Below are 57,671 nucleotides of genomic sequence, written 5' to 3'. Positions count from 1 at the left end.
TTTCTTCATTTCCATCTGCCTGAGGCAGGTTATCGTGTGTGGACATCGTATTAATGTTTTTGTTTATCGGAGATTAACGATTGTCTAAGATACTAACATCTTATATAAACTCAAAGCAAATACTTCGTTTTAGGAATTACATTTGTAGGAAAAGTATATTATTTATTAGGAAGTAATATCAAAAATTATGAATTCCAGATTTCCCAGGATCTTTCTGCTTGTAATACAAGCATTCGTAGACCATTAATAGTTTTGGCACCTTTTTCCTTGCCTTTTCTCATAAAGGTTGTTTCTTCTGGATTATAGATGAGATCGTATAAAATATGATTTTCGCCAAGATGCTCAAACGGAATATCTGGATGATTTTGAACTTTAGGGTGTGTGCCTAAAGGAGTACAGTTGATGATTAATTTAAAATCTCTGATGATATCTTCATCCAAATCGTTATAACTAAGTTCTTTAAAATCAGGATTTCTAGATACAAAAGTATACTTAATATCTAGTTTTTCTAGCGCATAGGCAATTGCTTTTGAGGCGCCGCCGGTTCCAAGAATGAGTGCTTTTTTTATTTTTGGGGTAAGTAGTGGTTTTAGTGATTCGGTAAAGCCATAATAATCACTATTGTATCCTGTAAGCTTTCCATTATTTTCAAACTTGATAACATTAACAGCTCCGATTTCTTTTGCTATTGGATCCAAAGTATCTAAATATGGAATCACTTCTTCTTTATAAGGAATAGTGACATTCATACCATGGATTTCCTTATTTTCGAGTACCTCTTTAAGCTCCTCAATGGATTTAAGATCAAAGTTGATGTAACGATGTGGTAGGTTTTCTTTTTCGAATCTATTGGAAAAATAATTTCTGGAAAAGGAGTAGCCTATATCTCTTCCTAATAATCCATATGTACTCATATTGGTTTGGTTTTTACAGTTTTTTCTCCATACCATTCTAACCACAGAACAATTCCAATACCCACAAGTATGAAAAAGAAAGCAATGTATGTAGACATGATTGAAAAATCTGGTAGATATCGATCGTAGTTATCAAGTATTGGATTGCCTTGTGCATCTATTAAAATTTGACCTACTTCATCTTTTTTATACATTTTATATTTCCATGGCCAAACTACTCCTAATGAGCCTGTAATAAAACCAATAATCGATGCAAAAGTGGCATTTTTATAATGTTTTAATACGTATCCTAAAAAATGTGATAACGTTACTAATCCAGTAATAGAGCCAAGACTAAAAACTACGAGAACTTTTAATAATCGGATTCTATTTTCATTTTCTGTAAAAGATAAATCCCATCGTATAAGATCTGCTATGGTATCGTATAAAGCATTTACAGAATCCACGAGTAGTAGCACATAGTTTCCAAATAAGATAAGAATAAAAGAACCTGACAGACCAGGCAAGGTCATACCAGAAACACCTACAATTCCACAGAAAAACACAAAAAATAAGTTGTCATTTTCTTTTGCTGGCTCCAAAAGACTAATGCTAACTCCTACGATAGTGCCGATAATGATAAAACAAATATTTCGTCTGTTCCAGTCATCAAAGTCTTTTACGATATAATAAATAGATCCGATAATCATCCCAAAAAAGGCGGACCACACATATAACTCATAATGAATGATTAAATAATCTAGTATTTTAGAGACACTAAAATAGCTAATGAGCATTCCTAAGATTAACAGTGCTAAAAATCTACCATTAATATATCTCCAGAAGCTAGAAAATCTAAAATTGATAAATAATTTGAATGCTTTGAGATTTATTTTCTGCAAAGAGTATATAAATTCTTCATAAAAACCAGCAACAAAAGCGACTACTCCTCCAGATACACCAGGTACTTTGTTAGCTGCTCCCATAGCCAACCCCTTGATGACTAAAAAAAACTTATCACTTAACGTTCTGGTGTTTTGGGCCATGAATTATTTACTTTTCCTTTTTTGTAGCAAGTCGCTCTAATATAAGAATTAATAGAAAACCAATAGTCACAAAAATAAGTACCCATATTATTCTAGGATCTCCTTCATAACTAGCTGGTAAAATACTTTTTTCTATAAAAGGTACTTCCATGCCTTCAGAGTTTGTTCTCCATGATAGTACTTCTTTCCAAGGCCAAAGTTTATTTAAAGAACCGATCATAAAACCAGTTAGTAATGCTAAAGTTACGTTTTTATGATTATCGAACATCCAATTGAGAACTTTAGAGAATAGTTTTAAACCTGCTACAGCTCCAATTCCAATTATTACGATTTTATAAAAAGCTTCCCATAGCAAACTAATATTAAAAGTCGTAAGTCCTTCTCTAAACTGATTTAAGATTCCGATAAAAGTTTCATAAGCACCAAGAATCAATAAAATAAAAGCGCCTGAAACTCCAGGTAAGATCATGGCAATAATGGCAATGAACCCGCAAAACAATAAGTACCAAAGACTTTCTGGAGAAGCCATAGGTTCTGCAATTGTAATAAAATAGGAGATTACAGCAGCTAATACAATACTAATAAGAACTTTTGGGCTCCATACAGTAATCTGTTTTCCAATATAAAGGATGCTTGCAAGTACTAATCCGAAAAAAAATGACCATAATAATAAGGGCTCATTGTGTAATAACCATTTAATTATTTTGGCAAGAGATAGAATACTAATAGCAATTCCAACAAACAATGCTACTAGAAAAGAGAGATTGTATTTTTTCCAGGTATCTTTTAATCCATCTTTTTTCCAGTCTTTAAAAAATGCAATATTAAGATTGTTTATTGTAGAAATTAATTCTTCATAGATGCCAGATATAAAGGCGATCGTACCTCCAGAAACTCCAGGAACAACATCAGCAGCTCCCATAGCAATTCCTTTTAGTGAAACTAATAGGTAGTCCTTAAGACTTCGTTGCATTTTTTGTGCTTTTACAATGGTTATACAAACAAATGTATGTATTTTTTGTTGTAAAACATGCGGTTATCTAAGGAAATTGAAAGACTCAATTTTATTGTAAAATAAACAATAAATTAGGTGTTATCTTTTGTATTCTGAGATAATATTTTGAACTAAAGAAAGGTTGAAAACTGACTCAAACAGCTCTTCTAAAACAATCGTATATTCTTGATCTAATTCCAAACCTTTTCTAAGGTGGAATTCCCCTTTGCTATATTCTTGTTGCTCATAGTATAATCCAGCTAATCGATATTGAATCTCAGCATTTTCGGGATAAAATTCTATGGCTTGGTTCATGTTTTGAATCGCAGCATCTGATTCACCAATATATTTTAGGATATCAGATCTATTAAGCCAAGTTTCTAACTCGTAATTACCCAGTTCTAATGCTTTTCTATATCCACGTTCTGCTTCTTCGAAAAATGCCAGGCGATTATTAATCTTGGCATAACGTTTCCAATAAAGTACATTTTCTGCATCGATACTAATTGCTTTATTTGTATAGTAAAGTGCTTTTTGATAATTACGCTTTCTCATGTAAAAATCAGTAATTGCAATCCATCCTTTATCTAATAATGGATCTTCATGTACTGTTTTAGAGAAATGTTGAATTGCTAAATCATCGCTTCCAAGTTTTTCAAAACATTTTCCTATTCTTAGTAAAGCAAATGAAGTTGGATCATCTAGTTCTAAGGTGATACGATAATTTTCTATTGCCTGTTCATATCTCTTTAGCTTTTCTAATACTTTTCCTTTTTCTAAGTATGCACCGATAAAGTATTCATCACTAATGATAGCAAAATCAAAAGCAGCTAATGCTTTTTCATATTCTTTGATGTCAAAATATTGCTTACCTACCTGATGCCAGGCTACTTCGCAATATGGGTTTTTATCCAAGAACATATTAAGATACGTAATAGCTTCTTCATGTTGTTCCAAGAAATCAAAACAGTAAATAATGTTATACAAAGCCGAGTAATCTTGATCATCTGCCTCTAAGCATCTCATGAAGTTTACTTTCGCATTTTCGAAATCATCCATAAACAGATATTCCATTCCTATGAGGGAATAAACATCTGCTTCATCTCCAGTATATTGCAATGCAGTGGTTAATAACTCAATTGCTTTTATATGATTATTTTGTTTAGAAAGGATGTTAGCTTTCTGAATATAAATTTCTTCGTTTTCAGGCTCTAAAGCATGAAGCTGTGCTAAAAGATGATCTGCTTTATCCAAACGATCTTCGAAAACTAAAACCTCTACTTGTAGTAGCTTTAAGTTAACAGAAGATGGATGTTGTGAAAGCCCTAAAGAAATAGCTTTTTTCGCTTTAGCAATTTTCCCATTTTCTAAATAATGATGGATTATTGATTCAAACTCATCAGAATCAAAAAATTTCACATCATTAGATCTCAGCATAGACTCGTAACGACTAATTGAGAAATTGTTGTCTTCGAATTCTTCGTGGTTAAATTTCATCCGCTTGTGTTATTTAATAATATCAGATGTCATTCGCATGATTATATCTCTATTATAGAAACGTAATATATGCTCATTTCATACACGTTGATTAAAGATGCTCAATAAATCATAATCGTATTACAAACTTTTTTTGTCTTCCCCAACAAATAAGAGTAATACAAAATACTTTACATAATTTATTGTTAGCATTATTGATTTCCTCTGTATTAAAATTACGAATGAAATGTCATCATACTACTTCAGAAATCAATTGTTTTTAACAAACTAATTAACAAAATGTGTACCATTTAAAAATGAATGGTTTAACATGTCCATTAAAAAAAGCCAGATGTTCTATCGAATTGTGTTATTGGTGAGATAGTCCTTTAAATATAAGGAATTTAAATGAATTTAGTGAAGAATATGATTAGTTTTTTGGATATTCAAGATTATCTAATACCTCTAGGATAATTTGGCATCCTTCCTTTATTTCTTCTTTTGAAATAGTCAAGGGAGGTGTTATTCTCACTGCTTTTGGTTCAAAAAGTAACCAAAATAATATCAAACCATTGTCTTGACATTTTAACACAATTTCATTAGCAATATCGGGAGTAACTGTAATTAAAGCTAGCATCAATCCTACACCTCTAATTTCTGTGATTAAAGGATGTACTAATAAAGATTTAATTAATTTTTCTTTTTCCAGAGTTTCTGACATTAAGTCACTTTGTGAGATTTCTTCTAAAGTTGCCAAAGCGGCAGCGGCAATAACTGGATTACCTCCAAAAGTGGTAATATGACCTAGTTTTGGATTATCCTGTAACTGATTCATCATTTCTGAAGAAGCTGTAAAAGCTCCAATTGGTAATCCACCACCCATACCTTTACCCATTACCACAATATCTGGAGTCATATCGTAATTCTGAAACCCGAATAACTTGCCCGTTCTACCAAATCCAGGTTGGATTTCATCAAGAATTAACAAGGCTCCAACTTCTTCACAGCGTTTTTTTACTTTTCGTAAATAGTCATTTTTAGGAGCAATAAATCCTGCACCACCCTGAATTGTTTCCAAAATAACTCCTGCTGTTTTATTGGTGATTTGTTCTAGATCATTCTCATTATTAAAGGATATGAAGGATACGTCTGGAATTAATGGTCTAAAGGCTTGTTTCCTTTCTTCATAACCCATCACACTCATAGACCCCATTGTATTACCATGATAGGCAAGCCTAGCAGCAATGATCTGACTTCTTCCTGTAACTCTTCTCGCTAATTTTAGAGAACCCTCTATTGCTTCAGTACCAGAGTTGGTTAAATAAGTTTTCTCCAAAGGATCTGGTAGGAGAGAAGCTAAGAGTTTCGTAAGTGCTACGGCAGGCTGTTGGATATATTCTCCATAAACCATAACGTGCAAATATTTATCTAGTTGCTCTTTTATGGCATTTACCACTTTTGGGTGTCTATGCCCTAGACTACAAGCAGAAACACCAGCAACGAAGTCTAAATATTTTTTACCATTCGTGGCAAAAATATAACTTCCCTCTGCATGAGATATTTCCATTGCTAATGGATGTGGAGTTGTTTGAGCTTGATATGTAAAAAAATCTTCTTTCACCTTGGCAAAGGTAATCCAAACTAATTGGAGTTTAAATATCTTATGAAGTTTATCTTACTGGTAGGTTCAACGTTAAAAGGATGCATCACTTTTCTCTGTTAACAGTGTCTGTTTTTTTCGTGTTTTTAAGCGTTGTTACTGTAATGCTATCCCTTTCTTTTGCAGTGCGATTTAGGTTTGGGTCTACAAAGCTTACCTTTTTGGACTTCCTTTTGGAAGAGGTAGAATCTTTTTTCTTAAGGTTATTCAATTCCTCGTTGATTTTTTCTTCTGTAGATTTATCTAGCTCTTCATTAGTTTCTTTAAGCTCAGCATCTTCTAGTCTCTGCTCTAATAATCGAGAACCTTCGGACTTGTTTTCTTCCAAACGTTTTAAGGTTTCTTCATCAAAGAAATCTTCATCTTCTACGGGTAATGGAATTCCAGTGATCTTCGTTAGTTTTGGAGGAGATTCTCCTCTAAAAAGATCTTTTTTGCTAAGTATCTGTTCATCGCCACGCCATACAAAACCAGATAATTCTCTTGCATTTTCTGGCAAATCGATTTCTCTATATAAAGTGCCATCAATATTTTGATAATAATAAACATCAACAATTTCTCTTTGCTCGAGTAGCAGTTTTATAGAACTGGATAATACTTTATTAATACCAATCAATTTTAATTCACCTTCACTTTCCCTTTGATAAAAAATTGTCTCGGTGTTTTTGTCAATATCTACTTGGTATATCTCATTATCTTTAAAAAGTCCATAGAGCGTTTGTCCTTTGACCTGATTGTAACCAGCTTTAAGAGTATCTTCTTGAACAAGAAATGCATTTTGATATACAACAAGAGAATCTAATTTCTCAGTTTCTGTATTAGAAATGATTTTGATTGTATCTCCTGTCATCTGATTTCTCTGAGACCATAAAATGGGTCTGCCTACCATTTTAGTATAACCAGTAGTTTGGTCTACATTAATAGAATCACTCTTTCCACTCATATTACTTTTAAAAATTCGAGCATCATAAAAGCCATTCATGATTCTATGTTCAGGTTTTCCTGTAACCATAAGTGTGTCACTATGAATGTAAATAGAGTCTTTTTCTTGTAAGGTAGCTGCTAAAGCCCTTTTGGTGATAAAAACAGAATCTTTGTCTTTAAAAACTTCGGCATAATGGCCCGTGATAACAGAATTATTAGCTGTATCTAAAACCTTGATATTATTAGTAGCAGAAGCAAATTGTATAGCACTGTTATAGAAGATACTATCTCCAAATACGGTACGATTGTCATAATCAATTCGCGCATTTTTTATGGCATAGCCTGTTTTTACTTTAGTATCATAAAAACCACGTTCACAATATAGTGTACTTTCTTTTCCTTTTACAGTAGAAGGACCATATAAATACGCATGGCCATTTTCGGTATAGTAATCTAAGCGATCGGAATCTACCGTGTTTTCTGGATTTACAATTTTCACTTGGGTATTAAATGAATATTGTTTTCTATCCATAAAGTACCTTCCGATTTTACTGGTTAACGTATTAGAAGAATCTTTTACCGTTCCACCACTTCGGTAATATGCTTGTTGACGAAGTCTGTCAAAGAACAGCGTGTCTGTATTTAAAGTATTAGAAGGAGTCTCTAAAAAAACATTTTCTCTGGCATAAGCGAATTTACTATTACCATTATATTCTGCATACGCACTTGTCATAGTTAGGGTGTCACCTTGCTTCATTTTTACATTCCCAAAAGCTCTTACAAACTTGTCTTCTCCATAATGAACAGCTTGATCACACCAAATTTCAATTCCCTCATGTTCGATAAATACCTGTTTATTCACCTTCGCTAAAATTGTAGCTCCAGGAAAACGCTCTTCATTTTTAATGGTACGGTCTGATTGAACCTTAATTTTCTTGCTCTCTTGAGAAAAGGCAATTGAAGAAAACAGTAGTGTAAAAACTATATAGAAAAATGTGTTTTTCAAGTATTTCTGATTTGTCTGCAAAATAACGAAATTTGTATGTAATGATTGTACGTCTTCCGTTATAAATACTTTTCAAATGTTGTTTTGTTGCATTTTATCACTTAATCAAAAGATGATAGTGTAAGTATGTTACCCGTAGTTTTGGTTTCATGGAATTAAAGACTATAATCCCAAAGCTTTAAGCATTTTTTGCGCTCTTCCAGAAACTGATTTTCTAGTATCTGAAGTCAACCTTTCTAAGTGCGGAATGATCCATAATTTTAGATTCTCATCTTTTTTAGACCATTTGGTTAGCGTATTCATGGTCTGATTCAATACAATCCAATCATTATGATTAGCTAGGTTGTTTTTCATGATTTCCTTTGCTTGTTTTATTTGTCCATCACTCATATCTTTCTCTAACATTTCGAACAATTGAGACAAAGTCCATTGTGTAGAAGCTTGATCAATTATAGAAATCTCTGATAAAAATCTATCTATATATGGGATCAGTAAAGGTTTATTAACCTTACAAACTCGTTTCATAGCGTTAGAAGTTCTTAACCTAACAATTTCATCATTACTAAAATAACAATTGAATAGCTCATTAAAAAGTTCGTTTTCGGCTAATACTTCTTCAACTACTTCTACGGTATCACCTAAAGAATTGGGATGCCCACCTGTTAATCTTTCTTCAAAGTTTGTCATATATAATATGGATACAAATCAATTTATTTATAAAAGTAGTCAAAACTAATGTTTCTAATTATTAATTGCATTTTAAGAATAAAAAACCAGCCACTTTAGTTGGTAGCTGGCTGAGAAAGGATATATTTCCAAGTTATTAAAATTTAGTTTCCTAAAAATGGTTGTTCATGAGCAAATAATAGTTGATTTGCATGTTCTTTCCATATTTCTGGTGCTTTGTGTTCTGAAATAATATATCCCAAAGCGTACATATGTCCTTTGAAATATAGCCGTTGTTCTTTAATAATATTTTCGGCAGCCGTATAATTATTAGATTTAATGAACTCAATAAATTTATTCAGGTCTACAACGGAAACCCCCATTTGGTTAATTTCATTAATGATTGTTGAGTATTCATTTTTTTCTAGGATATTCCAGGCTAATGCATACCATATTGAATGACTATTTATACCTTCTTTCTCATCTAACAATTTAACATCATTTTTCATTTCTTCGCTAGCTCCTTCAGAAATGGCAAGAAACCTAAGAATAAATGGTTTAAATGTTTCGTTGGACTTAATAAAGCTATATGCCTCTTTTAATTTTCCTTTCGACATAAGTACGTATACATAGTATGGATCACCATTTATTTTATTAAGTTTTCCTTGGTCAATATTTAGATAATATTCCAGATCATCACTAGTAAAGTTTATTTTTAAAGGTCTTTTGTTTTTATTGATTTTTCTTCGAACTCTTTCAGCATCTAAAGCAATTACTCCTTTAAGACCATTTATCTTACTAGCTTCGTTAAAAGCTTCAAGACTCTTTTCCCAATTTTCATTTTGACCATAAATATTTGCAGCGGCGTAAGCTAACCACGAATGATTGGGCCATTTTTCATATCCCTGGACAAAAGTATTGTCTTGATATTTAGAATCTTCTAAACACCTTGTGTTTAGGTAGTATAAATCTGGATTGTCTTTTTCTTTCTCAAAGGACTGCTGAATTTCATTACATATTTTGTTTTTCTCATCATCGCCAACCATATCCATTTTGGCCCTTTTTGCAATAATGTCATTTCCTAAACGCTCTATTCTTTTATCAATTATGGAGTTAGGATTTTTTACATAGGGTAATAAACTCATCCAGGATAATAAATTGTTACTAGTGCTAGAATCCCATAAAACATGAGTATTAATTAGTTTGTTTAATTCTGTAGAATCCTCTACAATCGATATCATATCATAAGGATTATCACTATAGGCTACTAAAACGTCTTTTCTTGTTCCTTCATCATCCATTTCTGGTGGGGTTTCTAAAATATAATCCGCGTTGCTATGAAACCATCTGGAGGCTCCTATATTACGCTGCTTAGGTCTAAAACCATTTCCCGGTCCGTAGTAAGCCGTATATTCAAAGAAAACACCTGCGTTACTTACGTTATAAACATACTCTTTGCCAGGAGAACTCGTAGACTCCATAAAGTTTTCAATAACTTCTCCATTTGGATCATAGGCAACGATATGATAATCTGTGTTATGGTCTACAGATACTGTAATATTATCTTTTGTTTCAACTTCTAATTCCTTTTCTCCATTCAAGACTACGGTAACATCCATTTCTAGTCCGTTGTAAATGGTTAGATCTGTAGATTGAGAAAAGCTTCCTAGAAACAATGCTCCTCCTATTAAAGTTAAGGAAATTGCAAATTTAGCAGTAGCGCCAAAAAAGCCTTCACCTATGATAAATCGGTCCCATAGTTTTAACTTTCGTTGAATAGGTCTTTCATTACCACGAGTAAGCAATTTGTATGAATTTACAGTGTTGATCGGATCGGGTAATGTCCTTGTAATAGGAGTTTTGTTAAGAAATGATTTTTTAATTTCTTCTTCTATATCTAATAGATGTTCTAATGAAGAACTTCGTAAAAAGTTTAAGCCGTTTAATGCCTCTCCAGCCCAGCCATCGACTACCTCCGACCACTTACTTATATTATCACTTGTTGGTGAGGATAGTTTTAATTCTTCAAAAAAATCGGAGAATTTCTCTTTTGTGGAGTTAGCTAGTAGTTCTTTATTTAGTTTTATTTCGGTACTCTTCTGAAATGCAGAACGAATAGATTTGTAATAATCATTTCCGGAATTTATAATATCTGTAAGTTCATCTGAACTAACATTTCCATCTGCTAGCGCTATATTAACAACATTGTGATATTTTGTTGCAGCATCGTTTAAATCGGCAATAGCATGTTCAGCATAATGGACCAAACTACTAACAGATTTTAGATAGTCGTTCCAGTTACCACCTAAAAAAGTAGCAGCGTGATAATATGTAGATCGACATATCGTATCGTGTTTTTTAAGATCATCTAAAATCGAAGATTCTTCCTGTTCTAATTTTTGAAGAATTGTTTTAACATCTTTTCTTTTAATTCGTTCACCTCGATGCCAGATTTCTCTTTTTTCGATTGTTACTGCTTCATTAATGATAAGGTTTAAAGATAAAATCTCTTCTTTAACTTCCTTTAAAGCTTCTAGTTTTTCCGTGAGATTCGACTGATAAATAACATCAAAATTAGAAGTAATTTCACTTTCGGTTATATTCATAGAATACATCTCATTCGTATCTTTAAAATTTAAAGTGAAAAACCTATTTAAAAAATTAGATCGATATTTTGGATCTAAAAAAGTCCAGCTGAAATATTCTTTATCTTGAAATTTCAGAGATTCTTCATCAGATATTATCTCTGATTCAATTTTGCTGGTAGCGATTAATTTTGCAGTCATCTCTACTTCATATTTAGTAGCATCTGATAATAGGATTTCTGCAGGTCTTTCATCTATAGGAGCCGATATGTATATTTTTTTAGCGTTTTCTTCTCTGTCCTTATCGGCTGGATGAGTAGACCACATTTTTGGAGGGTTAAAGGCTCTATTTCCAAAAACTCTATGTAGCTCAGGATTAATATCTAATACTTTAGGTGATTTTCCATAAGTTGGATCGTCCAATACCCAAGACATTTTTTCTATATAATTAGTCTGTAGTTTGTATAAATTATAAATAGCCTTTTTATCATCTAATTTGGTGTTTACAGTATTTAAAGCATGGTCATATGCTTCGTCTGCAACTTGTAATTTGGATAATGCATGAATCAATGCATCGCTACCAGTTAATGATACGGCAACAAGATCTGCTTGAAATTCCATCTCTCTTGATAGTGCTCTTTGAGCAATCATAACCACGCTAAAACATGTTTCGATTAATGAACGAACTGCCCAAACCAGTATGGATAATATCCAGCCTATCCAGGCTATCCGAATGTCTATACTTGAAATACCAGCTAAGAAATTATCGAAAATGTCTCTTTTGTTAATTATTTGTACAGCTATCTGCTGTGCGATATAGACATATCTTCCAAGTAACATAGAACGTTGAGCGAAATGACCAAATTCATGCGCTAATACAGCTTTAAATTCACCAAGATTTAGAACATTCATTAATCCTAAACCAATTTCTAAGTTTTTCTTCGAGGGAAAGATTAAGTTGATAATTGATAAATCATATGATACACTTGCGTTAACACGAGGAGATAAAAATACTTTTTTTGGTCTGGGAGCTCCAGCTTCGTCGGCTAATTTGTATAAATAATCAAAAAGTACAGGCTCTTCTTTTTCTGTAATGAATACATCTAGTGGGTTTTTTTCTCGTTTGTTAAAAATAAAAAGAGATTTTATCATGAATAAGCTTAAAAAAGCATATCCACCAGCTAGTATGTAATTCCAAAAAGTATCACCTTCCATAAAGGAATAATAAGCTAATCTTCCAAACCAGATAATTAATGTAATATAAATAATAATAAAAAATAGGAGTCCAAGTACAGACAGCCAAACAAACTTTTTAAAAGAAGAAGAAGGTTTTGTTAATCCCTCTGGGATACTATGAGAACTTTTAGAGTATAAACTTTTCATTATACGCATTATTTGATGGTTAGTTAAAAAAGAACATTAGTCTATAAGAAAGCTAGACAACAATTGCCATGCATTTTGGAGACTATTGATTATGATGTTCTTAGGTAAGTGTCAAATACGCATAAAATGTTACCCTTAATAATCCATTTTTTTATATTAGGGATCAAATTATTAACTATCAAGTGTTTAATAATTAGGAGAAACTATTACAAACACTAACAATTAGATATCAAATACAGGTTTATAAAAAATGATTTTATAAGACTCAGTTAAATTAGTTCTGCAAACCAGGAATTTCTACGATTTCATTCACATCTTCATCATAATTCACTCCTTCTACTTTAAAACCAAAAAGGTTGAAGAAATCAGTGTTATAACCTTCGAGATCACCAATGCTTCCTAAAGTCTCCGTGGTTGCATTGTCCCATAAATCCTTTATTTGAGCTTGAATATCTTCTCTCATTTCCCAGTCGTCAACTCTTATTCTACCTTCCTTATCAGTATTTGGTTGCTCTGTAGTGTATAATCTTTCTGAGAATAGTCTTTCCATTTGCTCTATACAGCCTTCATGAACATTATTTTCTTTCATGATTTTGTATAGCAACGAAATATATAATGGGATTACCGGAATAGCTGAACTTGCTTGCGTAACTAAAGCCTTATTTACAGAAACATATGCTTTACCATTAATACTTTTAAGACTATCTGAAATTTTAAAAGCAGTAGCCTCTAAATCATCTTTGGCACGACCAATAGTTCCTTTTCTATACACTGGTTCTGTAAGTTTTGGTCCAATATAAGAATATGCTACTGTAGTGGCATTTGGAGCTAATAGATTTTCTTTTTGTAAAGCATCTATCCAAAAATACCAATCTTCTCCACCCATGACAGCGATAGTATTGGCTACATCTTCCTCTGTTGCGGGATCAATAGATATTTGTGATATATCACCTGTATGAAAATCTACGGTCTTGTTTGTATAAACACCGCCAATTGGTTTTAGAACCGATTTATGTTTTATACCTGTTTTGGGGTGTAATCTTACAGGAGAGGCAAGACTATAGATAATAAGATCAATTTGTCCAAGATCTTTTTTAATAAGTTCGATTGTTTGCTGTTTAATTTCATCAGAAAAAGCATCTCCATTAATGCTCTTCGCGTATAAACCTGCTTGATGTGCTTGCGTTTCGAAAGCAGCACTATTGTACCATCCTGGAGAAGCTGGTCTATTGGGCTTGGGAGGTTTTTCTAAAAATACTCCGATTGTTGCGGCATTAGAGCCAAAAGCACTTGTAATTCTGGAAGCTAAACCAAAACCTGTAGAAGCACCAATAACTAAAACATTTTTTGGACCTTCTATGGGATCTTTTGATTTGACATAATTTATTTGATTTAGGACATTTTTTTCACATCCTTTTGGGTGTGCCGTTAAGCAGATAAATCCGCGAGTTCTTGGTTCTATGATCATTGTGCAATTTCTTTTCCGATGTTACGAACATAGCCCAAAAACTACCTATTTCCAAAGAAATAATGGGATATTAGTATTTTTTTAAAATAAGATAAATTTAATCATGAAATCTATAAAAGTTTTCTAAAAAGAATATTATTTCTAATTCAGTTCGAATCACTTTCAATAAAAAGGTAAAACGTTTAGTTCTAGATAGTGAGTTTTTATGACAAAATTATTATTACTTTTTGGTAATAACTGTAAATAAAGGTAACGATATTCGATATTTTACAACGATTAAACGGATGACAATAATCAAGAGTGTTGTGCTTACGTAAATGATGTTCATAGGCGTATTGAGTTGATATAACACCATAAAACAAATTCCTCCAGCTATCGATGCAGTAGCGTATATTTCTTTTCTAAAAATAACAGGTATCTCATTACATAAGATGTCTCTAATAACGCCACCGAAACATCCTGTCATGGCTCCCAGAGCAACCGAGACTATAGGTGCAAGATCTGTTTGTATTCCTTTTTCTACTCCAATAATTGTAAAAATTCCTAATCCGATAGTGTCAAATAAAAAAAGAGATTTTTTAAGATAATCCAATTTATTTCTAAAGATGATAGATAAGATAGTAACGCCACTAATTAAATAAAGGTTTAGTGTATTTTGCATCCAGGAAACAGGTGTAGCACCAATCAATACATCTCTTAGTGTTCCGCCTCCAATAGAAGTTACAAAGGCAATAATGAATATTCCAAAAAGATCAAATTTTCGGTTCATTGCACTCAAAGCTCCTGAAATAGCAAATGCGATGGTTCCTAAGATGTCTAAAATATCAAAAAAAGTCATCCTTTTTAATTTTGATTAAATGTAGGGTATCTAATCTTAATTATGATTTTTTATGTTGATAATTATGGTTTTTCTTTAAGAATATTTGTTTTAATTTTTATTTTTATTTTAAAGTTGTCTGATAGTCAATTGCTTATTTGAAGATGTTCCGTAAAAAGTTCCAATAAATGATCTATTTAAGATGTCTATAAGTGGATAACAATTCTTAATAACTTTAGTGTAAGGTTTCTCTTCAAATTGCTACTTTTACATCAGTAATTAAAGTGAAGATTATGTCAGATACTATAGAAAGAATAAAATGCCTTATTATAGGTTCAGGGCCTGCAGGTTATACTGCGGCTATATATGCAGCAAGAGCAGATCTTAAACCGGTTATGTATACGGGTATGGAGCCTGGTGGTCAATTAACTACTACTACAGAAGTTGACAACTTTCCTGGTTATCCAGAAGGAATTGATGGTCCAACTATGATGGTGCAGTTACAACAACAAGCAGAGCGTTTTGGAACTGAGGTTCGTATAGGAATGGTAACTGCAGTAGATTTTAGTACAGAGGTTGGAGGAATTCATAAAGTTACTGTAGATAATACAAAGGAAATAGAAGCAGAGGCAGTAATTATTTCTACAGGAGCGACTGCTAAATACTTAGGATTACCAAGTGAGCAAAAGCTTAGAGGTGGAGGAGTATCTGCTTGTGCGGTTTGTGATGGATTCTTTTATAAAGGACAAGATGTTGCGATCGTTGGAGCAGGAGATACTGCAGCAGAAGAAGCAACGTATTTAGCAAATATATGTTCTAGTGTAACAATGCTAGTGCGTAAAGATTATATGAGAGCTTCTAAGGCGATGCAGCACAGAGTAAATGCTACACCTAATCTGAAAGTGCTTTATAATACCGAGGTAGATGAGGTTTTAGGTGATCAGGTAGTTGAAGGTTTACGAATGGTAAACAACCAAACAGGAGAAAAATCGGAAATTTCAATTACAGGTCTTTTTATAGCTATTGGGCATAAACCTAATACAGATATATTTAAAGGTCAGATTGATATGGATGATACTGGGTATATTATTACTGAAGGTAAATCAACAAAAACAAATCTTCCAGGTGTGTTTGCTTCTGGGGATGTACAAGATAAAGAGTATAGACAAGCTGTTACTGCGGCTGGAACGGGTTGTATGGCAGCCTTAGACGCAGAAAGATATCTTGCCACAGTTGAAACTAGTGAAGAAGTTTCTGCTTAAAAATACATTTGTTAAAAAAATAGCCTGATAAGTTTTAAAATTTATCAGGCTATTTTTTCTATAATTTCAATAAACCGGGACTGTAATCTATTTTTTTCTTATACAAAGTGGCTTCATTAGCAAATTGAGTCATTTTGATAATAGGTTCTCCTAAAAGATAAATTTCAGTTTCATCTTTTGCTTCAATAGTGATTTCATGATTGGTTATAACATAACAATCACTAGAACCTTCTGCGATTAGCGATGTTTTTTCTGAAGTTAACTTTTCTCCATAAAAATCTGTATTACCATCTGCTCTTAGTAGCATTGAAGTTGTTTTTCCTTCTAATTTTGCATATCCCTTTTGGTATAAATCTACTTTTAGGCTATCTGTTTCTACAATTCCTTTTAGTTCTGCATCATCATTTACTTGGTAAAAAGCCTCATTTGTTTGTACATGTAATTCTACATTTGATTTACCATTAGAAACACTGGTAGTTTGATCAGCTTCGATACTAAGGAATACTTCAGTGTCATCATTGGATTCGATTCTAATCGCAGGAGTTTTAATAAGAGCAGTTGATTTAAGGTGTACCTTATTATAAGATACTATTTTCTTTAAATCCTGAGCATATCCAATCTTAATATTTAGTGCTTTGGAGCGCTTTATTCTTTTGTCTGATTTAATTGTTAAAACACTATCTTTTACGCTTATATTGATGATTTCCTGTAAGTTACTGTCTGCTTCAATACTAATTAGATTATCACTGTCTTCCTGAATTGTAACTTCGAAATTATCATTGAGTTGTATGGTATGGAAGGCGTCGACGGATTTTTGTTCTGTCACAACAATTTTATTCCCTTTTATTTTTTCTTTCTGAGCATGTATATTTCCTAAGCTAATAATAAATAATGCAATAAGCATCCAAGTTCTCATAGTGCGAAAGTTTTTATTTTTAAACTTTAATTTTTTCATTTCAGTATAATTAATTTGCTAAAACTATCTGTGCAAATCATATTTGTACTATAAAGATAATTTTACAAAAGGACATATTCCAAAAGGTGTACCAAAAAAATAACCTCTATAGGATTAGAGGTCATTTTTATCTGTAAAGAGCAGAATGGACAGGTTGTGGTTTAAGTACAATATTAGTTAATTCAATTTCTTAGCTTCTTCTACTATTTTCCCGTTTTCACGAACGATCATCTTTGAAACTATCTTATTCTCTGTTACAAACTCAAAGGTTAGGGGACTCTGCTTATGAAAAAACAAGGTTTCGGATTGTGGATGCACAATGGATTGCATTTTACCAGCTTTAATTTCTAATAAATTGTCTTTTTTGGTGATAACCACGGTTCCTGTTTGTGGAGCTTTATAAGTGCCTAAATATTGCTCTAATATTTTATCTGATAGTAAAATTTCTTTCTTATCTGTATTCTGCGGAGCTGGTTGATGGTCATAACTCAATACTCTGGTCATTACCCATTGATCGTTTTTATGTTGCCATACATGTGTGAATTTTGCAATTTGGGTTAATTGTTCTTCCTTACCCTTTTCTGTTACATAAAATAGGTGTTCGCCACTAATAATAGCTCCGTAGTTGTTAAGCGGATATACCGCTACAGTTCCTTCTACTACTTCTCTTCGAACTTTAGGACCAGCTGGATTACACAATCCATTTTCTACAGTAGACATCATTTTTTGAAGCCCTTTGGTAAGTCCTCCTTTATCATGATAGAATTCGAAATCTTCTCTAAAAAAAGTTCGAAATTTTTCGATATTACAAGTGTTATAAGATTCCCAGAATTCTGAGTCTAGTTTTAGAATTGTTTGGGTTAGATCATTTTTTGGAGTTGGTTGTTGTGCTTGGATATGAAAGTTCGCAAACAATAGGATGCAAACCCATAGGGTGAAATAGTTTGATTGTGATTTCATTTTGTTTTTTGATTGATTGTGTTTTGAAAAAAATAAACCACCTGAAAAGCGTAAAATATCTAAATAACTTGTCTGTCAACAGTGGATGCTTTTCCGGTGGTTCGTATTTTTGGTTGGTGTGGTTGGTGGTTGGCTAGTTTGTATTTATTGGTTAGGTTTTAATTTTAATGTCTCTTTATGTTTCCTCCAGAATTTTCAACTTCATCAACTTTTTCTGGTGCTCCATAATAATTGATATTAGCTCCACTAGTTGCTTTTCCAGTGAATTGGTTTTTGGCATGAATTCTAATCATAGCACCACTAGTAGCTTTTGCTTCAGACACGAGACTTAATAATTCGTTAGCTCTAATGTCTGCGCCACTTGTAGCACTTGCATTATGGTTATTTACTTTTCCAGTAAGATCCATCATAGCGCCACTCGTTACTGATGTGGTAAGGGTTTCTGCTTTTACTTTTAATTCAATATCCGCACCGCTTGTTCCGCTAATTGCTAAGTCTTTTTGAACAACAGGTCCTTGAGAAGTTACACGAGAACCACTAGTTGCAGAGATTTTACCTAATTTATCATAAGATACATATACAGTTTTTTCATCTGCCTGATAGATGTTTTTATCAGAAGTAATATAAAGTGTTTCTTTTTCTACATAAACCTCTATATGTTGATGTAGATTTTCATTCGCTTCTATAATTACTTTTCTATCTTTTTTGTTTGTTAAAACTACGTCTAAACCTCGACTTGATTTTATAGTATCAAAGTTTTCGTTAATGGTCTTCTCTTTTTTGATTACTTCGCCTTCTCCTCTAATTCCGTCAAAAGCTATATTACAAGAGCAACATAAGGCAGTAACACATAAAGTAACGATGATTTTTGCTATTGTTGTCATAATTAAGATTGATTAATTTATTAAACTGTTCGTTTTTTGATTATTATTTTTAGTTATCGGTTTGAATTTTTATTCCGTTCTCGTCTATTTTAATATCAACTTCTTCGCTTTTGATTTGAACACCATCCTCATCAATTTTTAGGTTGGCGTTTTCATCTTCAGAGTTGATATTGATTTTTACACCGTCGTTAGTATCCTTATCATCATCTTCCCACTCATTGTATTGCCATTCGTCTTTAGGACAGTCCTTACAAGTAAGCTTACCATCGATTAATGTTAAATACTTTTCTTCTTTTCCGTCTACTGTTAAGTAATCATTGTATTTCCAAGAGTTGTTGAATCCTGATGTGTTTTGATCAACAAATACAGTCATTCCTTCAGGGATGGAAATTATAATTTCGATTTCCTGATCATTGTATTTTTGTGCATAATCGGTGATGGCATATCCATCTAATAACAAGGTGTTTCCTTTGATATCGTAATTGTATTTTAATGCAGCAGCTCTTTCTTTTGCCTCATCATAGCTACTTCCTTCTGCATTTTTTCTAATTTCCAATTTAGGAATAGAATCTTCTCTATTTTCCTTTAAGAATATTTCTATATCCTGGATTACAATTACTTTGTTATCATTCTCATCTCGTTTGATTTTAAAATCATTTCTATGGTACAGACCTCTCACATATCTATCGTTACCGACCATTTTAATGTTTAAAGTATCAGTTGGGTTTAGATATAAATTTCTAGAATCTTCGATCACTTCTGCATCATAAGCTTCTTGAGTTGCCTGACGAATTCCAACTATAGTTAATCCGATTACAGAAAAGATCCAAACCGCTAATAATCCTAATTTTGCTGGAGTTCCTATAGATTTTAAGTTGTTTATTACAATTTTTAAGCCTAGAATAAATAGGAAGAAAAATGGAATTCCAACTGCAAATAATGTTAACATGGATACTAACCAAATTGGAACATTAGGACGATTAACCACATCAATATATTCTGTAAATGGAGTTTCGATAAAACCAAATGTACCTACGGTAAATAAACTAATAAACAAGCTAATTAAAGTGATACCAGCTACCAGGATAAGAAGTACTCCGATAAACTTTACAAATATTTTCAGTATTACTAATAAAACATCTCCAAGTGCTTCAAAGAAACTCGTAGATCCACTTTTTACTTTATCACTGTATTTTTGGTAATCTACATCCTTTACTTTATCGGCAACATCATTAAATCCTTCTTTAATTTTTTTTTCAATATTACTGATGTTTACAGCTTCACCTTTCATCGCCAAATAATCTGCTGTGCTTACTGCTTCTGGGACAAAAATCCAAAATGCTATATAGATAAGAATAAAAGCTCCACTAGAAAAGATGGTGAATAATATCCATGCTATTCTTAACCAAATAGGATCAATCCCTAAATAATGTCCTAATCCAGAACTTACTCCACCTACATAAGAATTAGAGGTGTCTCTAAATAATTGTTTAGATTTTGTTGGTCTCTGGTAAGATGTTTTAGGCTCGTCTTCAAAGATTTCTTCATCTAATCTATAATCTTCGGGTTGTCCCATTACTTCAATTACTTCATCGACTTCTTTAATACCGATTACTTGTCTTTCGTCTTTTATTTTTTCACTGAAAAGCTCGGCTATCCTAGCTTCGATATCAGCAATAATCTCATCCCTTCCTTGAGAGTCAGTAAATGAACGTTTTATCGCCTCAATATAGCGCTGCAGCTTTAAGTAAGCGTCTTCATCTATGTGAAAAAATATGCCTGCTAAATTTATATTAACTGTTTTGTTCATTTTTGTTTCTTTTTTTGTTTAGTAACAATGGTTACTGCATTTTGTAATTCGTCCCAAGTGGTATTTAGTTCTTTTAGGAATAGTTTTCCTGTTTCAGTAAGTCCGTAATATTTACGAGGTGGTCCTGATGTAGACTCTTCCCAGCGATAGCTTAGTAATCCGGCGTTCTTTAACCTAGTTAATAAAGGGTATATTGTGCCTTCTACAACGAGCATCTTTGCGTCCTTAAGTGTTTCTAAAATCTCCGCTACATAAGCATCATCGTCCTTAAGAATTGAAAGTATGCAATATTCCAGAACACCTTTACGCATTTGCGCTTTTGTGTTTTCGATCTTCATAAAACTGAATTTTTAAAAAGTTAAACTGTTCATTTTTTGATTAATGATTGATGGTTATTTAAGTATATATTGATCTGAAAATACAACTCCTGCGATAAAGACAGTAGATAAAAAATAATTGATTAGGTTAAATTTTAAATTGTATTTCTGCTCTTTCGATGTTTTAACTAATAATATAAATAACGTAAATCCTACAGTTAATGGTAATATCCAATATCCAAGTCCTAACCAGGCACTAATTCTAGCTTCATCATTGGGATTAAAAATAGATATAATCATTGCCAGTACTCTAGAGTAAAATGCAAAAAATAAAAATGGATACCAGTATTTATTGTTTGTTTTTCTAATAAAATAGAAAATAACAAATGCCTGAATAATAGTAAACATTGGTCCGGCTGCACTTACCAATTGTTGATGCCAACCATACTGGTATTCTCCTTCCAACAAAAATGCTGAATTTAGAGTCATTCCCATTTCATATCCTAAGAGTTTCCCAGTGATGAAGTGAGCTAACTCATGAAAAAAGAAGGAGGATACCACTGCTATGGCAGTAATTAGAATATATTTTATGTTGATTGATGAATTCATTCTAATTTACTTTATAAATCTTATGGTTAATGGATACCTATATATTTCTCCTTTATTACTTTTTAGCGCAGCTGATATGATGAAAATAATTTCTAAGAAGAAACCTATCAGTGCAATTACTCCAACAAAAGAAGCACCTATTAACGTTCTAAATCCACCATCCGTGGAAAAGTTGATATCAAAACCATTGTGATTGAAAATATCGAATAAGGTGGCATCTCCAAAAATGTTAAAAATGAAAAATGGAAAAGATATCATTCCTAATATGATCGTATATAACAGTACACTTAACTGAAAATTAATAGCTTCCTTACCGTGCTCATTGATGAAGTCTGATTTTTCCTTATTCGTAGTCCAAAGTAGGATAGGAACAATGAAATTTCCAAAAGGTATAAAGTATTTACTGAATACTCCAAGGTGCATAAAAGTTGCGATGTTATTATGGTTATTAGTTGACATTTTTAAAAGTATATAATAGTTTCTTATGCAAATATATATCTAAAAGAAGGTATTATGCAAAACATAGTACCATAATTTAACATAAATTTAAGATTTAAGAATGTTTTGTATGTCCATTCTTTTTCAATATTTTAGAAGACTTAAAATGTATTTTATGAAGATGACACCAGGAAAAATCAACACCTTCACAATGTTTAAGTTACCTTCTGCTTGGCTATGTGGGGTGCGTGTAAAAAAGATTAATGAATCTAGTTGTACAGTTAGTGTTAAACACCGATGGATGAATCAAAATCCATTTAATTCTATGTTTTGGGCTGTTCAGGGTATGGCTGCTGAGATGAGTACAGGAGCGATGGTTTCTGGTCAGATATATCAGAGTGGTAAGAAAATATCCATGCTTGTAGCTACTAATAATGCTACATTTACGAAAAAGGCTACAGGAAGAATAACTTTTGTTTGTAACGATGGGGATTTGATTAAGGAAGCTATTAAGAAAACCATCGAAACAGGAGAAGGACAAACGATATGGATGAAATCTGTAGGAACGAATAAAGATGGTGTAGAAGTTTCCACCTTTAATTTTCAATGGACGATAAAACTGAAAAGTTGATTCTCTTTCTTGAGAATGATTTTATTGATTTACCAAAAATAGTTTGTAACGTTTTTGTGTAATTATGAACTCATATATAAAGATATTCATTAATCAATAAATAAATTACAAATATGACAGCACACGAAATTGACTACACCATTTATGGTGAAGAGATGCAATATGTAGAAATAGAATTAGATCCTCAGGAAGGTGTTATTGCAGAAGCAGGGAGCTTTATGATGATGGATGATGGCATAAAAATGAGCACCATTTTTGGAGATGGTTCCCAAAAGGATCAAGGAGTCATGGGAAAGATCTTTGGAGCAGGGAAAAGATTACTTACGGGAGAGAGTTTATTTATGACAGCCTTTTATAATGAGGTAGTAGGAAAGAAGCGTGTTAGTTTTGCGTCTCCTTATCCAGGAAAAATTATTCCAATTGATCTTACTGAATATGGTGGAAAGTTTGTTTGCCAAAAAGATGCATTCTTATGTGCTGCAAAAGGAGTTTCTGTGGGTATAGAGTTTTCTAGAAAATTAGGAAGAGGTTTATTTGGAGGAGAAGGTTTTATCATGCAAAAACTAGAAGGTGATGGAATGGCATTTGTACATGCTGGAGGAACAACAGCCAGAAAGGTATTACAACCAGGAGAAAAATTAAAAATAGATACAGGTTGTATTATAGGATTTTCCAAAGGAGTAAACTATGATATCGAATTAGTGGGAGGTATCAGAAATACTATTTTTGGTGGAGAAGGATTATATTTTGCTACTCTCACGGGACCAGGAGTGGTATATATTCAGTCTTTACCATTTAGTCGATTAGCTAATCGAGTATTAGCAGTAGCACCAAGAGCAGGTGGTAAAAGTAGAGGAGAAGGCAGTATTCTCGGAGGTTTAGGAGATTTACTAGATGGCGACAATAGTTTTTAATTAAGTTAAATAAGGGTTAAAAGACGGTTTTTTAGTTTTATTTGACTATATTAGACTTAACAACTTTAAAAATGTAAGTATAATCCTACAATTACTTGTGTTAAACTAATAACTTAATCCCTTATTAATTTATGGCGAGAGCGATGTTTGATTACACAAAAACTGTACTAAAAAAAGTTAGTTTTGATGTTAATCTATTTACAAAAGAAGTAATTAAAGCACTAAACAGATTACTTCCCCACGAGATTGAAGAATTAAAACTTTGGATTCAATCTTTAGCAGTAAATAAACCAGAGTTAGAACCTTGTTTAATCTATTTAAAATCATAAAGAAAAAAGCGACTTTTTAGTCGCTTTTTATTTTTGCTATAGGGCTAATAATTTCCACATTCTGAAATGTAATCGCTCCTTTTACTATACCAGCTATGGTAGTATGTAATGCCTCAATGATTTGCATTTTGAGTTCGCTTTTATGATAAATCAAACTTACTTCTCTTGCCGGAGAGGGTTCATTAAAGAAATGTAGATTACTTTTTTCTTTATCGTTAATATCTAGGGTATGTAAATAAGGAAGTAGTGTCATGCCTAAGCCTTCATTAGATAATTTTACTAATGTTTCGAAACTTCCACTTTCTAATTGAAAATGGTCTTCGTCATAGCTCTTTTGTGTTTTGCAAAGATTTACAATACCATCTCTAAAACAGTGTCCATCCTCTAAAAGTAGCATATCGTCTATATCTAAATCAGCAACATCTATTTTTTTCTTTTGGTTTAATCTATGACTTGGAGGAATGTAACCAACAAATGGTTCGTAGTATAATACACGCTCTTTTATACTCTCATTCTGCAATGGTGTTGCTGCAATTGCCGCGTCCAAATGTCCATCGTGTAATCTTTCTATAATTGCCTCTGTAGTAAGCTCTTCAATTTTTAATTTTACCTTAGGATATTTCTTAATGAAATTATGTAAGAACATTGGGAGTAATGTTGGCATTACAGTTGGAATGACTCCTAATTTAAATTCGCCGCCTATATATCCCTTCTGTTGATCTACAATATCTTGTATACGTTCACTCTCATTAACAATATTTCTTGCCTGCTGCACTAATTTTTTACCTACTTCTGTTAATTCAATAGGCTTTTTACTTCTGTCAAAAATTAAAATAGCCAATTCTTCTTCCAGTTTTTGGATTTGCATACTTAAAGTTGGCTGTGTTACAAAGGTTTTTTCTGCTGCTTTCGTGAAGTTTTGATGCTCAGCAACAGCTAATACATATCGTAGTTGTGTAATGGTCATGGTGTTAATTTAGGTTGACAAAAATAGAAAAGCTATCGATAAAACTTATTAAGAATATGCTAAAAATTTGTTTTTTCTATTGAATTTTTTCTTTAAAAATGTTTACCTATTTCTTTTTGTATACACTAAACATTGAAAAAACTTTACTAATAAAAAAAGATAAGTGATGAAATCAATTACAAAAAAAACATTAATACTAGGATTAGGACTATTTACATTTTTTACTTCTTGTTCTGAAGAGGATGTTATTGAAGATCTAACAGGAGGATGTGTGCCTTTAGCTGCGGTAGAAAACTATAGTGCTACATTAGAAAGATATTCTAATGATCCCACTGCAGAAAATTGTGAAGCTTTTAAAGCTGCTTCCATTGCCTATTTAAATGAATTAGATAGATGTCCGTTGGTAGAAGATGCAGACTTAGAAGAAGCATTACAAGATGCTAGCGAACTTGATTGCGAAGGGTAATATATTATAGAATTTATAAAGGGTTTTACTTTAATTAAAGCAAAACCCTTTTTTTGATTGATGTATATTGTTTTTCGAAGGCTTAAAATCTGATTTCTAGTTCTAAATCTTCATTACCAACTTCGAATTTAGCATCGCTCCATAATGGAGGTCCAAAACTCATATTGTTATTAGATATCCCATAACTTTCTTTTGGCATACCATTTTCTTCAAAATCCATTCTTTCATTACTATTAGCATCATGTACACAGGAGATTCCATATTCTCCAGGAGTAATATTGGTAAAAGTAATTTTAGCAATTCCATCTTTAATTTCACCTTTAACAGATTGAATAGGAGCAGCTTTCATAAAAGTAGCCTCATCATACAATCCAAATAGTACAGCACCATCAGAACTAGATACATTAGGAACAGTAACTGTGATGGTTATGCCTTGGGTGTCTTGTGCATTCATTACAAAGTTGATGGCTGTCATGGTTAAAAATAATACAAGAGTTTTCATAAGAGTTTAGTTTTTTGATTTTTATTATTCTGTTTTGATGATTCAAAAGTCTAAAAATCATGGTACTCCTTATAAAGTATCTAACTCAACTGTAGAATTTGGCAGATGAAATGTAGTATGTTGAAGGAGTAGTGAATAACATAAGTTTTTCAGACCACCTAAGAGCAACAGAAAACTGAAGATAGAAGTATGAATTGATAGTTACAATAAACCTCTGGCTTTAATCTCAAGGTATTTATTAATAGTGTTGACTGTAAGATCTTCTGGAGCGGTTAGTATAGAGTGAATACCATGTTTGCTCAGTTCGTTAACAATCATTTTCTTTTCGTAAACAAATTTTTCGGCAATAGTTTTTTCAAAGATTTGTTTTGTAGAATGAGCTGGTTCATCTAGAAAAGATTTCAGTTCAGTATTTTTGAAGAAAATAACCACCAATAGATGATTTTTTGCGATAGCTTGCAAATATGGTAACTGTCTGTTGAGACCATCTAATGTTTCAAAATTAGTATATAATAGCAATAGACTTCTTTGATTAATATTTCTCTTTATATCTGTATATAGTCTAGCATAATCCGACTCTGAGAAATCGGTATTAATATTATATAAAGTCTCCAGAATTGTATTCATTTGACCTTTTCTCCTTTGGGCAACAACCATGTTTTTTACATTTCTTGAAAAGGTAAACATTCCAGCTTTATCTTGCTTTTTTATGGCGATGTTAGAAATTACCAACGTAGCATTTATGGCATAGTCCAATAGACTTAATCCATTAAAAGGCATTTTCATAACTCGACCAGCATCAATTACCGAATATATAGGTTGAGATTTTTCATCTTGGTATTGGTTTACCATTAGATGATTTCGTTTTGCGGTCGCTTTCCAGTTTATGTTACGAATATCATCTCCAGTAACATATTCTTTAATTTGTTCAAACTCTAAAGTATTACCAATTCTTCTGATCTTTTTTAAACCATATAACTTTAGCTTATTTGTAAATGCTATGAATTCATATTTTTTAAGTTGTAAAAAGGATGGATAGTTAGGCACCATCTCTTCATTGGAGTATTTTTGCTTGCGTTCTATTAATCCTATTGGCGAACTGGTAAATATATTAACATTTCCAAAATGGTATTCTCCTCTTTCAACAGGTTTTAGTTCATAATTAAACTGTTTTTCCTGAGATGTTTTAAGAGTAGATGTTATTTCAAAATTTCGTTCTTGAAACTGAATTGGAATTTCGTCAATAATTCTTATGCTAATTTTAAAACGATAGCTATTAGAAACCTTAATATGGATGGGGTTTTGATCTCCATTGGATAGTTTTTCAGGAAGAATTCTTGCAGCTTTGGCTCCGGTTTTATTTCTGTACAATAATAGAATATCGAAAAAAGTAATAACTAGTAAGGTATATATTAAAAGTTTAGCTACACCAAAAAGACTCTCGTAGAAATAGGAAACTATAAAAAGTGCCGTAATTGAAAAAAATACGGTAAAGAATAATTTTTTAAAATATAAACTTTTCAAAAAGGCTTTCACTAACGAGGAATTTCTATGGTTTCGATAATTTGTAATACTACTTTTTCAGTTGTAAACCCTTCCATTTCCCTTTCAGGAGTTAATATAATTCTATGTCTTAACACAGAAGGAGCTACTTTTTTAATATCATCTGGTGTAACAAAATCTCTTCCATTAATAGCTGCATGCGCTTTAGAGGCATTCATAATCGCGATTGATGCACGTGGAGATGCTCCCAGATATAAATTTCCATTATCTCTGGTATTGCTAATAATAGAAGCGATATAGGTCAAAAGATTTTTTTCAATAATCACACTCTTAATGATTCCTTGATATTCTGCAATTTGACTAGCAGTTAAAATCGATTGAATAATATCGGTAGGAATTTCATTTTTTCGTTGATCGTGTCCTTCTAGGATACTGATCTCTTCTTCCATTGATGGGTAACCAACGTTTATTTTGAATAAAAAACGATCTAACTGAGCTTCTGGTAATGCGTAAGTTCCTTCTTGTTCTATTGGGTTTTGAGTTGCAAATACAAGAAATGGTGCTTTCATTTCATTTTTAATACCATCTATAGTAATTTGCCTCTCTGCCATTACCTCAAAAAGTGCTGCTTGTGTTTTAGCAGGAGCACGATTGATTTCATCAATTAGAATAATATTGGAAAATATAGGTCCCTTTTTAAACTCAAACTCTGAAGTCTTTACATTAAAAATAGAAGTACCAAGAATATCACTTGGCATTAAATCAGGTGTAAATTGTATTCTGCTAAAATCCACAGCCATTGTTTTGGCAAGAAGTTTTGCTGTTACGGTTTTGGCAACACCGGGAACTCCTTCTATTAATGAATGGCCATTAGCTAATATGGAGATAATTAATAATTCGATCATTTCTTGTTGACCAATAATGACCTTGCCTAATTCTTCTTTTATCTTTTGTACAGATTCTTGCAAGTCTTTTAGATCAATTCTATTATTGAATTCTAAAGGGTTTTCTGTCGTTTCTTCCATAGTATTATAATCTAAATTCTTCAATTTTTTTGTTTAACTCAACGACATCTCCTTCATTATGAAGTGTTCTATTGCGTAAACTATTAATATAATCAATTAGTTCTTTTGTTTCATCTTCAGACTTGTTACTTTTTACAGCTAGTCTATGAATAAAGTCGTTATCTAATTTATTCGTATCTATATAAAATTTACTCCTTATTTTTTCCAAAAAATAGGTGATTTTTTGAGCTATTATATTGCTATAATCTTTATGCTGAAAGTATAAATCTCCAATGGTTTTAGTGAATTCAATAGAGGTGTTCTCTAAAGGTTTAATAACAGGTATAATCCTTTGTTCTCTCTTTCCTCTAAAAAGAATGAAAATCAAAACCCCAAGGATTAGTAAATAGTAAGCCCAACGCAATGGGATTTGATTTAATACAAATCGCATAGGAGATTCGATGACTTTTCGTCCTGATTTGATATAATCATCCCAGTAGAATGTATCTGTTTCTAAAAACGAAATAAGAGCTGCTGTATAATGTGCATTATCCGTTAGCATGTAGTAATTAGAAAATGCTTCAGGCAATGTATTCAAATATAGTTTGCCCTTACCTTCAGAGATCTCAATGAAATTAATTTGATCCAATGGTTCTAGATCGTTTTTGTAATAGCCTAAAGCTTTTGTTTTTAAGGTGTCAAAACTTTGAAAAACAGTTTTGTAGATTTTCTTCTTGAATTTTACTGAGTCCCTATTTTTAAATGTGTTCGAAAAGAAGTTGGGCTTTATTTCTTCCTCAGTTAACTGGTAATCAGTATTTGTTTCTATATTAAGAGAATCTTTAAATACTTTTCCAAAACTTGTTCCGGCTAAAAAAACTTTATTTCCAGATCTCACAAATTCTATTAATTTTTCATAGGATCTTTTATCTAGGTTGATGCCAGAATTAATAAATAAGTACGCTGAATTTTCTTCATATGAACTATTGGATAAAAAGTCATAAGGATTTTTGTTAATCAAATTTACTTCACTCTGTCCGTTATAGGTTTTTAGTTCTTCAAAAGCAATATAACAACCAAACGGAATTTTATCACTCGATATGTAGCTCGAGTTCCAATTTATAGGTTTTGGTCGAGTGACTTCAACGATTATAATGGTTAAAAAAGCTAACCCAAAAAGAATTAATATGTTTCTCGATTTTTTATCCAATTTTCTCTATGTTACCTTTTATTTCGTCAAAGGATATTTTTGCATTATGATACTTTTCTTGATTTAGATCAAACTTTCCGTACCAGATATATTCATACAAGTAAGAAACCTTTTTAAAAAGTGATCTTAATTGTTCATTCTTAATTTCTCTTTGATAATCACTATTGGTTTTTTCAAAATGATAATCGATGATCTTTTTTACAGACAATTCTTGTAAAGTCTTCATATACATATATCTAATAGCTAATCGATAATCATTTATAGATAGTGCATCCTGTATTAATTTATCTAAATCTATTTTTTCAATATGTTCTTCCGAAAAATGTATAGGTGCAACTACATTATTTTTTTTACCAAAAAATGAAGCTACTTCCTTTCCTGCAAGAACTCTAATAAGTATGTAAATGACGATAGCTATAAAAATCAGATAAATCAGGTTTTTTAGTATTTCCGCTAATTCAGGACTTATTTCTATACCAAATATATCTTGTAAGCCATTAAAAAACCAGTTTATAATTCTTGCTAAAATATTTTCAGCTTCTCCTTCTGCAGTGGTATAATCAAAATCTTTATCAGAGTACCTTTCTGGAATATCTTCTTTAAATTCATGAATAGTAATTTCGGAGGTATCTATAGAAACACTAAGAGAATCCGTCTGAGAATACGTGAAGTTTATTAATAATAAGATGAATATGTAGAAAATGTTCTTATTCACTTGCACCAATTTGATCAATCTTTTGTCTAGTATTTACATTATATTTTTCTTCATGAAGTGCATAGTACAAAATACCATTTATGAATTGTGAAAGCGATTGTGAATAGGCAATTACCACAAAAAATATACACAGTCCAAAAGTATAAATAACCTTGGCTAAAACAGATTCACCAATTGCAGTATCTATACTAACAGCATGGTAAGTATAAACACCAACAATAATTCCTGGGATCATCAATATCAAAAGAAGAATTAACCCTACAAGAATACCTAAAATAAAATTGGCACCAACCGTTTTCCAAAAATTACTTTTTACTAAATCCCAGCCTTCTCCAAATGCATCAATAGGGCTTTTATTTTCATTCAACATTACCATAAAAGAAATACCGAACCATGCCGTTAATGCAAAACCAATAACATTTTGGGCAAGAAATCCAATCAGCGGTATAAAAGATAATACTAAGGATATGATCATGTAGATGACATAAATTACAGCAAGTAAAAGAATAAAAATTAAAATACGGCCTATATTGTCTCGGACTATATTCCAGACTAGTTTTTTATCTGTTACTACCTGCTTTTGTTCATCATAATTTATCATGTAAGACGAAGCTAAACTATAATTAAGTGCCGCAATGACAATAAAAACAACAAAAAACAACAACACTCCGAAACCAACTAACATTGCAGATTCATCTTGAGTACCATTACCAAAACCGGTTTCTACATTATACATGCCTATAAAACCGGTAACCATTAGATAGCTAATCCCTAAAAGAAGAAAAATAAAAATACCATTGTAACTTATAAATACATTTGTAAAACTTTTTAAGTTAAGTTTAAAAAACTCAAAGTATGTATTTATAATGTCACCAAAATCTCTACTTTCTTTTAACTCAATGTAATTCTCTTTCATAAATTTTATTTAGATATCTGGGGTATATTATATAATAGAATATTATCAATGCTAACGAACTGAATATAATGGTCATTGCTAACCAAACGGGCATATTCGAATATCTCGTAATAAATCCTTCTATAAAGCCAGCTATAATAAAAAAGGGTATCGTACTAACTACAATTTTTAAACCATCTTTTGCTCCTTTCATAAAAGAAACTCTTCTAGAAAATGTCTTAGGAAACAATATACTATTTCCCATGACGATTCCAGCGCATCCAGCAATAACAATTACCGAAATTTCTATTGTACCATGCAACCATACTGATTTAGAAGCCTCAAATAATAACCCTTTTGTGTAGAAAAACGTCATAAATGCACCAAGCATAATTCCATTGCTAAATAATACGTAAACAGTTCCTAAAGAAGTGATTCCTCCAAAGGCATATGCTATAAATGCCACTCTAATATTATTAATAGTGATACCTAAAAACGAACCTACCATGCTACCACTTTTATAAATTCCTGTAGGATCACCTTTGTCGATATTGTTTAAAGTTTCATTTACATATGCATCGCCAAGAATAAGTCTTAGAAAAGAAGAATCGTTAATTGCGGAAATAATACCAATACAACAGGCAATAGAAAAAACTAAGAATGTAAATAACAGTGTTTTTTGATGCTGATAAAAGAAAAGGGGGAATTCCGTCTTCCAAAATTCTACAATCCTATTTTTACTCTCCTTTTTATTGATGTATATTTTTTGGTGTGCTTGAGATGCTAAAGAATTTAAGTATAATAGTGTTTTACTATCTGGGTAATATGTCCGCGCATACGACAAATCATTTGTGAGATGAACATAATACTCAGCAAGTTGATCTGGGCTAATCCTTAAATTTTGTGTAATAGCTTTTTCAAAAGCGATCCATTTTTCTTTATTTTGCTTGACAAAAGCTGCTTCCCGCATCGATCAATTTTTTACTCAAATATAATTAGTTAAATATAAATGGCAAATATAGCAATCAATACAACACAAAATGTAAACTTGGATTACAAAACTGCTGGGATAGGGGAAAGGATGCTAGCTTTTTTAATTGATTTTGCAATATTTTGGCTTTATCTATTTATTGTCAACTATATTACCTCACTAATTGGTACTGCTTTTTCTGATAATTGGACTGTTTTTGGTATTCAATCGCTTTTGTTTTTACCTGTTTCTTTTTATTCTTTGTATATGCATATTATTTTTAATGGTAGAACTGTAGGTAAAATGTTATTAAAAATAAGAGTTGTAAGAGTAGATGGGTTACCAGTACATTGGAGTAATTATTTGGTGAGATGGATGCTTAGATTAGTTGATATTTGGATTTTTCTTTCATCGGTGGGTGTACTTAGTATTATATTTTCTAACAAACATCAACGATTAGGAGATGCTGCAGCAGGTACTATTGTCATTCGTACTAAACAAAAAGTAAAAATTTCTCATACCATTCTTGAAGATCTTAATGAAGATTATGAGCCTAAGTTTTTAAACGTGACTCAGCTTACCGATAAAGATGTAAGATTGATAAAAGAGACGTACAGAGTTGCAGTTAGATCGAATGACTTTCAGACACTTACAGCTTTACGAAACAAGGTAGAAGGTGTACTTCAGGTAAAATCAGAATTGTACGATCGTCAGTTTTTGGATATTGTCTTAAAAGATTACAATTATTTTACTCAGAAGTTATAAATCCTTTGTGGATTATCGAATTACTTCTGCTTTTATAAATATATTTTCCTTTGGCCATTCACTTCCGTCTACTGGTACATTAGAAATTTTATCAGCAACTTTCATTCCTTTTACCACTTTGCCAAATATAGTATGTTCTCCATCTAAGTGATGTGCTCCTTGTTTAGCAATTACGATAAAGAATTCATAAGGGGTAGAACGATTGGAAGGATTATCTACCCATTGTTTAGAAAGGGCAACAGATCCACGATTATGAGTCAGTCCTTTTATAGGTTCTTGTGGCAAGGTGTAATCACCAATCTCATGACGTCTTTGTGCCATTTGTCTTCGATCACTATTTCCACCTTGTATTACAAAACCCTTCGCAACTCTATAAAAAAATGTTTCGTCAAAATATTTCTCTTTCACCAGATAAATAAAATTGGCACGATGTATTGGAGATTCTTTATAAAGCTGTATGTCAATATTCCCGAATTTGGTTTTTACACGAACTAAGGTTTCAGGGTTATTTTTACCATACTCTAATAAGAATTCTCTCATATTCTCATTAGTAAGTTTAAAAGGTTCTTCTTCTTTTTCCGCTGTGTTTAAAGTTTTGGAGTCATTTTTAGGGATTGAATTCTCAGTTTTTTGTTGTTCAACCTCTTTGTTAGCAGTCTCTTTCTCATTTTTTAGTACATCCTCTTTAGTTTTTTTAGAATGTGTATCTTCACAACTGCAGAAAATTAAAGAAATAATACAACTACCTATTAAAATTACTCTGGTAAATGACATTCGAAACATTTAAAAGTTTGATTCCAAAAATACAGAAAATGTCAGTACCTGGAGAATCTTCTCATTTTATAATGGCTCCCGAAATTCGAAAACAAGAACTCTATAAAATTAAAATCGAAGAGAGAAATCCCAGGAATGCTGCTGTTCTAATGCTTTTTTATCCAAAAGAGCATCAGACCTATTTGGCCTTAATACTTCGTCCGACATATGAGGGTGTACATTCTGGACAAGTAGCATTGCCTGGCGGTAAAGTTGAAGAGTCGGATCATAGTTATGAATCTGCAGCATTGCGTGAAACCTGGGAAGAAATAGGAGTATCTTCTGATATCATTCAGGTATTAAAATCATTAACTAAAGTGTATATTCCACCTTCGAATTTTTGGGTACATCCGTTTTTAGGATATTCTCAGTCATTACCCAATTTTGTGCCTCAGGAAGAAGAAGTAGCTAAGGTTATAGAGGTATCGTTGTCACAATTGTTGGATGATCAATATGTGATTTCTAAAAAATTATCAACTTCTTATGCAGAAAATATCGAAGTACCTTCCTTTGAATTAAATGGTTACGTAGTTTGGGGAGCAACAGCAATGATGCTTAGTGAACTTAAAATGCTCTTAAAATCTGCTATAGAACACTGATTTTGTATATTTGGCACCTGATTTCTTCGTAATATTTAGAAGAATTTAACTGAAATTGTATCTATTATATGATTAATTGTAATTAGTTTTAAATGTAACTAATTAAAAATCAGGAGCTGTTTGTGTACGGACGATTAATGATAGATATTAGGTAAATAAAATTTTTTATGGGATTATTTAAAAGAAATCCTTTTGGTCATATATTATTTTTAAAAACCTGGCTTATTAGAATCATGGGCGCTATGACGCATAGGCGTTACAGAGGTTTTAATGAATTACAGATAGAGGGAAGTGAAATTTTTAAAGATCTTCCTGATAATAATGTTCTTTTCGTTTCAAATCATCAAACGTACTTCGCGGATGTAGTAGCGATGTTTCATGTTTTCAATGCTAGCTTAAGTGGTCGTACGGATTCTATTAAAAATATAGGATATCTATGGAAACCTAAGTTAAACTTGTATTATGTAGCAGCAAAAGAAACAATGAATGCAGGTTTACTAGCAAGAATATTAGCATATGCAGGGGCTATAACCGTAGAAAGAACCTGGAGAGAGAAAGGTAAAGACATCAATCGACAGGTGAAAATGAGTGATATTACGAATATTAAAAGAGCACTTGAAGATGGCTGGGTGATTACTTTTCCGCAAGGAACGACTAAACCTTTTAAACCTATTAGAAAAGGAACAGCTCATATTATCAGACAGTATAAGCCTATTGTGATTCCAATAGTAATTGATGGTTTTAGAAGATCTTTTGATAAGAAAGGTATTAGAATAAAGAAAAGAGGTATTCTACAATCGATGGTGATTAAAGAACCATTACAAATTGATTATGAAAACGATTCTATAGATGATATTGTGGGTAAACTAGAATTTGCGATAGAGCAACATCCGTCTTTTCTAAAAGTAATTCCAAAAGAAGAAATTGAGGCAGAAGAAGAATTAAATAAGAAGCGACAGTGGGAGTATTAGAACAAAACTAGTAAGCTTAACTAATAGGTTTTTTATGATAATTCTTACAGTTTTTAGAGGTAAACCTGATAACAATAGAAAATATTATCCTGCAACAGTTACTTTATGGAATTTGTAAGAACAATTATTTTCGATAATAAACTGTATGATGATAGATTGTTCTGAAATCTGATCCTCTTCTCCTTTTTCTCTATATAAAGAACAGTTATTTATCTGAATAGAGATCCACTTATTTTCATCATCATATCTAAGAAAAATTTCATCTTCGCATTCATCATCTTTGATATGGTCTAAATCCCAGTTTCTTTTTAAATAGTAGGTTTTAGAAAAGACATATCCGTCTTCATCAGTATTCAAATCATTGATATCAATACTCTTTAGAAAATCCTTTAGCTCTTTTGAAAATATTCTATATCTGCCTAAAAAGTCAAAATCACTTTTGGCAAATTCAGGTTTTAATTTTTTAATAGTCTTATTAAGACAATTTGATGATTTAGCGGTTTTTTGAGTAGAGTTCGCAGCATATTGTTTTTCTACTTTTTTGATAAGTTCAATATTTTGCTTCTCAATATCAGTAAGTATAATCTCTTTTTGTTCATTTGGTTTGTACCAATTCTTTTTCAAAAAGTAATCGTTTAGAATAGCGTCTTTAAAGACATAACCTTTTCTTGCAAATATTTCATTTCGTAAAAGCCTTAATTCGATAGCCGTTTTTCCTTGTAGTTGTTCTACCGTTATAAGAGATTCGCTAATATCTCCTAAAGACTGAGTTGAACTTGCAGTTTTATTTTCCTGTTGTGTACAACAGGATAGGAGTATCATGACGATATAAAGAAGAGGTTTTTTCATGGTGTAATTATTGCTTAACGTTGGTATGGGCAAAATATGATATTACATTCAATTTTTCTATGAAATACCTAAAATCTCCCGAAAAGATAATTACTCATGTTTAGATGGTCAAATAACCATAAAACCTTATAGTATATTTATTAATTATTTATACTGCTTGTTTTTTCAATTGTTAGATATTTTATTAATCCATGTCCTTTCGATTTCCATGTTCCAATCATCTTTTCAGGAATTACAAAGAAGTCCCCACTATAAAAAGTTGTTTCGGTATTGTCTGATCTCTTTATCGTGACCATACCCGATAATAATTGGATCAACATTTCTTTAGTATCTTTTATTTTTGATAGAGAAGGCTCTTCCGCTTTTAAGCTAATTGTTAATTCTACACCTTTTCGTAAGGTCTGAGTAAACTTACGATTCTTATCTAATTGAATATGTGCACCTGATAAGACAGATTTATCAAATAATTCATGTGTAAGATTTTCTGAAATAATTGTTGAATCAGCTCTTTTGGTGGTGATTACTGATAATTCATAATGAAGGTGTTTGCCAGCTTTTATTTCCCATTCACCGGTGTATCCTTTTGGAGCAAAAAAGTAATCATTGGAGTGAAATAATTGGGCTTTTCCATGTTTAGGTTTGATAATGGCTTCACCATGATACATATATATAAATTCATCGAACCAAAAGTTTTCGAATTTATTATTCCAGGTTTCCGTTGAAACTACATAAATACTGATGTCATTACCACGATATAAACGCTTTTGATAAAAATCTTTTTCAGGCTCATCTTTTAAATCTATTTTTTTTAGGCCAACTCCTGATAAAACAGATTTATCTAAAAGAATAGGATTTTTAACTTTGTCTTGCCCTGTTGCTATCGCTGATAGTAAGACCAACAATAGTATAGTAAATGTTCTTTTGTCCATTGTATTTATAAAGTTTAAGAATTGTGTATACGAATATGAAACTTTATAGTATATAGGGACTTATTTTAAATAGAAGAAAAGTACCGTTTTCTAAATCAGGAGTTATTTTTGATAAATTCTTTGGGAGTCATTCCTACTTCAGCTCTAAAAACCTTAAAAAATGTTGTTTTGGAACCAAATCCAGCTTCTTCTCCTATAGCTTCAATAGTAAGTCTTGTTTCTGAAGTAAGCATCTTTTTGACTTCTCTAATTCTAAGTTGATTGATAAAGGAGGTAAAACTTAGTTGAAGATTGTCATTTAGAATTTGAGAAAGCACATGTGGTTGAATTCCTAATTCATCTGCTAACTCTTTTACTTTTAAATTTTGCTTTTTATACAATTGATGGTCAACAACACATTGTTTGATTTCAAGAATGAGTTTCTCTGCAGTTTTATCTTCAATTTTTCTATTTCGATACTTATTGCTTTTTCTGGCACTTAAGAAAAACTTTAAAATTGTTACATAAATAATGATGGTAGCACCTATAGGCCCAATGATATAGCTAATGAATAATGAAATAGAAAAGGATAGACACAATAAGGTGAACGCTGTTAAAATTATCAGTTTGGTATAGATCTTTTGTTTTGCTCTATGTTTCTTATACAATTGGAGCCATGATGCTACAATATAGATAGTTAATATTCCATGAATTATAAAACGTATCGTATGATCCCATAATAGGAAAAAAGAGGAGAACGGGATCGCTATACTAAAGAAGACAAGTACAATTACAACCGAAAAGAAATGGATAAAATCTTTTGGTTTTATATGCTTACTACTTATAAAAATATACAAACTTACACCCATAAGTAGGTTGGATAACAAACCAATTTGAATAAGTATTGGGGCGATCTTACCTTGAAAAAAATAAAAACAAGAAATTCCAACTCTAGCAGTTACGAATAATAGAAAAATCGCTAGAAATAGATAAGACTTAAATACTTTATATCTCAAGAACAGATATATAGATATACATAACGTATTAAAAATCCCTAAAGCACTAAAGAAGAATAAAATTTCATTTTGCATCTTCAAAATAGGTCTATCATTATATGAATACAAGAAGTTGATTTAAGTAATTAACTTCGAATAAAAATAGGGAATTATATTTTTCAAAATGATGTATTCAAAAAAACTATAATACTAAAATAGCATCTAAACTCCGATTAAGAGTTCAGATGCTATTCGTTTAAATTTTTACGTTTTAAATAGTAAGGTCTACATCCCCAGAAACTAGATTTATATGACAACAATCTGAGCTTATAACATAGTTACTTCTAATAACTTCTTGATTGTCTATAAATCCTCTAAATTGAATTTCTTGTTGTAAGTTCACTCCAATGCTACCATCTTCTGCCAAAGGATATCTCCCTTGTCTTAACCATTCTTCGAGTTCTTCAGGTAGCAGTGAAACGGTAATATTTTCATTAGTATCAAGATTGATAACTTCAAATGAATCGAGTTCTACAGGATCTTGATTTTCATCAGTAACTGTTACAGAAAGTCGTATAAGCACTAAGGTGCAAGCTACATCATCACACTCATCTTCGTCACAGGACATTTGAGAGGTTGCCAATAGAAGCGATAGTGCTATGGCAATTAATTTAAATGGTTTGTTCATTGTTTTTTGCTTTTTTATTAGATGTAAAAAAATATTATTGGTTGCGTATGAGCTAAGTTTCTGTTAGCTAGCTAACATTTACAGTAATACTGCTTTGTTAAAGCATTTTAGATAAAGTGTTAATGTTCTTATAAATTCTGTGAATTTTTCATTATGCTTGATGCATAGTGGTTTTGGTTTTAACTAATTGTTTTTGAATCATTTATGTGGTTTTGGTAAGTGTCTTAAGTTTTTGATAGCTAATAATTACCTTTTGTTAATGCTGTAAGTATGCAGAAATCGAAGCGTACCAAATTATAGTCAAGAATTTTAAAGAGTAACGAACTTCCTTTCTTGATGTTTACATCATATTCGGCCGAATAGACAGTAGATAAAAATTGAATACATGTTTTACTATTTGTATGGATGTTATTCAATACGTAACGTAAACATAGACTTAAACTCAAAAAAGAATAAAATGAAAAATCTAAAATTAAGCTTATCTGCGCTTTTGGCTGTTGTACTTCTTGTTACCTCATGTAATGACGATGATGATTTTATCTCCGATGGAGGAGGAGAGCCTGATGCATTTGTTGGAGCTGTATATGCAATGACAAATGGAAATGGTCAGATTTCTGGAATTGTACAAGGAGCAAATACTATAGTTTCTTATGGAAGAAATGCAGACGGAACCCTAACACCAATTGGCCCTGTATCTACTGGTGGAAATGGAGGAGATTTTGATGGAGGAGAAGGACTGGATCCACTAATTTCTGCATACGCACTTACAAAAACCGATGATAATGAAAACTTACTGGCAGTAAATGCTGGTAGTAATACCATCACATCATTTAATATTCAAGATAATTTCTCTTTAGAAATGGCTGGTACCCCACAGCCTACAGGAGCAGAAGGACCTAATAGTATTGCCTATACTTCTGTAGATGCAGATGGTGTAAAAGGAATTGTGTATGTGTCGAATATTTCGAGAACAGAGTTTTTGGGAGAAGGAGAACCAGGACAACAAGGAACGGTAACAGGATTTTGGTTGTTAGAAGATGGAACTTTATCACCCATTGCAGGTTCTACCAGAAATTTAGCAAACAGACCTTCTGCTGTTCAGTTTTCACCAGATGGTAATTGGTTAGTAGTAGCATCTATAAATTCTGGAGCAGCAGCATTAGCTTCTGGAAGCGAAGATGAACTTGTAGTGTATGCTGTTAATAATGATGGTACCTTATCCGCTAATCAAGTAGCAGGAGCAACCTCAACACTTAGAGATAATGTAGAAGGTAGAAATCTACCATCAGCTATAGGATTTCAAATTGTAGAAAATAATTATGTGGTGGTAACAGAAGCAAGAGAATTTCAACCAGACGGAACTCCACCAGCATTTCCAGCGTTGCAAGATGGATCAGTATCTACTTGGCAAATTCAGGGTGATGGAAGCTTAAGCCCTATTAGTCTGGATGTGAGATCTGGAGAAGGAAATACAGGTAGAACTGCTTGTTGGCTAGATTTTACAGCAGATGGAAGTACTTTCTTTGTATCTAATGCTATAGAAGCAGGATTGGCATCCTTTAGCTTTAATAACGGAGTAGTAACCTTATTGGATCAGGTAGCTGCGCAAGGAGTAGGAGCCACAGGTAATACTACGGATCCTGGTGCTGCATTCGGAACTACCGAAGGATGGATCGATATGTGGATTAGCGATGATGGTCAATTTTTATACCAATTATATGGATTAGACGGCACAATAGGAATCTATAGAGTAAATGGACAATCGTTAGAGTTCATTGGCGAAGAATCAGGAAACTTACCAGATACCAATACCCAAGGTATTGTAGCGATATAAAAATTAATTGTTTGTTTTAGTAATTATTATTTTTCCTAAAACCCCAAAAGATGAGTTGTCTTTTGGGGTTTTTTATTGGACTTATAAAATAATAAGTTATTACATAATCTGGCAATATCCCCAATGACAGAAGAATTCTTCATATTCGAATCCAGGGATGCCGTTTAGGGCACTACAATCTGAATGACTGCGACATTGCATACCCGTATTCCCTCCATTAATGGTTTTTTGTTCTTCTTTTTTTAGTGTTGTTACTCCTGTAGTGTTTAAAAGATTTTTAAGCATGATTATATGTTTTAGATACCTACTCTGTTGCTAAGGTTTTCGGTTACCCCTTATCAAAATGAAGCCAGAAAGCTATTTTGATTCGGATACCAAAGTAATAAGTGATCAACCTGTTAAAAAACAAGTATTCGCTATTTTAAACAAAATAGCCATAAAAAAAACCTGCAAATTTTTGCAGGCTTTTTATAATTGAAAATATAGTTCTATTTAATACCAAAAGCACAAATATTCCATGGTTCTCCATCTACATTGATAACTTCCGTTGGGAGTGTAATCCCACTAGATCCACCTTCAATTTTTCTCATAGCATTGATGTTAATCCTTGCTATTGTTAGCTTTTTTAAAGAGATCTTTTGTGTTTTGTTGTTTTTCATTATTCAAATTGTTTGATTGTTAGTATAGTATCCCTTTCATTTTGAGATATTCTTATCTGGAAATAAATGTATTTCGAGAGAAATATATTTGGTTTAAAGTATCTATGGTAATCTTATATGGCTAAATTGTTTAAAATAGCGATCATTTATACCTTGATTTCTGATGTTGTTTCTTGCTTATTTAAGCTCTTGATATAGTAAGAAGGATTGATTCCTGTTTTAGCTTTGAAATGCTTTACCAAAGAGTAACTACTTTTATATCCAATCTCGGAAGCTATGTATTGAATAGCATAGGATCTAAATTTTGAATCCTCCTGTAATCTCTTTAAAACATAGGTAATTCTAAGATCATTGATATATTCGGTAAAACTTTTCTCTTTGTGTTGATTGATGGTTTGTGATAAATAGGTGGCATTTGTTTTTAACTTCTTTGCCATAGTTCGCAAATTACAATCTGATTTTAGAAAATATTCCTGCGTCTCTAATTTTTCAATTCCTTTGATGATCTCTTGCACCTTTTGGTCATCAATACTAATTTCTTTTTTAGATTGTTCTTGAATTTCTGTTTGTTTGTTTACAGATTCTAATTGATTAATTTCTTGCATTAAGTTTTGAAATACAATCTTATTGGATTGTTGTTTCTTTAGGTAGATAAAAATTATTACGATGAGCGCTATAATTGTTACTAAAAGAATCCAGAATATTCGATTTTTTGCCTTTTTTTCTTCGGCTTGAGTCATTCTTAGTGCTACAATCTCTTCATTTAGTTGGGTAGTTTCTTTTTCGTGAATGATATCTATTGTTTGATCTTTATCTTTAAGATAATATTCGTTTAGCTTATTATATCTGGTATTCCAAAACATTGCCTTTTTATAATTATGTTTTTGACTATAGCAATTGGCTAGCAATAAATGAGATCTTATTGCTGGTGGTTTGTATGTATCCGTTTCTTCAAAAGAATTAATACTATTGATTAATACATCAATTGCTTTATCATAGAACTGTTTTTGATAATAACAATTAGCAATAAAATAATCAGTCCTTATTTTTGGGAATGATTTATTATTAATTTGTTTATTAGTCAGTATTTCTTTTGCTTCAAAGAGATGTCGTAAGGCCGTATCATATTTTTTTTGGTAATAGAAAATCATTCCTTTTTTAATGACTAAATCCACATATAATTCATCTAATTTTAGAGATTGACTCATCTTAATTCCTTTCTTTAGATAGGTCAATGCAGTATCATATTGTTCATCATCCAAATAGATATCAATCAAAGTAGTTAAGAATCTTAGATGATTTTCTTTATTATAATATGAGGTCTTAGGGATCGCTTTTAAAGATCGAAGTGCAATTTTTTGTGCTTCGGCATTTTTATTCATTCTAGAAAGAACTATGATCAGTCCAGAGTTAACTACGATTTCATCTTTTAGATCTCCAGTTTTTTCAATGATATCTAATGCTTTATAATAATTATTTAAGGCTTCTTTATTTTTTCCGTTTCTCAGATTTATATGGCCCTTCATAATATATCCAGTGCACGTTAGCTGATCATTTTTTAGTTTCTGGGCTAAGTTTAAAAGTTGATTAAATGAAGTTATACTTTCTTCATAATTTTCAATTTTATATAGTTCTATAGCTTTGTCTCTTAAAGAAACCGCTTTTTGTAATTCCTTTTTTTCTTGAGAAAAAGTGTGAGTAGTAATTGAAAGAAATAATATTATAATAGGAAAGACGTACTTATTGAGAGTGTATAGGTATAGAGTAGTCATTTGAGATGATTTGTGAATAATGTAAAAGTAGATCGGAGGCTATTCTTTTTTAGAATTTGCAACATAATTTACTTTCTGTTGCAAAATACTTAAAAATTTAAAGTTTGTACTGGGATACCAGTTGTCTATTTACGGTAATAGTCTATATTCGGACTATGAAGCGATCTCATTACACTTTTTGTGTTCTGTCTTTACTCTTGTTTTCTCCGTTTGCCTTGGTGGCGCAATTGGGCTTTTGTAATGGGAATTCTGGTGACCCAATTTTTAATGAAACTTTTGGAACAGGAACGACTATTGGACCCGCATTACCTCCAGGTAGTACAACGTATAGATATGTAAATACTGCGCCAGATGATGGAGCATATACCATCTCTAGTTTTACGGGATATTTCGATTGGCATGATACCGAGGATCATACGCCTGGAGATACCGATGGGAAATGTTTTATAGTAAATGCAGATTTTAATGCAGGAGAATTTTTTAGAAGATTGGTAACAGGATTATGCGAAAACACTTCTTATGAATTTTCAGCTTGGTTATTAAATCTACTGCCTTCTAGCGGTTGTGGAGGAAATGGAATTCCAGTGAATGTAAATTTTCAAATATGGGATATCACTAGTACGAATTTATTAGCATCAGGTAGTACTGGTGATATTTTTTCTACGGCAAGTCCAAATTGGGAGCAATATGGTTTAGTATTCCAAACGTTACCCGGTCAAACTTCTGTTGTATTAAGAATGAGTAATAATGGCGATGGTGGTTGTGGAAACGATTTGGCCATTGATGATATTGTTTTTAGAACATGTGGAGACTTTATCGATGTTACGGATACGCAAAATAATTCTAGCATTAATGTATGCGAAAGTGACGCTCCGATTTCGGTAACTTTAACTGCAACTCCTGATTTTTCTATTTATACTACACATGCTTATCAATGGCAAGAAAGTTCTGACAATGTGAATTGGACTGATATTCCCGGAGAAACTAATGATATGTTTACTACACCTTCATTGTCAACAACAACTTATTATAGAGTAAAAGTTGCAGAGGATGCTATAAATCTTATTAATCCATTGTGTATTGCTTTATCAGAAACATATGAAGTAAATATAATAACACAGCCTGTTGCACCTGTAAGTAATGGAAATGTTATTAATTGTGATAACGAAAATCAGGGAGTCTCTGTAAATGTTCCTAACGGTATTACGGTAAATTGGTATGATAGTGTAGCAGGCGGAAGTCTTTTGCAAGCTAATTCTACAACATATGTTACGGATGTTTCAGGTACTTATTATGCCGAGGCTATTTCTGAATTGGGCTCTTGTATATCTAATACGCGAACTGCCGTTAGCTTGGATTTTTTTGAATCTCCAGAAGTAACAGATGAAGAAACCTCTTTTTGTTCAGGAGGAAGTGTGGTATTGGATGCTGGAATTACTAATGTAACGTATTTATGGAATACTGGTGAAACAACTTCTAATATTACTGTAAATGTTGAAGATACATATACTGTGACAGTTACGGATAGCAACATGTGTTCTAGTGTGAAGACTATTGTAGTTATAGAAAGTGAAGCTCCTGTCATTGAGGCTATTACTTCTAGTGGTGATACCATTACTATTACAACTGCAAATACTGGCGAGTTTGAATATTCTATAGATGGTGTTAATTACCAAAGTAGTAATGTGTTTACGAATTTAGAAGGTGGCCTATATGAAGTAATGGTAAGAGAAATAAATGGATGCGGTACGGATTCAGAGGAATATATATTGTTAGTATATCCAGAATATTTCACACCAAATAATGATGGTTTTCACGAGTTATGGCAGATAGAAGGGATACAGCAGTTTCCCTCAGTTTCTATCTATATTTATGATCGCTATGGTAAACTACTAAAGCAATTGCTTCCTGACAGCACAGGTTGGAATGGTACGTATCTAGGAAGACAAATGCCTTCTTCTGAATATTGGTTTCGAATAGATTTACAAGACAGGTCTAGTGTTACGGGGCACTTTTCGTTGATTCGGTAATAATTATTCTAACCAATCTTTAAAATCCTTTACACGTTCTCTTGCCACTATAATTTCTTGCTCATTAAAATGATGTAACTTTATCTGTAACCTGGAATTCGTATAGGAAATAATATCCTTTATTGCATTGATGTTGATATAAAACTTGCGGTTTACCCTATAAAACTGTTTCGGATTCAATTCACTCTCCAAAGACTCTAAAGTGTTGTCGATCAAATAATTCCGATTTTCATTTGTATGAAGATAAGTTCCTTTATTTTCAGAATAGAAACATTCGATATCTTCTACAGAGAATATTTTAAGATGTTGACCTACACGAGCTGTAAACCGTTTCTTATATTCTCTATCCATAGGATTTACCAAAAGTTTTTTGATATCCTCAAAATCTACTTGTAGTGACGGAGTAGTAGGTAATTGCTCTTTGTATTTTTTGACTGCGGATTCCAATTCTTCATCATCAATAGGTTTCAGTAAATAATCAATACTATTTAATTTAAAAGCTTTTAAAGCATATTCATCATAAGCAGTTGTAAAAATAATAGAGCTCTTAATCGTAATAGAATCAAAAATCTCGAAAGACAAACCATCACTTAACTGAATGTCTAGAAAAATAAGATCAGGATGTGGATTATTACTAAACCATTCTATGGATTCACTTACAGAATGCAGCATCGTATCTACTTTAATATCAAGATCATCAAGCATACGACTAAGTCTCCTTGCTGCGGGTTTTTCGTCTTCTATTATGAGTACATTCATATTTTAGTTTGGATTGTTAGATTGTTGGGTGAATTAGATTATTGTTTTTTATGTGATTTAGACTTGATTTTTGAAAAAGCTGATTAACTATATTTATTGTAATATAACAAGAAAGATAAGGTTAAATATGCCAATTTCACGCTTCTGTAGTTCAATCTAATTATCTAATTTATTCCCAAAGTTGCTTTTCTCTATCTTCTTCATCCATATACTTTCGTATTCTTCGCTCTTCCCAATCTTTATCAAACATCGGATTGATTCTATACGCTTTTACCGCATGAAATGCTAAACCGATTCCCCAACCAAATGCCGCCCATAAAAACCAAGCGGAGCGCCATTCATTTTGATAATAATTTAATCCCGCTAGAAATCCTATAATTATGATATATGAAAATAGGTTATTATAAAACTTTTTTAGTTCATCTACGCGTTCTTTTGCACGTTCGTATCTTTTTTGTTCTTCGAAATCTTTCATTGGTTACTGTTTTGTTAGTTATTGTATTATTTTACATCGAATGATCATACATCTAGTGTATCATCTTCGTCCATAAGCTCTTTTATTTTCCTTTGTTCCCAGCTTTTTCCAAACACAAAATTGCGTTTAAAGACTCTCAGTCCATGAAATAGCAATCCTATTCCCCAAAAAAATGGAGTAGCATATAAGTGCCATTGTGCCCAGTTTTTAAATCCCTGACTGCTAAAGTTGGTATTGATGAAAAGGATGATGATATTGATGACAATATAAAAAGTAAGGTGCGTATAGAAACCTCTTTCATCATCAACTCTTTTTTTAGCTTCTTTATATCTCTTATCTTTTTCTATTGGTTTCATGACGAATAGTATTATGATTTTTATAGAAAATTATTAAACTTTTCTTTATCCAAAATTTCTTTGATTTTTCTTTCTTCCCATTGTTTGCTAAATATTATGTTAGGGTTGAAAACCTTTACCCAATGAAAAAATAAACCAATACCCCAGAAAAACGGAGTGATATATAAATTCCAGTTAAAGAAGTCACTAAAACCATTATCTAAAAAATCAGCATTAATGAATAACAAGAAAACATTGACAATTACATATGCGGTAAAATGGCTGTAGAATCCTTTTTCTGCTTCAACTCGTTTTTTTGCGTTTAAATATTTCTGTCTTTTTTCTAAATTTTCCATGATTCTTTTTTTATTGGTTAGTATCGTCCATTAATTCTTTGATCTTTTTTTCTTCCCATTTCTTACTAAATAAAGAAGGGGTAAATGAATTTTTCTTCAATTTTCTATCTCTAAATACCCATAATCCATGTGCAAGTAAAAATACTCCCCATAATACTGGAGAACTGATCAAATTAATTACTAAATATCCATCATATATATACTCTTGAAATTGTAAAATTACTGCTGCAATAATTACATTAATTATCAAGTAAACACCCAAATGTGTATAGAATATACGCTCTTCTTTTACTCGTTTTTTAGCGTACTCATATCTTTTATTTAATTCTGATGTTTCCATGATATTACAATTCATTGTTTTTATTCATAAACTCTTCAATCTTTTTTTCTTCCCATTCTTTACTGAAAATAGAGCGATTAAAAAGTTTTCCTAATCCGTTTCTATGTCTAAATGTCCATAATCCGTGACCTAATAATCCTATTCCCCATAACACTGGAGTACTTACTACATTCCAAGGCAGGAAGTCGTTGTATCTTTCACTATTCACATAATCGCCTATTTGTATCTTAAAAATAAAAATGATAATATTCATTACTACATATACTGTGGCGTGTGTATAGAATCCTCTTTCTTCGGCTACGCGTTTTTTTGCGTGATTGTAGGCTTTTCTTTTATCCATCTTATTCATAATCTCCTCTTTTAGATTCTTCCATATACTTTCTGATTTTCTTTTTTTCCCAATCTTTACCAAATATTGGGTGATGATCAAATGCTTCTGTATAATGGAAGATTAATCCTAATCCCCAACCTGCCATTGGAAAAATAAACCAAGGAAGACCAAAACCAGTGGTTTTATAATTGATGAATATCAAGAACGGAATTACGATGCAGTAGGCGACCAAACTTCCGTAGAATTCTTTCATTTTCTTTACTCGATCTTTAGCTCTTTTATATTTTAGGTCTTTTGCGATTGCTATATTTTGTGATGTTGTCATATCGATTGATGTTATTTTTTTAGTTAATATCGGGAGCTTTGCAATGAAAGCTGTTTCAGTCTTGAATACAGAAAACTCTCTTTTGGTAAGTAATCCATATCGTTGCTGTACATTTCCTAAACCTACACCGCTGCTTTGTTTGATAACTTCTTTGGTTTGTAAGTTGTTTTCTACAATTAGAAAACCATCATCTTCATAAATTTTGATATGTAGTGGTTTATCCGGCATTACTACATTATGCTTAATGGTGTTTTCTAATAAAATCTGCAAAGACAAGGGAACAACTTTGGCCTCGGGATTAGAAGCTTTTTCGGGCATTTCAAAAATAATGCTGTCTTCAAACCTAAGCTTTAACAAGGTCATATATGTTTTTGCAAATTTTAGTTCTTCATCTACGGTTACTAATTCTTTATCTTTTTGTTCTAATACATATCGATATACTTTAGATAACGATGTGGTAAATTTTTGAGCCATTCTTGGATTTTCATCAATTAATGATGTCAAAACATTTAGACTGTTAAACAAAAAGTGAGGATCTAATTGATTTTTTAGAGCATCAAATCTTGCTGATGCTGTACCTGCTATTATTTTTTGTTCGGTTACCTTTTTTTCTTGTAAGGCTTTATAAAAGTAAATGGTATGAAAGAACAATGAAATAATTGCTGTGATCAATAGTGGGAATACATAATCTCCAAAAGATTGATCTGCTAAAAACTCATTAGTTGTTTGTCTTTGTAGTACTACAACACTTGCAATAAACTCACAAATAAAGTATCCTAACATGGTTACTACTATAGAGCCACCAGCACCAATTAATATTCGTTGTATTCCTTTATTTTTCCATTCAAATTTATAATTGATATATCTAAAATATAACACGTTGATATACGTGAGAAAGAAACTATATAAGAAGTTGATAATCCAGTATTGTATGCTTAAGAATCTATCAATATTGAAACCGTTAGCGAATAAGTTAACGATAGTTATTGCGATAGATACTCCGAATGCAATGATCAGTACTCTTCTTAAATCCTTCATAGTATAATTTTGGTATTATATAGAATCGATGAACATGTCTGCTAAGCCTTATTCGCAGTTTTGTTGTATCCTTTTTATCTGATCTTTTCCCCAATCTGGATAAAAAGGTGTTGTGTTCGATTCTTTTTCAAAGTACAAGATAGCTTTTTCTATTTCAGGACAAAAGGCCTTTGGATCCTTACCCCAGAATTTAGCAGCTCCCATTTGCCACTCTGCATGATATAAGGTTGCTCTTGGATTTTCGGGCTCTAATTTTTTTGCTCTTTGATATAATTCTTCGACTTTAGGCGAATGTGTCATTCCATATTTTGTTCCATCATACACCACATATGCTGTATTTAGCATTGCTTCTAGAATTAAAATTTCGGCATTGTCTTTGGAAAAGGTCTTAGCTTCATTCAAATAATTCTGAGCTTTCTTTAAACGGGATTCAATTTCCTCAGCGTCTTTGGTATTAAATGTTTTTATAATATGTATTTGCGCTGCATAATAAAAAGGTAACCAATTGTCCTTTTCTGCTCTGCCGATTCGTTCGAATAGATTTGCTGCATCGTCGTTTTTTTGATTGCCCCAAAGCTCAAAAGCTTTTCCCATTCCTTTTTCGTATGCTTGTTGTGCGTTTGATGTTAGTACTATAAAAAAGGAAGCTATAAGGATAATTGTTTTCATAATTTTTGTTGTTTTAGTTTTACATGGTAAATATCCTTCAACAACAGAAAATTTGGAATTAAATCATACCGAACTGTAGTTTATGATGGATGAATTGTATCAAAATTTAATAGATTGGATCACATCTCCATTAGAAACTGAGAATTTAGCATCCTCCCAACTTGGTGGGCCAAAGTTTCCTTTAGCATTATTACTAGTGCCGTAAGGTTCTTTAGGTATTTTGAAAAAGTTTGTATCTAGTTTTTCGTTATCATTTTCGTCATGAAATAATGAGATGGCATAGGTGCCCGCAGGAATATTTTCTAAAGTAACGGTAAGCGCTCCTTCTTTACTTTTTACTTTGGTAGATTTGAATATCTTTTTATAAAAGTTTTCTTCGCTATTATACAACCCAATTCTGATGGTGCCTTCAGAAGATTTGATATTTGAAATATCAATTTGGATGGTGTTTTCATCATTTTGTGCAGAAGTAGTAAAAGAGCTTACTAGACAAATAATAATAAAAGTGAAATAATAAGTGGTTTTCATGGCTTAGTTTTATTTATAAAATTAAACATATGTTTTTGCAAGTGTTTGATTTGTAGTTTATTTTAAGATTACTTTTGGTTGTGTTTATGGATTTAAAGACAGTAAACAGAAGTTTATATTGTCGTTTTTGAGTTTTCTCTTGATACAGATAATGTCTGGAGATGTAATACTAAATGGATTTATTAGTTTAATGGCATTTATTTTATAGATTATCGAGTTGATTATCGGTTTTATCATCGCTAATGGTCCAGAAGAAACCAACTATAAAAAAACGATCAGCAGTTGGTCTGATAGCGCGTCTGGCAAAATTTCCATTTACATCAGGAGTATTGGCATATTGATAATTAAATACATTGTCAAAACCTATTACATTGGATACAGAAACGAACAAGATCTTCTGTTGACTTATTAAATAAGCCCAACTCATATTCAAAGAATTAAATGTTCTGGTTTTTGAGCCTAAAAAATCAGGAGTGTTTGGGTCTGTATATGGGCGTCCCGAAGCAAAATTATAGGTGGTACTAATTAATGATTTCCAATCTTGGACCCAATATTTACCTACTAATGATAAATTATGCTTGGCAGCAAAATTTGGAGTGGCGCGTTCTGGATAATTCCTATAATTTCTTTTTGTATCCAGATAAGAATAGCTAGCCCAATACTCAAAGTTTTTAAAAGATTTATTATCTCTCCAATATAAATCTAATCCAGCTGCATATCCATCGCCATTATTAGTAAAAGTACTTCCGAATTCAGGAAGTTCTGTATCAAATTTAACTAAACGATCATAGCCTTTATAATACGCTTCAGCTCTTAAAGTTCTCCCATTGTTCTGATACAAATAGTTAAGGATATAATGTGATGATTTTTCTGGATCTAAGGAACTGTTGTATTTTAAAACGTCTTGTTGAGGTGCTTGATAAAAATCTCCATACGCTAAAGAGACTTGTGATTTCTCTGCAATTTTATATGCTAGTGATGCTCTTGGCGATATTCTGGTAATATCTAATAAGGAATTATGCGTACCTCTTATTCCAACTTGCATCGCTAGCTTTTTGTTAAAAAAGATGTTTGCTTCACCAAAAACTGCTGTACTATTGTTATTGAAGCTACTTTGGAAATTTCCGAAGGTAGTAGCACTAACATCTTCTTTAAAATCTCCCAGAAATTGCTCTATACCAAAATTTAGTTTAAATCGATTATTAAACCTTTTTCTAAGTTTTACTTTTAAATGAGCACTGTTGTCATCTGAATCGACATTTGTATCTTCAATTTTAATGTCATTATGATCGTTAGCAAAGCTCACACCTGTTGCAAGAGTCCAATCATTCCCTAATTCACCTTTATAGGAAGCATTGAGATATAAATTTCTATTGGTTAAACCAAAGTTAATACCTTCAGGAATATTGATATCTTCTTGAATTAATTCGAAATCAGCATAATTCAATCCTCCATATAGTTTAAACAAACCATTGTTAAATTGATGTCTATACACAGCTTCTCCAGACAGTGATTCAAAAGGTTTTATCCAATCTACTCGTTGAGAAATAACTTCTTGATAAGGTTTTAGGTTCAAGTAAAAAGCATTGATACTTAATGAGTTTTTCTCCCATTTTTGAGTATTACCTACACCAAGACCTACTGAAATAAAGGAGAGGTCTGTCTTTTCCTGTTCGGGTTGATCAATGGTGTTGAGAAGAAGTACACTTGATAATGCGTCTCCATATTCTGCTGAATATCCTCCAGTTGAGAAATTAGTTCCTTTGAATAAGAAAGGGGAGAAACGACCACGTGTAGGAATATTGTTTGCAGTTGCAGAAAACGGTTGGAAAACACGAAGTCCATCAATATATACATTAGCTTCATTGGCATCTCCACCACGAACAAAAAGTCTACCATCTTCGGCAACTGTAGAAGTTCCTGGTAGTGTTTGGAAAGCACCAATATAATCTCCAGCAGCACCAGCGGTAGTAACAATATCTAAAGGTGTTAGTACAGATGCTTTGCTATTGTCTCCAGCAGAAAATGTACCAGCATTCAGGATTACACTTCCGAGAGAGTTAACATCTTCTTTCAGAGTGATTTTTAGGTTTTTCATTTCGTTTACTGTTGCGTTTAAAATAAATGTTTCAAAAGAAAGAAATGATACTACTAAGATTTGATCTCCTGTTTCTGCAGTCGTAAAAGAAAAGCTTCCTGTATCCGTGGAAGATGCACCATCATAAGTTCCTTCTAGATAGATGTTTGCACCAGGAATTGGTATGCCAGAAGGATCCGTTACAGTTCCTGAAACAGTGGTTTGAGCGGTTAAAAATAGAGGGGCGAGTAGTGAAATGGTAAATAATAAATATCTCATTTGATGTACTGTTGTTTTTTGATTGACAGTTCAAAAGTGTATTAAAACGAAGATTCTAAAAATTGATTCTTACTGAATTGTAGAAAATGTAGGATGGATTGTTAGGAAAGGGAAATAGTATATTTTGAAAAAATAAACTAAAAAATTAGTTGAATCTTTTAACTAATTTTTTAGTTTTACATTTCTTAATCAATGAACTATGAAAAAAATACTCTTTTTATCAATTTTTCTTATCGCAATAGGAGGGAAATCTCAGGAGATGACGGTTTTTTATAAAGAAGAACGTAAATCTGATTATTATCAATTAAGAACATATGTTTTTGAAAAAAGAATGAGTAAGCAAGATTTACAATTGATTAATGATAAAGCGAAGGATCATAGCGATGAACTTGTAAATTATGGTTATGCAAGTGTACTTAGAATTGATCATGAGAAATCAATTTATTATCCATTAGAGCGGCAGTTTAATGATACAATTAATAGTACTGTTTCTTACGGAAAGGACGGGAAACAAACTTTTATTAGTAGAGAGACCTCTGAAAAAGAGTACAAAATTGTTTATATAAATCAAGATACAAAACAAAAATCAAGTATAGAATATGCTTATGGTAAAGAATATCTGATCGATGAAGAGCTGGTTGATCTAGAATGGAAGTTTACCAATCAGACAAAAATTATTTCTGGATTTTTATGTAAGAAAGCATTAGTTTTTAAAAGAGAAAAGCAACAGTATACAAGTTATAGCTATGGAAATTATCGAGTAAAAGGACGTAAACCTGTTGAGGTTTGGTATACGGAAGAAATCAAATCGTCATTTGGACCTTTAGGATATTGGGGGTTACCTGGTCTGATAATAAAAGTGATTGAAGAGGATGCAACTATCTTTTTAGATAAAATTCTTTATACGCTGGATGATTTTGAAGTAAAACCACCAACTCAGGGAGAAAAAATTACTAGAGAGGGATTAGAAGAAATACCAGCGTTACTTTTTCATGAACATTAATTTTTTAATAAACTTATGATTTGAGGTAACATTTTTAGACGAAATGACACATACTTATATAGTCTAAATTTATTATCAAAGGATCCAATTCCTTGGACGAATCATCATTAACCAAAATCTTTACATGAAAATTAAATTATTGATCATACTTTTCTTTATTTCCTTTTTAGGGAAATGTCAGGAAATTACTGTGTTTTATAAAGAAAAGCGTAAGCCAGCTCAAGTATCAACAAAAGAATCTTTTGACACTGATGAAATTTCTGATTATTACAGAGAACAGTTTGCTAAAATTAAGGAAGCTATAAAGTCAGGAGTAAGTAAAGATTCTATTATGTTGATTAGAGAGGAACTTGAGAAAGAAGGAGAACGTATTTCCGCAAAGATTAGTGAAAGAGAGAAGAATAAAAAACCACTTACCATACCGTACTATGACTATATTACGGTATTAAGGATAAATAAAGAAAAATCATTGTACTATCCACAGAATGAGGTGAGTAATGATACCGTTTCTCATAGTCGTACTAGTAAAAAAGGACGAGAATTGGTAGATGAGCGAATAAACTATAACGACTCAGAAATTATTTATCTAGACATTTCTCAAAAGAAAAAGATAAGTTCTCTAAAAGTGCATAAGTTTGATTATAAAGGAAGAAAATTTCTTATAGAGGAGACATTAGAGCCACAGGAATGGGAACTAACTCAAGAAACTAAGAAAATTGACCAATATCTCTGTTATAAAGCCATACTTAAAAATTCAGATAAAAAAGTAGAAGCTTGGTATACTAATAAAATTAAAGCTTCTTATGGGCCAAAAGGGTATTACGGACTTCCTGGTCTAATATTGGAACTAAAAGAAGGTGAAAAGAAAGTAAGCTTTGATAAGGTTTCCTTATTTCCTTCGGAACCGATCATCATAAACCCACCTAATGAAGGTGAAAAAATTACTAGAGAAGAGTTAGAAAACTTATCTACTAAGATATTTAATGAATATTAATGTACTCAGAAGTGATATGAAAAAAATCTTAATAAGTATTATAGTATTGACTTCATTTATGGCAAAATCTCAAGAGTTAACAGTCTATTATAAAGAAAAGCGTAAACCGGCTCAAGTCAAAAAGAAAGAATCTTTTGATTACACTGAGATTGATTCATTTCTAATAGAAGGAATGAAAAAATTTAGGGCAACACATAAACCTGGTGTTGGTAAGGACTCTATCCAACTCTATAATCAAAAATTTAGAGCAGTGTCAGATAGTCTATACGCTATAGTAAAAGAAAAATTGAAAAAGAAAGAAAGGAATAAAGCGCCATTGGCAATTCCATCTTATGATTATATCACTATTTTGAAGGTTAACAAGAAGGAATCGTTATATTACCCGCAAGACAACGTAAGTAATGATACAGTCTCGAGAACTAGTTTCAATAAAAAAGGTAAAGAATTGGTTGATGAACAGATTAATTACAACGATTCAGAAATTATTTATCTAGACATTTCTCAAAAGAAAAAGATAAGCGCTTTAAAAGTACATAAATTTGATTTTAGAGGGAGAAAGTTTTTGATCGATGAAACATTAGAGCCACAGGAATGGGAGTTAACCGAAGAAACCAAGAAAATCGATCAATATCGCTGTTATAAAGCAATACTGAAAAACTCGGATAAAAAAGTAGAAGCTTGGTATACGAATGAAATCAAAGCTCCTTATGGACCAAAAGGATATTACGGGCTTCCTGGTCTAATATTAGAACTAAAAGAAGGTAAAAAGAAAGTCAGCTTCGACAAGGTTTCCTTATTTCCTTCTGAATCAATTATTATAAATCCGCCAACAGAAGGCGAAAAAATTAACAGAGAAGAGTTAGAAGGTTTGGCTCAGAAACTATTTGATCAGTATTAATTAAACCCTTTCAATTGCATTTTCTTCTTTGTTCTTAAATGGTCTTACAATTAATCTAGCGGCTTTGTCGTAGTTGATATAATTGTAGGTCCAATTAAAAAAGGTTACAAAACGATTTCTAAAACCTACTAAAAACCAAAGGTGTATAAACATCCATATAAACCAGGCAAAGAACCCTCCAAAACGAAATTTACCTATATCAACAACGGCTTTATTTCTTCCGATTGTTGCCATAGATCCTTTGTCAAAATAAGAGAAAGGAATCATAGGTTTTCCTTGTAATTTGTGCTTTATGTTTTTTACTAAATGATTTCCTTGTTGTATCGCTGGTTGTGCGACCATAGGATGTCCTTTAGGATACGCTTCTGTTTGCATTAATGCAATATCACCAATAGCAAAAACATCCTCATACCCTTCAATTTGATTAAATTCGTTGACCTTATAACGATTTGCTCTAGGAATAAGAGCATCTGCTTTTAAACCTTCTACAGGAGCACCAGTAACACCTGCAGACCAAATGAAGGTAGCACTTTGTAATGATAACTCCGTATTGGTAGAAACTAAGTTGTTCTCGTAATTGGTTACTTGAGTATTCGTATGAATACGCACTCCCATTTTCTTTAAAAACTTAGAAGCTTTTTCGGAGGCATTCTGACTCATAGGTGGTAACACTCTATCTGCTCCTTCAATAAGATGGATCTCCATTTCGCTAAAATCCATATCAGGATAATCTCTGGGGAGTACGTTTAATTGTAACTCTGCAATTCCACCAGCTAACTCAACACCTGTAGGTCCAGCTCCAGCTAGCACAAAGCGAAGCAGTTCCTTTCGTTTTTCTGGATCAGTAGTAATTACCGCTTGTTCCAGATTTTCTAACATCAAACTTCGTAAGTTCAAGGCTTGCGGAAGGTTTTTCATTCGCATAGAATTCTGTTCGATAGTCTGGTTACCAAAAAAATTGGTACGTGCTCCAGTAGCGATTACCAGATAGTCGTATGTAATGCTGCCAATAGAGGTATGAACTTCTTTATTTCCTGGATCTATAGAGGTAACCTCTGTCATTCTAAAATAGGTGTTCTTACCTCTTTTTACGATTTTTCGTAATGGATAGGCAATAGAATCTGGTTCTAATGATGAGGTTGAAACTTGATATAATAAAGGCTGAAATGTGTGATAATTGTGTCTGTCTAATAGCACGAGTTGTACGTTTTCTTTTACCATTTTTCTGGCTAAAGCTACTCCTGCAAAACCACCTCCGATAATCACTAATCTTGGTAAATTAGTATAAGGAATGTTCATAAATAAAGTGTTGTTCTACAAAGATAAACTGATAATGTCATATAGGCTATAGAATATTTATTTTTGTTTATTGCTTCGGTAAAACTGATTGAAAATCAGTTGCTAAAATATTTTTGTTCTAAAAATAGTATCATTAAAAAATAAATTTTAGTTCAGAATGTGTAACGTATTTGTTTTATTATCTACTTATAAGGTGTAACTAACTAAAGTGAAGAAAGAATTAGAACATAGTTTTGTAACCAATCTTGAGCAAAATCAAAATATAGTGCACAAGGTCTGTAGGATATATACCAATGACCCAGAATCGCATAATGATTTGTTTCAGGAAATTACTATCCAGTTATGGAAAGCGTATCCAAAATTTAGAGGTGAATCTAAATTTAGTACCTGGATGTATAGAGTTTCATTGAATACTGCTATTACACTTTATAGAAAGTCAAAACGAAGTATTAAAACTTCTGATTTTGATGCGATGGATTTTAAAATCACCGCAGAAGAGTATGACGATGGAGTAGAGCAGCAATTAAAACTTATGTACGCGGCAGTAAAACAATTAAATGATATCGAGAAGGCGTTAGTTTTCTTGTATCTGGAAGACAAATCATATAAAGAAATTGCAGAGACTATGGGAATCTCTGAAGTAAATGCACGAGTAAAAATGAATCGAGTGAAGACGAAGTTGAAAAAAATATTAAACCCATAAAGATGGATGAATTAGAATTATTAAAAAAAGACTGGAAAAGCCGAGATTCGGAACTTCCAAAACTATCATATAATGAGATCTATAAGATGATTTTAAAGAAATCATCATCTATAGTTAAGT

The 57,671-nt window shown here is 32.0% G+C and carries 60 protein-coding genes (2 of these 60 only partly in view); 15 read left to right on the top strand and 45 right to left on the bottom strand.

The genetic code is table 11. The features are described from left to right. From Q1B37_RS14830 to Q1B37_RS14780, 11 genes are all read right to left on the bottom strand, one after another. Window positions 1-46 carry the 5' portion of a DUF349 domain-containing protein gene (locus Q1B37_RS14830; protein WP_299899681.1) on the bottom strand. It extends 2,006 nt beyond the left edge of the window, so the window shows 46 of its 2,052 coding nt (coding positions 1-46); it begins with the start codon at window positions 44-46; the stop codon falls past the left edge of the window. Between the two features lie 139 nt (window positions 47-185). Continuing rightward, window positions 186-914 (bottom strand): shikimate dehydrogenase, encoded by a 729-nt coding sequence (locus Q1B37_RS14825; RefSeq protein ID WP_299899680.1) that lies wholly within the window; start codon window positions 912-914, stop codon window positions 186-188. Next, complete coding sequence (locus Q1B37_RS14820) at window positions 911-1,939, bottom strand: DUF368 domain-containing protein (protein ID WP_299899679.1); 1,029 nt, start codon at window positions 1,937-1,939, stop codon at window positions 911-913. The genes Q1B37_RS14825 and Q1B37_RS14820 overlap by 4 nt, the downstream gene beginning before the upstream one ends. A gap of 7 nt (window positions 1,940-1,946) precedes the next feature. Then, entirely contained in the window at window positions 1,947-2,912 is a 966-nt protein-coding gene (locus tag Q1B37_RS14815) for a DUF368 domain-containing protein (RefSeq protein WP_299899678.1), read from the bottom strand. A 120-nt stretch (window positions 2,913-3,032) separates the two neighbouring features. Beyond that, window positions 3,033-4,430, bottom strand: coding sequence for a tetratricopeptide repeat protein (locus Q1B37_RS14810; protein ID WP_299607936.1), 1,398 nt, complete (start codon window positions 4,428-4,430; stop codon window positions 3,033-3,035). Window positions 4,431-4,839: 409 nt separating this feature from the next. Beyond that, complete coding sequence (locus Q1B37_RS14805; RefSeq protein WP_299899677.1) at window positions 4,840-6,030, bottom strand: aspartate aminotransferase family protein; 1,191 nt, start codon at window positions 6,028-6,030, stop codon at window positions 4,840-4,842. Window positions 6,031-6,115: 85 nt separating this feature from the next. Further along, window positions 6,116-7,999, bottom strand: coding sequence for an OstA-like protein (locus Q1B37_RS14800; protein WP_299899676.1), 1,884 nt, complete (start codon window positions 7,997-7,999; stop codon window positions 6,116-6,118). A 162-nt stretch (window positions 8,000-8,161) separates the two neighbouring features. Beyond that, window positions 8,162-8,686, bottom strand: a complete 525-nt coding sequence (locus Q1B37_RS14795; RefSeq protein ID WP_299899675.1) for a hypothetical protein — start codon at window positions 8,684-8,686, stop codon at window positions 8,162-8,164. Between the two features lie 143 nt (window positions 8,687-8,829). Further along, window positions 8,830-12,633: a M48 family metallopeptidase gene (locus Q1B37_RS14790; RefSeq protein ID WP_299899674.1), complete on the bottom strand. Its 3,804-nt coding sequence runs from the start codon at window positions 12,631-12,633 to the stop codon at window positions 8,830-8,832. Window positions 12,634-12,907: 274 nt separating this feature from the next. Beyond that, the gene (gene fabV / locus Q1B37_RS14785) at window positions 12,908-14,101 is read right to left on the bottom strand and encodes an enoyl-ACP reductase FabV (RefSeq protein ID WP_299899673.1); all 1,194 of its coding nucleotides are present in this window, start codon (window positions 14,099-14,101) and stop codon (window positions 12,908-12,910) included. A 220-nt stretch (window positions 14,102-14,321) separates the two neighbouring features. Beyond that, window positions 14,322-14,939: a trimeric intracellular cation channel family protein gene (locus Q1B37_RS14780; RefSeq protein ID WP_299899672.1), complete on the bottom strand. Its 618-nt coding sequence runs from the start codon at window positions 14,937-14,939 to the stop codon at window positions 14,322-14,324. Window positions 14,940-15,211: 272 nt separating this feature from the next. Here Q1B37_RS14780 and trxB point away from each other — a divergent pair, with 272 nt between their 5' ends. Then, window positions 15,212-16,180: a thioredoxin-disulfide reductase gene (trxB, locus tag Q1B37_RS14775; protein WP_299899671.1), complete on the top strand. Its 969-nt coding sequence runs from the start codon at window positions 15,212-15,214 to the stop codon at window positions 16,178-16,180. A gap of 58 nt (window positions 16,181-16,238) precedes the next feature. Here the strand turns inward: trxB and Q1B37_RS14770 are convergent, their stop codons facing one another. From Q1B37_RS14770 to Q1B37_RS14740, 7 genes are all read right to left on the bottom strand, one after another. Continuing rightward, window positions 16,239-17,096 carry a DUF2807 domain-containing protein gene (locus tag Q1B37_RS14770; protein ID WP_299899670.1) on the bottom strand — a complete coding sequence of 286 codons (858 nt, stop codon included), beginning with the start codon at window positions 17,094-17,096 and terminating at the stop codon, window positions 16,239-16,241. Window positions 17,097-17,312: 216 nt separating this feature from the next. Beyond that, window positions 17,313-18,095, bottom strand: coding sequence for a DUF4440 domain-containing protein (locus Q1B37_RS14765; protein WP_299899668.1), 783 nt, complete (start codon window positions 18,093-18,095; stop codon window positions 17,313-17,315). A gap of 164 nt (window positions 18,096-18,259) precedes the next feature. After that, entirely contained in the window at window positions 18,260-18,979 is a 720-nt protein-coding gene (locus Q1B37_RS14760) for a head GIN domain-containing protein (protein WP_299899666.1), read from the bottom strand. A 49-nt stretch (window positions 18,980-19,028) separates the two neighbouring features. After that, window positions 19,029-20,789, bottom strand: a complete 1,761-nt coding sequence (locus Q1B37_RS14755) for a PspC domain-containing protein (protein WP_299899664.1) — start codon at window positions 20,787-20,789, stop codon at window positions 19,029-19,031. Then, the gene (locus tag Q1B37_RS14750) at window positions 20,786-21,127 is read right to left on the bottom strand and encodes a PadR family transcriptional regulator (protein ID WP_027392197.1); all 342 of its coding nucleotides are present in this window, start codon (window positions 21,125-21,127) and stop codon (window positions 20,786-20,788) included. Before Q1B37_RS14750 ends, Q1B37_RS14755 begins: the two co-directional genes overlap by 4 nt. A gap of 54 nt (window positions 21,128-21,181) precedes the next feature. Beyond that, window positions 21,182-21,715, bottom strand: coding sequence for a hypothetical protein (locus Q1B37_RS14745; RefSeq protein WP_299899662.1), 534 nt, complete (start codon window positions 21,713-21,715; stop codon window positions 21,182-21,184). A 6-nt stretch (window positions 21,716-21,721) separates the two neighbouring features. After that, window positions 21,722-22,174: a DUF4870 domain-containing protein gene (locus tag Q1B37_RS14740; RefSeq protein WP_299607899.1), complete on the bottom strand. Its 453-nt coding sequence runs from the start codon at window positions 22,172-22,174 to the stop codon at window positions 21,722-21,724. Window positions 22,175-22,328: 154 nt separating this feature from the next. On the opposite strand from Q1B37_RS14740, the gene Q1B37_RS14735 reads away from it, so the two are divergent. From Q1B37_RS14735 to Q1B37_RS14725, 3 genes are all read left to right on the top strand, one after another. Then, a complete protein-coding gene (locus Q1B37_RS14735; protein ID WP_299607896.1) occupies window positions 22,329-22,784 on the top strand; it encodes a DUF4442 domain-containing protein in 456 nt (151 codons plus the stop codon). A 113-nt stretch (window positions 22,785-22,897) separates the two neighbouring features. Further along, on the top strand, window positions 22,898-23,698 hold the full coding sequence (locus tag Q1B37_RS14730; protein ID WP_299899660.1) for a TIGR00266 family protein: 801 nt from the start codon (window positions 22,898-22,900) through the stop codon (window positions 23,696-23,698). 131 nt (window positions 23,699-23,829) lie between these two features. Continuing rightward, complete coding sequence (locus Q1B37_RS14725; protein WP_246615842.1) at window positions 23,830-24,027, top strand: hypothetical protein; 198 nt, start codon at window positions 23,830-23,832, stop codon at window positions 24,025-24,027. A gap of 16 nt (window positions 24,028-24,043) precedes the next feature. Here Q1B37_RS14725 and Q1B37_RS14720 read toward each other — a convergent pair whose 3' ends face one another. Continuing rightward, the gene (locus Q1B37_RS14720) at window positions 24,044-24,994 is read right to left on the bottom strand and encodes a LysR substrate-binding domain-containing protein (protein ID WP_299899659.1); all 951 of its coding nucleotides are present in this window, start codon (window positions 24,992-24,994) and stop codon (window positions 24,044-24,046) included. Window positions 24,995-25,160: 166 nt separating this feature from the next. On the opposite strand from Q1B37_RS14720, the gene Q1B37_RS14715 reads away from it, so the two are divergent. Beyond that, window positions 25,161-25,460 (top strand): hypothetical protein, encoded by a 300-nt coding sequence (locus Q1B37_RS14715; protein WP_299607885.1) that lies wholly within the window; start codon window positions 25,161-25,163, stop codon window positions 25,458-25,460. A gap of 82 nt (window positions 25,461-25,542) precedes the next feature. On the opposite strand, the gene Q1B37_RS14710 is transcribed toward Q1B37_RS14715, so the two are convergent. The 7 genes from Q1B37_RS14710 to Q1B37_RS14680 all read right to left on the bottom strand — a co-directional run bounded on the left by Q1B37_RS14710 (window position 25,543) and on the right by Q1B37_RS14680 (window position 32,259). After that, a complete protein-coding gene (locus Q1B37_RS14710) occupies window positions 25,543-25,962 on the bottom strand; it encodes a DUF2141 domain-containing protein (protein WP_299899657.1) in 420 nt (139 codons plus the stop codon). A gap of 201 nt (window positions 25,963-26,163) precedes the next feature. Then, complete coding sequence (locus Q1B37_RS14705; protein ID WP_299899655.1) at window positions 26,164-27,486, bottom strand: DUF58 domain-containing protein; 1,323 nt, start codon at window positions 27,484-27,486, stop codon at window positions 26,164-26,166. Window positions 27,487-27,497: 11 nt separating this feature from the next. Further along, window positions 27,498-28,490 carry a MoxR family ATPase gene (locus tag Q1B37_RS14700; RefSeq protein ID WP_299608102.1) on the bottom strand — a complete coding sequence of 331 codons (993 nt, stop codon included), beginning with the start codon at window positions 28,488-28,490 and terminating at the stop codon, window positions 27,498-27,500. A 4-nt stretch (window positions 28,491-28,494) separates the two neighbouring features. Further along, on the bottom strand, window positions 28,495-29,679 hold the full coding sequence (locus tag Q1B37_RS14695) for a DUF4350 domain-containing protein (RefSeq protein WP_299899653.1): 1,185 nt from the start codon (window positions 29,677-29,679) through the stop codon (window positions 28,495-28,497). Continuing rightward, entirely contained in the window at window positions 29,672-30,394 is a 723-nt protein-coding gene (locus Q1B37_RS14690; protein ID WP_299607875.1) for a hypothetical protein, read from the bottom strand. The genes Q1B37_RS14695 and Q1B37_RS14690 overlap by 8 nt, the downstream gene beginning before the upstream one ends. Beyond that, on the bottom strand, window positions 30,387-31,310 hold the full coding sequence (locus Q1B37_RS14685; RefSeq protein WP_299899651.1) for a hypothetical protein: 924 nt from the start codon (window positions 31,308-31,310) through the stop codon (window positions 30,387-30,389). Before Q1B37_RS14685 ends, Q1B37_RS14690 begins: the two co-directional genes overlap by 8 nt. After that, window positions 31,291-32,259: a stage II sporulation protein M gene (locus Q1B37_RS14680; RefSeq protein ID WP_299899649.1), complete on the bottom strand. Its 969-nt coding sequence runs from the start codon at window positions 32,257-32,259 to the stop codon at window positions 31,291-31,293. The genes Q1B37_RS14685 and Q1B37_RS14680 overlap by 20 nt, the downstream gene beginning before the upstream one ends. Window positions 32,260-32,298: 39 nt before the next feature. Between Q1B37_RS14680 and Q1B37_RS14675 the strand changes: the two genes are divergently transcribed. After that, a complete protein-coding gene (locus Q1B37_RS14675) occupies window positions 32,299-33,024 on the top strand; it encodes an RDD family protein (protein ID WP_299899647.1) in 726 nt (241 codons plus the stop codon). Between the two features lie 12 nt (window positions 33,025-33,036). Here Q1B37_RS14675 and Q1B37_RS14670 read toward each other — a convergent pair whose 3' ends face one another. Next, the gene (locus tag Q1B37_RS14670) at window positions 33,037-33,798 is read right to left on the bottom strand and encodes a peptidylprolyl isomerase (protein WP_299899646.1); all 762 of its coding nucleotides are present in this window, start codon (window positions 33,796-33,798) and stop codon (window positions 33,037-33,039) included. A gap of 38 nt (window positions 33,799-33,836) precedes the next feature. Between Q1B37_RS14670 and Q1B37_RS14665 the strand changes: the two genes are divergently transcribed. Both Q1B37_RS14665 and Q1B37_RS14660 read left to right on the top strand, forming a co-directional pair. After that, window positions 33,837-34,436, top strand: a complete 600-nt coding sequence (locus Q1B37_RS14665) for a CoA pyrophosphatase (RefSeq protein WP_299607859.1) — start codon at window positions 33,837-33,839, stop codon at window positions 34,434-34,436. 167 nt (window positions 34,437-34,603) lie between these two features. After that, window positions 34,604-35,407 carry a 1-acyl-sn-glycerol-3-phosphate acyltransferase gene (locus tag Q1B37_RS14660; RefSeq protein ID WP_299899645.1) on the top strand — a complete coding sequence of 268 codons (804 nt, stop codon included), beginning with the start codon at window positions 34,604-34,606 and terminating at the stop codon, window positions 35,405-35,407. 84 nt (window positions 35,408-35,491) lie between these two features. Here the strand turns inward: Q1B37_RS14660 and Q1B37_RS14655 are convergent, their stop codons facing one another. From Q1B37_RS14655 to Q1B37_RS14640, 4 genes are all read right to left on the bottom strand, one after another. Next, window positions 35,492-36,256, bottom strand: a complete 765-nt coding sequence (locus tag Q1B37_RS14655) for a YARHG domain-containing protein (protein WP_299899643.1) — start codon at window positions 36,254-36,256, stop codon at window positions 35,492-35,494. A gap of 140 nt (window positions 36,257-36,396) precedes the next feature. Then, window positions 36,397-37,185 (bottom strand): cupin domain-containing protein, encoded by a 789-nt coding sequence (locus Q1B37_RS14650; RefSeq protein WP_299899640.1) that lies wholly within the window; start codon window positions 37,183-37,185, stop codon window positions 36,397-36,399. Between the two features lie 95 nt (window positions 37,186-37,280). Beyond that, window positions 37,281-38,255 carry a helix-turn-helix domain-containing protein gene (locus Q1B37_RS14645; protein WP_299899638.1) on the bottom strand — a complete coding sequence of 325 codons (975 nt, stop codon included), beginning with the start codon at window positions 38,253-38,255 and terminating at the stop codon, window positions 37,281-37,283. A gap of 175 nt (window positions 38,256-38,430) precedes the next feature. Further along, window positions 38,431-38,847 carry a hypothetical protein gene (locus tag Q1B37_RS14640; protein ID WP_299607843.1) on the bottom strand — a complete coding sequence of 139 codons (417 nt, stop codon included), beginning with the start codon at window positions 38,845-38,847 and terminating at the stop codon, window positions 38,431-38,433. Window positions 38,848-39,304: 457 nt separating this feature from the next. Between Q1B37_RS14640 and Q1B37_RS14635 the strand changes: the two genes are divergently transcribed. Beyond that, window positions 39,305-40,681, top strand: a complete 1,377-nt coding sequence (locus Q1B37_RS14635) for a hypothetical protein (protein WP_299899636.1) — start codon at window positions 39,305-39,307, stop codon at window positions 40,679-40,681. Window positions 40,682-40,780: 99 nt separating this feature from the next. Here the strand turns inward: Q1B37_RS14635 and Q1B37_RS14630 are convergent, their stop codons facing one another. From Q1B37_RS14630 to Q1B37_RS14620, 3 genes are all read right to left on the bottom strand, one after another. Further along, the gene (locus tag Q1B37_RS14630; RefSeq protein ID WP_299607838.1) at window positions 40,781-40,966 is read right to left on the bottom strand and encodes a hypothetical protein; all 186 of its coding nucleotides are present in this window, start codon (window positions 40,964-40,966) and stop codon (window positions 40,781-40,783) included. Between the two features lie 203 nt (window positions 40,967-41,169). After that, complete coding sequence (locus Q1B37_RS14625) at window positions 41,170-41,340, bottom strand: class I lanthipeptide (protein ID WP_299899634.1); 171 nt, start codon at window positions 41,338-41,340, stop codon at window positions 41,170-41,172. Window positions 41,341-41,486: 146 nt separating this feature from the next. Then, the gene (locus Q1B37_RS14620) at window positions 41,487-43,112 is read right to left on the bottom strand and encodes a helix-turn-helix domain-containing protein (RefSeq protein ID WP_299899632.1); all 1,626 of its coding nucleotides are present in this window, start codon (window positions 43,110-43,112) and stop codon (window positions 41,487-41,489) included. 155 nt (window positions 43,113-43,267) lie between these two features. Here Q1B37_RS14620 and Q1B37_RS14615 point away from each other — a divergent pair, with 155 nt between their 5' ends. Then, complete coding sequence (locus Q1B37_RS14615; RefSeq protein WP_299899630.1) at window positions 43,268-45,142, top strand: T9SS type B sorting domain-containing protein; 1,875 nt, start codon at window positions 43,268-43,270, stop codon at window positions 45,140-45,142. Between the two features lie 3 nt (window positions 45,143-45,145). On the opposite strand, the gene Q1B37_RS14610 is transcribed toward Q1B37_RS14615, so the two are convergent. The 10 genes from Q1B37_RS14610 to Q1B37_RS14565 form a co-directional block, all read right to left on the bottom strand. Next, a complete protein-coding gene (locus tag Q1B37_RS14610) occupies window positions 45,146-45,901 on the bottom strand; it encodes a LytTR family DNA-binding domain-containing protein (RefSeq protein ID WP_299899628.1) in 756 nt (251 codons plus the stop codon). Between the two features lie 169 nt (window positions 45,902-46,070). Continuing rightward, window positions 46,071-46,376, bottom strand: a complete 306-nt coding sequence (locus Q1B37_RS14605; RefSeq protein WP_299899626.1) for a 2TM domain-containing protein — start codon at window positions 46,374-46,376, stop codon at window positions 46,071-46,073. Between the two features lie 44 nt (window positions 46,377-46,420). After that, window positions 46,421-46,732, bottom strand: coding sequence for a 2TM domain-containing protein (locus Q1B37_RS14600; protein WP_299899624.1), 312 nt, complete (start codon window positions 46,730-46,732; stop codon window positions 46,421-46,423). A gap of 20 nt (window positions 46,733-46,752) precedes the next feature. After that, window positions 46,753-47,067: a 2TM domain-containing protein gene (locus tag Q1B37_RS14595; protein WP_299607821.1), complete on the bottom strand. Its 315-nt coding sequence runs from the start codon at window positions 47,065-47,067 to the stop codon at window positions 46,753-46,755. 10 nt (window positions 47,068-47,077) lie between these two features. Next, complete coding sequence (locus tag Q1B37_RS14590; protein ID WP_299899622.1) at window positions 47,078-47,422, bottom strand: 2TM domain-containing protein; 345 nt, start codon at window positions 47,420-47,422, stop codon at window positions 47,078-47,080. Then, window positions 47,412-47,756, bottom strand: coding sequence for a 2TM domain-containing protein (locus tag Q1B37_RS14585; RefSeq protein ID WP_299899621.1), 345 nt, complete (start codon window positions 47,754-47,756; stop codon window positions 47,412-47,414). Before Q1B37_RS14585 ends, Q1B37_RS14590 begins: the two co-directional genes overlap by 11 nt. Further along, complete coding sequence (locus tag Q1B37_RS14580) at window positions 47,749-49,101, bottom strand: 2TM domain-containing protein (RefSeq protein ID WP_299899619.1); 1,353 nt, start codon at window positions 49,099-49,101, stop codon at window positions 47,749-47,751. Before Q1B37_RS14580 ends, Q1B37_RS14585 begins: the two co-directional genes overlap by 8 nt. Window positions 49,102-49,149: 48 nt before the next feature. Continuing rightward, window positions 49,150-49,770, bottom strand: coding sequence for a hypothetical protein (locus tag Q1B37_RS14575; RefSeq protein ID WP_299899617.1), 621 nt, complete (start codon window positions 49,768-49,770; stop codon window positions 49,150-49,152). 99 nt (window positions 49,771-49,869) lie between these two features. Continuing rightward, on the bottom strand, window positions 49,870-50,298 hold the full coding sequence (locus Q1B37_RS14570) for a DUF2141 domain-containing protein (RefSeq protein WP_299899616.1): 429 nt from the start codon (window positions 50,296-50,298) through the stop codon (window positions 49,870-49,872). A gap of 202 nt (window positions 50,299-50,500) precedes the next feature. After that, on the bottom strand, window positions 50,501-52,654 hold the full coding sequence (locus tag Q1B37_RS14565) for a TonB-dependent receptor (RefSeq protein WP_299899614.1): 2,154 nt from the start codon (window positions 52,652-52,654) through the stop codon (window positions 50,501-50,503). A gap of 199 nt (window positions 52,655-52,853) precedes the next feature. On the opposite strand from Q1B37_RS14565, the gene Q1B37_RS14560 reads away from it, so the two are divergent. From Q1B37_RS14560 to Q1B37_RS14550, 3 genes are all read left to right on the top strand, one after another. Then, window positions 52,854-53,657, top strand: a complete 804-nt coding sequence (locus tag Q1B37_RS14560) for a GLPGLI family protein (RefSeq protein ID WP_299899613.1) — start codon at window positions 52,854-52,856, stop codon at window positions 53,655-53,657. A gap of 124 nt (window positions 53,658-53,781) precedes the next feature. After that, a complete protein-coding gene (locus Q1B37_RS14555) occupies window positions 53,782-54,651 on the top strand; it encodes a GLPGLI family protein (protein ID WP_299899611.1) in 870 nt (289 codons plus the stop codon). A 16-nt stretch (window positions 54,652-54,667) separates the two neighbouring features. Continuing rightward, entirely contained in the window at window positions 54,668-55,549 is an 882-nt protein-coding gene (locus tag Q1B37_RS14550; protein ID WP_299607800.1) for a GLPGLI family protein, read from the top strand. Here Q1B37_RS14550 and Q1B37_RS14545 read toward each other — a convergent pair whose 3' ends face one another. Further along, on the bottom strand, window positions 55,550-56,848 hold the full coding sequence (locus Q1B37_RS14545) for an NAD(P)/FAD-dependent oxidoreductase (protein WP_299899609.1): 1,299 nt from the start codon (window positions 56,846-56,848) through the stop codon (window positions 55,550-55,552). Between the two features lie 208 nt (window positions 56,849-57,056). Between Q1B37_RS14545 and Q1B37_RS14540 the strand changes: the two genes are divergently transcribed. Together Q1B37_RS14540 and Q1B37_RS14535 are read left to right on the top strand one after the other, a co-directional pair. Beyond that, window positions 57,057-57,551, top strand: a complete 495-nt coding sequence (locus Q1B37_RS14540) for an RNA polymerase sigma factor (protein ID WP_219008303.1) — start codon at window positions 57,057-57,059, stop codon at window positions 57,549-57,551. A 2-nt stretch (window positions 57,552-57,553) separates the two neighbouring features. Then, window positions 57,554-57,671, top strand: partial view of a hypothetical protein gene (locus Q1B37_RS14535; protein WP_299607793.1) — the 5' end (the start) only. It continues 506 nt past the right edge of the window; only the first 118 of its 624 coding nucleotides appear in the window; its start codon is at window positions 57,554-57,556; its stop codon lies beyond the right edge, outside the window.

This window comes from uncultured Aquimarina sp. (assembly GCF_947492965.1).
Classification (GTDB): domain Bacteria; phylum Bacteroidota; class Bacteroidia; order Flavobacteriales; family Flavobacteriaceae; genus Aquimarina.
The sequence above is the reverse complement of the archived record's forward strand: the minus strand, read 5'-3'. Positions and strand labels throughout refer to the sequence as shown.

Excerpts from the sequence above, each read along its gene's own strand:
- Q1B37_RS14825 (WP_299899680.1), bottom strand. The coding sequence starts at position 914 with ATGAGTACATATGGATTATTAGGAAGAGATATAGGCTACTCCTTTTCC.
- Q1B37_RS14820 (WP_299899679.1), bottom strand. The coding sequence starts at position 1,939 with ATGGCCCAAAACACCAGAACGTTAAGTGATAAGTTTTTTTTAGTCATC.
- Q1B37_RS14815 (WP_299899678.1), bottom strand. The coding sequence starts at position 2,912 with ATGCAACGAAGTCTTAAGGACTACCTATTAGTTTCACTAAAAGGAATT.
- Q1B37_RS14810 (WP_299607936.1), bottom strand. The coding sequence starts at position 4,430 with ATGAAATTTAACCACGAAGAATTCGAAGACAACAATTTCTCAATTAGT.
- Q1B37_RS14795 (WP_299899675.1), bottom strand. The coding sequence starts at position 8,686 with ATGACAAACTTTGAAGAAAGATTAACAGGTGGGCATCCCAATTCTTTA.
- Q1B37_RS14790 (WP_299899674.1), bottom strand. The coding sequence starts at position 12,633 with ATGAAAAGTTTATACTCTAAAAGTTCTCATAGTATCCCAGAGGGATTA.
- fabV (WP_299899673.1), bottom strand. The coding sequence starts at position 14,101 with ATGATCATAGAACCAAGAACTCGCGGATTTATCTGCTTAACGGCACAC.
- Q1B37_RS14780 (WP_299899672.1), bottom strand. The coding sequence starts at position 14,939 with ATGACTTTTTTTGATATTTTAGACATCTTAGGAACCATCGCATTTGCT.
- trxB (WP_299899671.1), top strand. The coding sequence starts at position 15,212 with ATGTCAGATACTATAGAAAGAATAAAATGCCTTATTATAGGTTCAGGG.
- Q1B37_RS14770 (WP_299899670.1), bottom strand. The coding sequence starts at position 17,096 with ATGAGAACTTGGATGCTTATTGCATTATTTATTATTAGCTTAGGAAAT.
- Q1B37_RS14765 (WP_299899668.1), bottom strand. The coding sequence starts at position 18,095 with ATGAAATCACAATCAAACTATTTCACCCTATGGGTTTGCATCCTATTG.
- Q1B37_RS14760 (WP_299899666.1), bottom strand. The coding sequence starts at position 18,979 with ATGACAACAATAGCAAAAATCATCGTTACTTTATGTGTTACTGCCTTA.
- Q1B37_RS14755 (WP_299899664.1), bottom strand. The coding sequence starts at position 20,789 with ATGAACAAAACAGTTAATATAAATTTAGCAGGCATATTTTTTCACATA.
- Q1B37_RS14750 (WP_027392197.1), bottom strand. The coding sequence starts at position 21,127 with ATGAAGATCGAAAACACAAAAGCGCAAATGCGTAAAGGTGTTCTGGAA.
- Q1B37_RS14745 (WP_299899662.1), bottom strand. The coding sequence starts at position 21,715 with ATGAATTCATCAATCAACATAAAATATATTCTAATTACTGCCATAGCA.
- Q1B37_RS14740 (WP_299607899.1), bottom strand. The coding sequence starts at position 22,174 with ATGTCAACTAATAACCATAATAACATCGCAACTTTTATGCACCTTGGA.
- Q1B37_RS14735 (WP_299607896.1), top strand. The coding sequence starts at position 22,329 with ATGAAGATGACACCAGGAAAAATCAACACCTTCACAATGTTTAAGTTA.
- Q1B37_RS14730 (WP_299899660.1), top strand. The coding sequence starts at position 22,898 with ATGACAGCACACGAAATTGACTACACCATTTATGGTGAAGAGATGCAA.
- Q1B37_RS14725 (WP_246615842.1), top strand. The coding sequence starts at position 23,830 with ATGGCGAGAGCGATGTTTGATTACACAAAAACTGTACTAAAAAAAGTT.
- Q1B37_RS14720 (WP_299899659.1), bottom strand. The coding sequence starts at position 24,994 with ATGACCATTACACAACTACGATATGTATTAGCTGTTGCTGAGCATCAA.
- Q1B37_RS14715 (WP_299607885.1), top strand. The coding sequence starts at position 25,161 with ATGAAATCAATTACAAAAAAAACATTAATACTAGGATTAGGACTATTT.
- Q1B37_RS14710 (WP_299899657.1), bottom strand. The coding sequence starts at position 25,962 with ATGAAAACTCTTGTATTATTTTTAACCATGACAGCCATCAACTTTGTA.
- Q1B37_RS14700 (WP_299608102.1), bottom strand. The coding sequence starts at position 28,490 with ATGGAAGAAACGACAGAAAACCCTTTAGAATTCAATAATAGAATTGAT.
- Q1B37_RS14685 (WP_299899651.1), bottom strand. The coding sequence starts at position 31,310 with ATGAAAGAGAATTACATTGAGTTAAAAGAAAGTAGAGATTTTGGTGAC.
- Q1B37_RS14680 (WP_299899649.1), bottom strand. The coding sequence starts at position 32,259 with ATGCGGGAAGCAGCTTTTGTCAAGCAAAATAAAGAAAAATGGATCGCT.
- Q1B37_RS14675 (WP_299899647.1), top strand. The coding sequence starts at position 32,299 with ATGGCAAATATAGCAATCAATACAACACAAAATGTAAACTTGGATTAC.
- Q1B37_RS14670 (WP_299899646.1), bottom strand. The coding sequence starts at position 33,798 with ATGTCATTTACCAGAGTAATTTTAATAGGTAGTTGTATTATTTCTTTA.
- Q1B37_RS14665 (WP_299607859.1), top strand. The coding sequence starts at position 33,837 with ATGTCAGTACCTGGAGAATCTTCTCATTTTATAATGGCTCCCGAAATT.
- Q1B37_RS14660 (WP_299899645.1), top strand. The coding sequence starts at position 34,604 with ATGGGATTATTTAAAAGAAATCCTTTTGGTCATATATTATTTTTAAAA.
- Q1B37_RS14655 (WP_299899643.1), bottom strand. The coding sequence starts at position 36,256 with ATGAAAAAACCTCTTCTTTATATCGTCATGATACTCCTATCCTGTTGT.
- Q1B37_RS14650 (WP_299899640.1), bottom strand. The coding sequence starts at position 37,185 with ATGGACAAAAGAACATTTACTATACTATTGTTGGTCTTACTATCAGCG.
- Q1B37_RS14645 (WP_299899638.1), bottom strand. The coding sequence starts at position 38,255 with ATGCAAAATGAAATTTTATTCTTCTTTAGTGCTTTAGGGATTTTTAAT.
- Q1B37_RS14640 (WP_299607843.1), bottom strand. The coding sequence starts at position 38,847 with ATGAACAAACCATTTAAATTAATTGCCATAGCACTATCGCTTCTATTG.
- Q1B37_RS14635 (WP_299899636.1), top strand. The coding sequence starts at position 39,305 with ATGAAAAATCTAAAATTAAGCTTATCTGCGCTTTTGGCTGTTGTACTT.
- Q1B37_RS14630 (WP_299607838.1), bottom strand. The coding sequence starts at position 40,966 with ATGCTTAAAAATCTTTTAAACACTACAGGAGTAACAACACTAAAAAAA.
- Q1B37_RS14625 (WP_299899634.1), bottom strand. The coding sequence starts at position 41,340 with ATGAAAAACAACAAAACACAAAAGATCTCTTTAAAAAAGCTAACAATA.
- Q1B37_RS14620 (WP_299899632.1), bottom strand. The coding sequence starts at position 43,112 with ATGACTACTCTATACCTATACACTCTCAATAAGTACGTCTTTCCTATT.
- Q1B37_RS14615 (WP_299899630.1), top strand. The coding sequence starts at position 43,268 with ATGAAGCGATCTCATTACACTTTTTGTGTTCTGTCTTTACTCTTGTTT.
- Q1B37_RS14610 (WP_299899628.1), bottom strand. The coding sequence starts at position 45,901 with ATGAATGTACTCATAATAGAAGACGAAAAACCCGCAGCAAGGAGACTT.
- Q1B37_RS14605 (WP_299899626.1), bottom strand. The coding sequence starts at position 46,376 with ATGAAAGATTTCGAAGAACAAAAAAGATACGAACGTGCAAAAGAACGC.
- Q1B37_RS14600 (WP_299899624.1), bottom strand. The coding sequence starts at position 46,732 with ATGAAACCAATAGAAAAAGATAAGAGATATAAAGAAGCTAAAAAAAGA.
- Q1B37_RS14595 (WP_299607821.1), bottom strand. The coding sequence starts at position 47,067 with ATGGAAAATTTAGAAAAAAGACAGAAATATTTAAACGCAAAAAAACGA.
- Q1B37_RS14590 (WP_299899622.1), bottom strand. The coding sequence starts at position 47,422 with ATGAATTGTAATATCATGGAAACATCAGAATTAAATAAAAGATATGAG.
- Q1B37_RS14585 (WP_299899621.1), bottom strand. The coding sequence starts at position 47,756 with ATGAATAAGATGGATAAAAGAAAAGCCTACAATCACGCAAAAAAACGC.
- Q1B37_RS14580 (WP_299899619.1), bottom strand. The coding sequence starts at position 49,101 with ATGAAGGATTTAAGAAGAGTACTGATCATTGCATTCGGAGTATCTATC.
- Q1B37_RS14575 (WP_299899617.1), bottom strand. The coding sequence starts at position 49,770 with ATGAAAACAATTATCCTTATAGCTTCCTTTTTTATAGTACTAACATCA.
- Q1B37_RS14570 (WP_299899616.1), bottom strand. The coding sequence starts at position 50,298 with ATGAAAACCACTTATTATTTCACTTTTATTATTATTTGTCTAGTAAGC.
- Q1B37_RS14565 (WP_299899614.1), bottom strand. The coding sequence starts at position 52,654 with ATGAGATATTTATTATTTACCATTTCACTACTCGCCCCTCTATTTTTA.
- Q1B37_RS14560 (WP_299899613.1), top strand. The coding sequence starts at position 52,854 with ATGAAAAAAATACTCTTTTTATCAATTTTTCTTATCGCAATAGGAGGG.
- Q1B37_RS14555 (WP_299899611.1), top strand. The coding sequence starts at position 53,782 with ATGAAAATTAAATTATTGATCATACTTTTCTTTATTTCCTTTTTAGGG.
- Q1B37_RS14550 (WP_299607800.1), top strand. The coding sequence starts at position 54,668 with ATGAAAAAAATCTTAATAAGTATTATAGTATTGACTTCATTTATGGCA.
- Q1B37_RS14545 (WP_299899609.1), bottom strand. The coding sequence starts at position 56,848 with ATGAACATTCCTTATACTAATTTACCAAGATTAGTGATTATCGGAGGT.